The following is a 57,671-nucleotide window of genomic DNA, read 5'->3' on the forward strand; positions in this document are numbered from 1 at the left end:
CACTCGACAGGAATATGCTGCGCGAAGGTACTCAGATCAGAGAACGAGTGCAGCTCATCGATATCAAACAGAACACTTTGCAGGGACACAAAAAATCCGGCCTTCAACAGGTGAAGGCCGGATTCTTGGGACGCCTTGGCTACGATGCAATGCTTAAGTGAACAGCATTACCGCTTAGAGCGGGGCTTTTTATTTCAGGTATCCGTTGACCAGAGCTGGCGTCAGGCAGGCATCGAACGATGCGACTTATTTCAACGCTTGCGCAGCGTATCGCTTCAGCTGGGCTAGCATGGCTGCCAGACCGTTGGAGCGCGTCGGCGACAGGTGCTTGGCCAACCCGATGGTACCGATGAACGCCGGCTCGGTATCCACGATCTCCTGCGCCGAACGATCCGAGTACACGCGCAGCACCAGAGCGATCAGGCCAGAGACGATGGCCGAGTCGCTGATCGCATCGAAGTGCATGCTCGCCGCATTCCCGCCGGGCACCAGCCACACCATCGACTGGCAGCCGTGCACGCGGTAGTCCTCGGTTTTCCATTCCTCAGGGAATGGCGGCAGCTGCTTGCCCAGATCGATAAGGTACTGGTAGCGCTCGGTCCAGTCGCCGAAAAAGGCAAATTCCTCGGCGATTTCGCGCTGCGCTTCGTCGGCGCTGGTGGTGGCGGTCGTAGTCATGCGTGGATTATCGCGCGCTTCGGGTGAAATCCGGGGCGTGTCCGAATGCCTCAGCCTTTCAGCACGCTCCAGCGCGTCCCTTGCGCGCCGTCTTCGATCACGATACCCATGGCGGTCAGCTCGTCGCGGATGGCATCGGCGCGGGCAAAGTCACGGGCGCCGCGCGCGACGCGACGCTGCTCCAGCAGATCGTCGACGTGCGCGGCGTCCACCGCGTTCTCGCCGCGCTTGAGCCACGCATCAGGATCTTGTTGCAGCAGCCCGAGCAGGGCGCCGCCGCCGAGCAGGACAGCCTTGGCCTCGCTGCTGCCGCTATGCCGCGCCTTATCGGCCAGTTGCGACAGCTCGGCCAGCGCCTGCGGCGTGTTGAGGTCATCGCAGAGCGCGGCTTCGATGCGCTCGGGAACCGGCAGACCGCCGCTGGGAATGTCGATAGGTGCCAGATCACGCAGCACGCGATACCAGCCGTCCAGCGTGCTGGTCGCTTGCTGGATGGCATTTTCCGACCAGTCCAGCGGCTGGCGGTAGTGTCCGCGCAGCAACAGCAGGCGAAGCGCTTCGGGCGGATGCAGCTTGAGCAGCTCATGCACCAGCAACACGTTGCCCAGCGATTTGGACATCTTGCGGCCGTCGAAGGTCAGCATGCCGTTGTGCATCCACCATCGTGCAAACGTCTTGCCGCCGTGCGCGCTGGTCGACTGGGCGATTTCGTTTTCGTGGTGCGGAAACAGCAGGTCGACACCGCCGGCGTGGATGTCGATGGTTTCGCCCAGCTGGGCGGCGCACATCGCCGAGCATTCGATATGCCAGCCGGGGCGGCCGCGGCCCCAGGGGCTGTCCCAGCCTGCGAGGTCGGGCGTGGACGGCTTCCACAGCACGAAGTCGGCGGGGTTCTTTTTGTAAGGTGCGATCTCGACGCGGGCGCCTGCAATCAGTTCCTCGGTATCGCGGCCGGACAGCGCGCCGTAGGCCGGATACGAATCGACATTGAACAGCACGTGGCCTTCGGCGGCGTAGGCGTGGCCATTGGCGATCAGCGTCTCGTTCATCGCGATGATCTCGCCGATATGCGCGGTCGCGTGCGGCTCCAGATCCGGCGGGACGATACCCAGCCCGGCCATGTCCTCGTGATAGGCGTGGGTGTAGCGATCGGTGATCGTGCCGATCGATACGCCTTCGCGCTGCGCGGCGGCGTTGATCTTGTCCTCGACGTCGGTGATGTTGCGGGCGTAGACGACGTTCGGATAATGGCGCCGCAGCAGTCGTGCCAGCACGTCGAACACTACCGGACCGCGCGCGTTGCCGATATGCACATAGTTGTAGACCGTGGGGCCGCAGAGGTACATCGTCACGCGCTGCGGATCGAGCGGTGCGAACGGCTCCGTGCGGCGCGTCAGGCTGTTGTAGAGCGAAATCGGCATGGGCGAAAAATCCGCAACGAAGGCGTCGTGCTTGGGCAGGCAAACTTAGCTCAACATCTTAACAAGATGTAAGTGGAACGGTTGCGAAACGTTAATTCTAAGGCTGTATTCAGCGTGAACTTGATGCAATGACAAGAGGGAGCACACATCGAGCTCCACGTCCCGAGATTGGAGGTCGCAATGACCAGGTTATGGCTTTCCACGCTGGCGTTGGCCCTTGTGGCTACCAGCATCCACGCGCAGGACGTGCGTTACTCCGACCAGCCGCCGCCGCCGCCGGGCGCGCCAGGGCCGGTTGGTCCGGGCCCCGATGACAACGCGCATTACGGTTGGGCGGACGTGCTGCGCGCCGATCCGGTGCAGGGTATCGTCCGCACCACGGTACCGCAGCAGCAGTGCTACAACCAGCAAGTGGTGCAGCACGATCCCGGCAACAGCGGCGTCGGTACCGTGCTAGGCGCGGTCGTCGGTGGTGTTCTGGGCAGCACCATTGGCAAAGGTGACGGCCGGGTAGCCGCCACGGTCGGTGGTGCGGTCGTCGGTGGTGCGGTCGGCAACCACGTGTCTGACCACGGTGGGGACTATTCCACCACCCAGACCAGCTGTCAGCAGGTCAATACGGTCAGCGATCAGCGCCGGATCATTGGGTATGACGTCGAGTACCGCTATCGCGGTGAGGTTTACACCTCGCGTCTGAACTATGACCCGGGCGAGCGCCTGCGGGTTCGCGTGCAGGTGCAGCCGGCCGATTGATAGCTCGATTGGTAGCTATGCATCATGGGATCGCCGCCTTCGGGCGGCGATCCTCGTTAGGGCACCGAATTTTCTGTTGCGCGGCAGCGAAATTCTCGCCATTATGTGAACTCACCCGCTGGAATCTTCATGTCCGCAGCCGTCTATACCGCCAATGTCCTGACTAGCGCCCGCATGGCTGCTGGCATGACTTCGCGCGCGCGCCGACCGCTGTATCGACATTCGGCCGGGTAGGCTGTCGCACGCGTTTCATGTGTATCGACGATAAAACCCGGCCATGCGCCGGGTTTTTTTGTTTTTGAAGTTGATTTTGTACAGGTCCATCTGCAAAAAGCCAAACCCCGGCAATCCATGGCCGCACAGATACAACCAGACGCGGATCCGTCCGCAAGAGCACCGGCCATCCATGGCCGGACATTTCAAATAGACGAGCCACGACCCATGTCCATCAGGCATTTCATCACCACCCAGGATTACAGCCGCGCCGAGATCGATGCCTTGCTGGTGCAGGCCGCGGAGTTCAAGCGCTCGCCGCGCGGTCAGCAGCTGGCCGGCAAGTCGATTGCGCTGCTGTTCTTCAACCCCTCGATGCGCACGCGCACCAGCTTCGAGCTGGGTGCCTTCCATCTGGGGGGGCATGCGATCGTGCTGTCGCCGGGCAAGGACGCGTGGCCGATCGAGTTCGAGGTGGGCTCGGTGATGGATGGCGATACCGAGGAACACATCGCCGAAGTGGCGCGGGTGCTGTCGCGTTATGTCGACCTGATCGCGGTGCGGGCGTTTCCCAAATTCCAGGACTGGGCGGTGGACCGGCAGGACAGCGTGATCAAGGCCTTCGCGCAGTACGCCAAGGTGCCGGTGATCAATATGGAGACGATTACCCACCCCTGCCAGGAGCTGGCCCATGCGCTGGCGCTGAAGGAGCACCTGGGCGATCTGCAGAACAAGAAATATGTGCTGACCTGGACCTATCACCCCAAGCCGCTGAATACGGCGGTGGCCAACTCGGCGCTGCTGATCGCGACCAAGCTCGGCATGGACGTGACCCTGCTGTGCCCGACGCCGGACTACGTGCTGGACGAGCGCTACATGGAATACGGTCGTCTGAACGCCGAACAGAACGGCGGTTCGCTCAAGGTCGCCCACGACATCGAGGAAGCCTATCGCGGCGCCAACGTGGTCTATGCCAAGAGCTGGGGCGCGCTGCCGTTCTTCGGCCAATGGGACAAGGAAAAGCCGGTGCGCGAGGCGAGCAAGCATTTCATCGTCGACTCGGCCAAGATGGCGCTGACCAACCACGGCCTCTTCAGCCACTGCCTGCCGCTGCGCCGTAACATCAAGGCCACCGACGCGGTGATGGATTCGCCCGCCTGCATCGCCATCGACGAGGCCGAAAACCGCCTGCACGTGCAGAAGGCGGTGATGGCGTCGCTGATCGGCCAGCGCTGAGAGCATGCATAGGCTCTGATGCATGTACACGCCAGCCTCCTTTCGCGAATCGCGTATCGACGTCCTGCAGGACCTGATGCGCGCGTATCCGTTTGCCACGGTGGTGGCCAACGGCACGAACGGATTCGTCGCCAACCACGTGCCGTTCGAAGTGATCGGCGACGCGCTGCTGCATGGCCATGTGGCGCGCGGCAACGAGCTGGCAAGCATGGATGGCGCCGACGTGCTGCTGATCTTTCAGGGGCCGGACGGCTACATCAGTCCGAACTGGTACCCCAGCAAGCACGAGACCGGCCGCGAAGTGCCCACCTGGAATTACGCGGTGGTCCACGTGCACGGCCGCCTGCAGGTGATCGACGATGCCGCATGGAAACTCGCACTGCTGGACGCGCTCACCGATCACCACGAAGCCAGCCAGCCGTCGCCGTGGCGTGTGGCCGATGCGCCGGCCGACCACATCGAAAAATCCCTGAAGGCGATCGTTGGCATCGCGGTGACGATCGAGCGCATCGAAGGCAAGTTCAAGCTGAGCCAGAATCACCCGGCGCGCAATCAGGCGGGCGTCGTCGAGGGCCTGCGCCGGCGCGATGCCGACGGCGATGGCGAACTCGCGCAGCTGATGCTGCGTACCCAGGAGGGCCGATCATGAGTCAAGGTATGCCACATCAGCATCGGTATCGGGTGGACGTCGACTGGACCGGCAATCTCGGCAGCGGCACCCAAAGCTACCGCGGCTACGAGCGCAGCCACGAGATTCGCGTGCCGGGCAAGCCCGCGCTGGCCGGTTCATCCGATGCCGCGTTTCGCGGCGATGCCTCGCGCCACAATCCGGAAGATCTGCTGGTTGCCGCGCTGTCTTCGTGCCACATGCTGGCCTATCTGCATCTGGCAGCGACCGCCAAGGTGGTGGTGACGGCGTACAGCGATGCCGCCGAAGGCATGATGGAAACCGACGCCGACGGTGGCCGCTTTGTCGAAGTGGTGCTGCGTCCCACCGTAACCATCAGCGCGACCAGCGACGCGACGAAAGCCGCCGCGCTGCATGTCGACGCGCACCACGCCTGCTTTATCGCCAGCTCTGTCAATTTTCCGGTGCACTGCGAGCCACGCATTGTGGTCGAAGTCGCCTAGAACCCACAGACCCTTTTCCCATCAAGGATTCGCACCTCATGAGCCAAGCCAGCGCCTCCAACAAAGATATCGTCCTCGCCTTTTCCGGCGGCCTCGACACCAGCTTCTGCGTGCCATACCTGCAGGAGCGCGGCTGGGCTGTGCACACGGTGTTTGCCGATACTGGCGGCGTCGACGCGGAAGAGCGCGCGTTTATCGAGCAGCGCGCCACGGAACTGGGCGTGGCCTCGCATCTTACGGTCGACGGCGGTCCGGCAATCTGGCAAGGCTTCGTCAAGCCGTTCGTGTGGGCTGGCGAAGGCTATCAGGGCCAATATCCGCTGCTGGTATCGGATCGCTATCTGATCGTCGAGGCGGCGTTGAGGCGCGCCGGCGAGCTGGGCACCAAGGTCATCGCGCACGGCTGCACCGGCATGGGCAACGACCAGGTGCGCTTCGATCTGGCGGTGAAGTCGCTAGGCGACTACGACATCGTGGCGCCGATCCGCGAAATTCAGAAAGAGCACACCCAGACCCGTGCTTACGAGCAGGCGTATCTGGAGGAGCGCGGCTTCGAAGTGCGCGCCAAGCAGAAGAGCTACACCATCAACGAGAACGTGCTGGGCGTCACCATGTCCGGCGGCGAAATCGATCACTGGAAAACCCCGGGAGAGGGCGCGCGCGGCTGGTGCAAGCCACGCGCCGAATGGCCGTCCGAAAAACTCCGCGTGACGCTGGGCTTCGAGAAGGGCGAGGCGGTGTCGATCGATGGCCAGAAAATGGCAGGCGACAAGCTGCTGGTCAAGCTCAACGAGCTCTTCGCCGCGTACGGCGTGGGTCGCGGCATGTACACCGGCGACACCACTATCGGCCTCAAGGGACGCATCCTGTACGAGGCGCCGGGCATCGTGTCCCTGCTGACCGCGCATCGCGCGCTGGAAGAGGCCGTGCTGACCAAGCAGCAGAACCGCTTCAAGCCGGAGGTGGCACGCAAGTGGGTCGAGCTGGTGTACGAGGGTTTCTATCACGACCCGCTGAAAACCGATCTCGAAGCTTTCCTCGCCTCCAGCCAGAGCTGCGTCAACGGTGAAGTGGTGCTGGAAACCTACGGCGCGCAGGTCACCGCGGTGGAAGTGCGGTCGCCGCATATCCTCAACGCGAAGGGTGCGGTCTACGCGCAGTCGGCCGACTGGGGCGTGGCCGAGGCGGAGGGCTTCATCAAGCTGTTCGGCATGAGCAGCACGCTGTGGGCGGAGATCAATCGCTGATGAGCCACCGGGAACAGGGAACAGGGAACGGGGAACGCGGTAGCGATCTGCTGCAGGCGACCCTGAGTCATCTCAAAACCTTGGTCGCGTTCGATACGCGCAATCCACCGCGCGCGATCGGCACGGATGGCTTGTTCGATTATCTGCGCGCGCAGCTGCCAGGTTTTACGTTGACGCTGACCGATTACGGCGCGGGTGCAGTGACGCTGCATGCCGTGCGCGGTACGCCGAAAGTGCTGTTCAACGTGCATCTGGACACGGTGCCCGATTCGCCGAACTGGACGGCGGATCCGCACACGCTGCGCCTTACCGAAACCCGGGCGATCGGGCTAGGTGCCTGCGATATCAAGGGCGCGGCGGCGGCGTTGATCGCGGTGGCGAACGCGGGTGACGGCGACATGGCGATGCTGTTTTCCACCGACGAAGAGGCCAACGACGCGCGCTGCATTGCCGGCTTCCTCGGCGAATCGCATCCCTACGAGGCGATCATCGTGGCCGAGCCGACCAAGGGCGAGGCCGCGCTGACGCATCGGGGCATCCATTCAGTGATGATGCGATTTGCCGGTCATGCCGGCCATGCGTCGGGCGAGCAGAAGGCCAGCGACAGCGCGCTGCATCAGGTGATGCGCTGGGGCGATGCGGCGCTCGATTTCGTGGCGGCGCAGGCGCACGAGCGCTTCGGGGGACTCACGGGACTGCGCTTCAATATCGGCCGCGTCGAAGGCGGCATCAAGGCGAACATGATCGCGCCATCGGCCGAAGTACGCTTCGGATTTCGGCCGCTGCCGACGATGAATCCGGATCAGCTGCTGCGTCATTTCCGTACGCTGGTGGAACCGCCGCCGGCCGAATTCGAGGAAACCTTTCGTGGCGCCTCGCTGCCTGCCGGTGACACCGCGAATGCGGAAGCCAATCGTCTCGCCGCGCGCGACCTGGCTGACGAGTTGGACATTCCCGTCGGCAACGCCGTGGATTTCTGGACCGAGGCCGCGCTGTTTTCCGCCGCCGGCTACACCGCTTTCGTTTATGGCCCCGGTGACATCGCGCAGGCACACACCGCCGACGAATGGGTGACGCTGGCCCAGTTGCAGCACTACGCAGAAACCATTGATCGGATCGTCAATCGTGAAAGAGCATAAAAACACCCGCCAGACCATCGTGCGCCTGCTGGAAAGCATGGGCAGCGCGAAGGAAATTCAGCAGTACCTCAAGCGCTTTTCGCAGCTCGATGCGAAGCGCTTTGCCGTGGTCAAGGTCGGCGGCGCCGTGCTGCGCGATGAGCTGCCCGAGCTGACCTCGTCGCTGACGTTTCTGCAGCAGGTCGGCCTCACGCCGATCGTGCTGCATGGCGCGGGTCCGCAGCTCGATGAGGAGCTGGCCGCGGCCGGTATCGAGAAACAGACCGTCAACGGCCTGCGCGTGACCTCGCCGCGGGCGCTGGCCATTGTGCGCAAGGTATTCCAGCAGCAGAACCTGCGTCTGGTCGAGGCGCTGCAGTCGATGGATACGCGCGCGACGTCGGTGCCGTCGGGCGTGTTCACCTCGACCTATCTGGATCAGGACGTTTATGGCCTGGTAGGCAAGGTGCAGAGCATCAATCTGGCGCCGATCGAGGCCAGCCTGCGTGCCGGTTCCATTCCGGTGATCGCCAGCCTGGGCGAGACCGAGCAGGGCCAGATCCTCAATATCAATGCCGACTTCGCCGCCAACGAACTGGTGCGCGTACTGCAGCCGTACAAGATCGTGTTTCTCACCGGCACGGGCGGTCTGCTCGACGACAAGGGCACCGTGATCGATTCGATCAACCTCAGCACCGAGTTCGAGCATCTGATGGCGCAGCCGTGGATCAACGGCGGCATGCGCTTGAAAATCGAGCAGATCGCCGATCTGCTGGCCGATCTGCCGCTGACGTCGTCCGTGTCGATCACGCGCCCCGCGGAGCTGGCCAAGGAGCTGTTCACGCACAAGGGATCGGGCACCCTCGTGCGCCGCGGTGAGCGGGTGCTGACGTTCGACTCGTGGGAGGGCATCGACCTGGCGCGCATGCGCGTGCTGATCGAGTCGAGCTTTGGCCGCACGCTGGTGCCGGATTATTTCGAACGCACCAAGCCGCGGCGCATTTATCTCAGTGAAAACTATCGCGCCGCGATGATCCTCACCGACGAGGAAGGCCTGCCTTATCTGGACAAGTTCGCCGTGCTCGACGACGCGCAGGGCGAAGGCCTCGGCCGTGCCGTGTGGCAGGTGATGCGCGAGGAAAATCCGCAGCTGTTCTGGCGCTCGCGCCATGGCAACGTGGTCAACCATTTTTACTACGCCGAGTCCGACGGCAGCCTCAAGCAGCCGCGCTGGAAAGTGTTCTGGTATGGCTTGCCCGACTTCGACACCATCGCCCGCTGCGTCGCGCACTGCGCCACGCGGCAGCCGACGCTGCTGGACTGACGCCATGACTCTGTCGAACAACGCTGCACAAAAAAAATCCATCGGCATCGTCGGTGCGCGAGGGCACACCGGCGTCGAGCTGATCCGTTTGATCGCGGCGCATCCCTCGCTGGAGCTGACGTTCGTGTCGTCGCGCGAGCTCGACGGCCAGCGCGTGGCCGACCATGTGGACGGCTATATCGGTGAGCTGCGCTATGCCAGTCTCGACGCGCCGGCTGTGGCAGGGCAGGCGGCGGACGTGGTGATCCTCGCCTTGCCCAATGGCAAGGCGGCGCCGTACGTCGAGGCAATCGAAGCAGCGCACCCGCAGGCGCTGGTGCTGGATCTGTCGGCCGACTATCGCTTCGACGAGCGCTGGTATTACGGCCTGCCCGAACTTACCCGCGACAAGTGGCGTGGTCAGACGCGCATCAGCAATCCCGGTTGCTATGCGACCGCCATGCAGCTTTCCATCGCGCCGCTGAAGGATCTGCTTGCCGCCCCGCCGGTGTGCTTTGGCGTGTCGGGCTATTCGGGCGCGGGCACCACGCCGTCGGACAAGAACGATCCTGAAAAACTGCGCGACAATCTGATGCCATACGCGCTGACGGGCCACATGCACGAGAAGGAAGCCTCGCGTCATCTCGGCGTGCCGGTCGAATTCATGCCGCACGTGGCGCCGCATTTTCGCGGCCTTACCGTCACCACCAATCTGTATCTGTCGCGCAAGATGACGCGCGAGGAAGTGCTGCAGCGCTTTCGTCATGCCTACGACGCCGAGCCATTGGTCGTAGTGCTCGACGAGGCGCCGTGGGTGAGCCGCATCGCGCACCGTCACCATGCCGAGATCGGCGGCTTCGCCTTGTCCGTCGACGGCAAGCGCGTGGTGATCGTGGCGACGCTGGACAACTTGCTCAAGGGCGCGGCCACGCAGGCGATGCAGAACATCAACCTGGCCATCGGTTGCGCCGAGCTGGCCGGCATCGATCCGGAGGCGACGGCACGACCGTGAAGCGGCAATGCCGCTCGCATCGTCGCCTACGTCTACTTCCGGAGATCCACCATGCGTTTGTCCCGCTATTTATTACCCACCCTGAAAAACGATCCCGCCGAAGCGCAGATCGTCTCGCACCGTCTGATGCTGCGCGCAGGGATGATCCGGCAGGAAGCCGCCGGCATCTACGCCTGGCTGCCGCTGGGTTTGCGCGTGCTGCGCAACATCGAGCGTATCGTGCGCGAGGAAATGGATCGGGCCGGCGCAGTCGAGCTGCTGATGCCGACGCTGCAGCTGGCCGACCTGTGGCGTGAAAGCGGTCGCTACGATGCCTATGGTCCCGAAATGCTGCGCATCACCGACAGGCACGAACGCGAATTGCTGTACGGGCCGACCAATGAGGAAATGGTCACCGACATTTTCCGCAGCCACGTCAGCTCCTGGCGCAACCTACCGTTGAACCTCTATCAGGTGCAGTGGAAATTTCGCGACGAGCAGCGCCCGCGTTTCGGCCTGATGCGCGGACGCGAATTTCTCATGAAGGACGCTTATTCGTTCGACCTGGACGAAGCCGGCGCCAAGCGCTCCTATCGGCGGATGTTCGTCGCCTACCTGCGAATGTTCGCGCACATGGGCCTGAAGGCGATTCCCATGCGCGCGGAAACCGGCCCGATCGGTGGCGACCTGTCGCACGAGTTCATCGTGCTGGCACAGACCGGCGAGTCGGCCGTGTATTGCGATCGCGACGTCCTCGATCTGCCGGTGCCGGCATCGGATATCGATTACGCCGGGGATCTACAGCCGGTGATTGATCGATGGACGGAACGCTATGCTGCCACCGAGGACGTGCACGATGCCGCGCGCTTCGAGCGAGAGGTGGCGCCGACGCATCGCGTGCAGACCCGCGGCATCGAAGTCGGGCAGATTTTCTATTTCGGCACCAAATATTCGCTGCCGATGAAGGCAACGGTAACCGGATCGGACGGGGTAGCTCGTCCGATTCACGGTGGCTGTTACGGCGTAGGCATTTCTCGCCTGATCGGTGCGATCATCGAGGCCAGTCACGACGAGCACGGCATTGTCTGGCCCGCTTCGGTGACGCCGTTCGACGTCGGTCTGGTCAACCTCAAATGCGGCGATACGCGTTCCGACGAGGCCTGCGAAACGCTTTATGCGCAGCTCCAGGCAGCCGGTATCAGCGTGCTTTACGATGATACCGACGACCGCGCCGGCGCGAAGTTCTCCAAAATGGATCTGATCGGGCTGCCCTGGCAGCTCATCGTGGGGCCGCGAGGGCTCGACGCGGGCGTGGTAGAACTGAAACATCGCGTCAATGGCGATCGGCGGGAGCTTTCGATCGAGGCCGCCGTGCCATGGCTGACCGCAGCGCATACCCATCTTGTCGCCAATTATTCGGGTGAAAAAGCTCATGACTGATCTTCTGTGGCAAAAGGCGGGTGTGGCGACGAATGCACGCATCATGGCGTTTCTCGCCGGTGACGACGTCCTGCTGGATCGCGAATTTTTCCTGCACGACATCACGGCCAGCAAGGCGCATGTCGAAGGCCTCGCCAACATCCATGTGGTCACGGCTGACGAAGCCGCGGCACTGAAGCGAGAACTGGACACGCTGGCCGAAGACTTTCGCAGCGGCACCTTCGTGCTGGACGATCGCTACGAAGACGGTCATTCGGCGATCGAGGCGCGTCTCACCGAACGTCTCGGCGATGCCGGTCGGCGTGTGCACACCGGTCGCAGCCGCAACGACCAGATCCTTGTCGCCACGCGCCTGTGGTTGAAAGAGCAGCTCGCCACGCTGCAATCGCACTGCCGCGCGATTGCGCAGGTCTGCCTCGACCGCGCCGCACAGCCGGCCATTCCCTTGCCCGGCTATACGCATCTGCAGCGCGCGGTGGTGTCGTCCACCGGCATGTGGTTCGCCGGCTTTGCCGAAGGCTTTATCGACAATGCCGTGCGCGCCAGACAGACGTCCGAATGGATCGACGCCAATCCGCTGGGGACAGCGGCCGGTTACGGCGTCAACCTCAAGCTGGATCGCGAGCACACCACCCAGGCGCTGGGTTTTGCGCGCATGCAGGTGTCGCCGATCTACGCGCAGCTGTCGCGCGGCAAGTTCGAGATGGCCGTGCTGGAGGCCATCGCCAGCGCACTGCTCGACCTGCGCCGGCTGGCCTGGGACCTGTCGCTGTTCACCACCGCGGAATTCAATTTCGTCAGCCTGCCGTCGGAGTACACCACCGGCAGCTCGATCATGCCGAACAAGCGCAACCCCGACGTGGTGGAGCTGTTGCGTGCTAGTTACGCGAGCGTGGCCGCGGCGCGTACCGAGATCGAGCAGCTGCTGTCGCTGCCGTCGGGTTATCAGCGCGACCTGCAGTTTTCCAAGGGCTCGTTGTTTCACGGCTGCCGCCACGGCCTGATGGCGTTGTCGCTGGTGCCCGATCTGCTGGCGCGACTGCAGTGGAACGAGATGCCCATGCGCGCGGCGATCGAGCCAGCCATGTATGCCACCGACGTGGCGATCGAGCAGGCAGCTGCCGGCGTGCCGTTCCGCGAGGCTTACCGTGCGGCGGCTGATACTGCGGCGAGTGCCGGCGAAGGCCGCACACCCGAGTCGAGCCTCGCGGCGCGCACGTCGCCCGGCGCAGGGCACGATTTGCGCTTGAATGACCTGGCTGAGCGACTGGCACAGATCGACGCATGAACGCATCGGTTTCCACCCACAACGCGACCCACTATCGCTGGGGTGGAGTCTGCGACGGTTGGCATCTTTTGGCCGGCGATGACCTCAGTGTGATTGAGGAACGTATGCCGCCCGGCGCGACCGAGTTGCGTCACCGTCATGCACGTGCCCGGCAGTTCTTCTATGTGCTGGACGGCGTAGCCACCTTGGAGGCTGGCGGTGTGACTTACTCACTGAAGGCAGGGGAGGGGCTGCATATTCCGCCGGGCACGGCGCATCAGATGTGCAACCAATGCACTGTCGACTTGCGGTTCATGGTCATCTCTGCGCCGAAGAGTCACGGTGACCGCGAACTCGTGCCGCCGGACGAGGTGGAGTAGATGGGAACTCAGGAGTCCGTTCATGCTCTCCCGGTGCAGATGTTGCCGCCCTGGCGTCGCGCAGTGCTCAAGGTCGGCAGCAACCTGCTCGCCGCCGATGGCGGCGGTTTGACCGCACGTCATGCGTCGGCGCTGGCGCAGTTCATCGCTGCTAGCCATGCGCAGGGCAAAGAAGTGGTGTTGGTTTCTTCAGGCGCGGTGGCGGCGGGACGCGCGCTGCTGCGCGAGCATGCGGTCGGCGGCAGCGATCTGGTCGCGCGGCAGGCGCTGGCGGCGCTGGGGCAAGCGCCGATGATCGCGCTGTGGCAAAGCCTATCGACGCGCCCGGTGGCACAGGTGCTGCTGACCCATGACGATCTGCGCCATCGTCGTCGCTACCTCAACGCGCGCGCCACGCTGCGCGAGCTGCTGGCGCTCGAGGTGCTGCCGGTGATCAACGAAAACGATACCGTAGCCGTCGACGAATTGAAGCTCGGCGACAACGACAACCTCGCCGCCATCGTGGCAGCACTGGTCGATGCCGACCTGCTGTTGATCGCTTCGGACGTCGATGCTCTGTATACCGCCGATCCGCGCCTCGATCACTGGGCGACGCCGATTGCCGACGTGCCCGAAATCACACCTGCCGTTTTCGCGATGGCCGGCGGCAGCGGCAGTCGCATCGGTACGGGTGGCATGCGTACCAAACTGGAAGCGGCCACCAAGGCCGCCGCCGCCGGCATTGCCACGGCACTGTTTTGCGGCAGCGACGCAACGACCGTGCAGGCACTCGGTGCGGGCACGCTGCGTGGCACGCTGGTGCATGCGCCGGGCAGCCGCATGCAGGCGCGCAAATACTGGTTGCGCCATGCGCCAGCCGCGCCAGGACGTATCGTGGTGGATGCGGGTGCGGCACGCGCGCTGGCGGCCGGCCGTGCCTCGCTGTTGCCGGGAGGTGTGGTGGACGTGGAGGGCGAATTCCATCGCGGTGACATGGTCGAAATCGTCGACGCCGGTCGGCGCATCATTGCGCGTGGCCTCAGTCAATACGGTGCCGTCGAAGTACGCCGGCTGTCCGGCCACCACAGCCGCGAGATTGCCGCGCTGCTCGGCTACAGCTACGGCGGTGAAGTGGTACACCGTGACGATATGGCGACGGTCGGCACCACGGAGAGCGCGACATGAATACGATACGCGCGCTAGCACTGGCCTGTCGTGACGCGGCGCGATCGGTGGCTGCGCTGGATACAGCCGCCAAACGGCGACTGCTGCTCGCCATGGCGTGCGCGCTCGAATCGCGAACGGATGCCGTACTCGAAGCCAACGCCGAGGACATGCGGCTGGTCATGGAGAAAGGCATTCATGGCGCGATGCTCGATCGCTTGAAGCTGGATGTATCGCGCGTGCAGGCCATTGCCGATGCGCTGCGCGAAGTCGCTGAACTTTCTGATCCCGTCGGCGTGGTCACACGCCGTGAGAGCCGACAGAACGGCCTCAGCATCGAACGCGTGCGCGTGCCGCTGGGCGTGATTGCGATGATCTACGAGGCGCGTCCCAACGTCACCGCCGATGCGGCCGCGCTGTGTCTGTTCGCCGGCAATGGCGTGATCCTGCGCGGCGGTTCAGAAGCGCTGCGTTCCAACCTCGCCATCGCGGCGGCGCTGCAGGCCGCGCTGCAGGCCAATGACGTGCCGACGGCGGCGCTGACCCTGATCGACGACCTCAGCCGCGAGGCGATGATCGAGCTGCTGCAGCTCACCGATATCGTGGATCTGGCGATTCCGCGCGGCGGCGAAGGTCTGATCCGCTTCGTCGCCGAACACGCGCGTGTGCCGGTGATCAAGCACTACAAGGGTGTGTGCCATCTGTATGTGGATCGCGCTGCCGATTCGACCCTCGCGCTGAATCTGCTGATCGATGGCAAGACCACGCGTCCGGGTGTCTGCAACGCGCTGGAAACGCTGCTGGTGCATGCAGATATCGCCGACCGTTTTTTGCCGATGGCGGCGGCAGCCCTACAAGAGCTTCGCGTCGAACTGCGCGGCTGCGCGCGCAGCTGCCAGCTGGTGTCCGGCATGCAAGCAGCGACCGACGACGACTACGCAGCCGAGTTTCTCGACCTGATCCTCGCCGTGCGCATCGTCGATGATCTGGATGATGCCATCGCGCATATCCAGCGCTACGGCTCCGACCACACCGAGGTCATCGCGACAGCCGACGAGACGGTGGCCGGACGCTTCGTGCATGCGCTGAGATCGGCCGTCGTGATGGTCAACGCCTCGTCGCGCTTCTCCGACGGTTGCCAGCTCGGCCTCGGTGCGGAAATCGGTATTTCCACCACGCGCCTGCATGCCTATGGTCCGATGGGCGCCGAGTCGCTCACCATCGAGCGTTTCGTGGTGCGGGGGACTGGTCAGGTCAGGCATTTGCCTGGCTGATCCGGGAGATCGTGGACAGGCTCTAAAATGGGTTCTCAAGGCTGGATAACTCGCTCAAGGCGCCAGTCGATTATGATGGCCAACCGCCGCGGCGCTTTTCGACAGGCCGTTCGACCGCTGGAAGGCGCGAATGAAGCTCAGGGACGTTGTCAAAGCTGTTCCTTTCGAAGTGAAGCCGTGAATCGTTTGATTGAAAGCACTACCGATGGGTTGCCTCTGGAGGTTTCGCCAAACACGATTGGCTCCGATGCCGCAGCGAAGCCGCGCGCGCGACGTCAGCGGCGGGTCTATCTCGTGCCGCCGGCCCGCTGGAAGTCTGCCCGGGCTTGCGCAACGATCGATTGGTCGACCATCGCACCGGCCCCTTGCTCTTGGTCGGATAAGCCGTTTAAAACCGATTCGGTCTCGAACGCTGACCGGCACCGCGTGGATTGGAGCAAAGGTTGGACTTTCGCCATTTCGCTCGCCGGCCGCTCTTCCACAGCGACGCTTTTAGCTCGACGCGGTTTCTACCGTGCAAACGCCCTGGTTATCGATAGGGCACAGGCGGCGCAGCGCTCGTGGGCAAGCTGGGATCAGGGACATAAGCGCCGCACCTTGACCGCGCTTTCCTGCTGCGCGGCGTTCGCCGCTATTGCCGTGCCGCTGGTGTCGGGTGTGGCGCATTCGCAGCCGGAGCTCGACGGTCATGCGGTGCTCAGTGGGCCGGTGACGGCGCAGACGTTGGCAAAAAATGTGGCTGCTCCGACCGCTGCGCCGCCGGCCTCGGCTGAAAAAAAGCGTGAGGTCGAATCGATCGGTGTGCTGCCGAAGGCGATCCCGGCGATGCGTTCCGAGTCGCCATCCTCCATCGCGCTGTTGTCGGATGTCAGCACGATGGACTTGATGATGCCGATCGCCGAGCCCGATCTGAACATCGCCTCGCGTCAGAGCCTGTGGACGCAGGTGGGCAGGGAGTTTGGCGTCGACCCGCTGTTGCTCTACAGCATTGCGCTGGTGGAGTCGCGCTCTTTGCATCCGGGTGGGGACGTGGGCCCGACACCCTGGCTGTTTCGGGTGAACGACCATTTGGTAGTTGGCGAACGGCACCACGTGCAGATGGAAATGGCTGTCGCGAGCCAGTTCAACGCTACCGTACAGGACGTGGGCATCATGCAGGTGTATTACCCGATGCACCGTAGCGCGGTTCGCGATCCGCTGAGCTTGCTGGACCCGAAAACCAATATCTCCGTCGCCGCGAAGATCCTGCACGACGGTATGCACGAAACGCGCGATCCGGTGCTTGGCGTCGGCTATTACCACAGCCATACGCAGCAGCTGGCGAGAGATTACGGCACCGCCGTGATGACGGTTTATCAGCGGCTCAAGGGCGTGTATCGATCGGGGAAGAATGGGCAGGTCGTGGCGCGCTAGTCTGGACTTGCTTGCGCTGCAAATCCCGGTACCCAGCGTCACCTGGCAAGGCTAGGGAAATAGCGCGCTTGCTCTCCCGCCGCTGCGCTTCGTCGAATCACACCGTAGAACGCATTAGCCCGGCGCGGCCTTCTTTTTCGGTGCAGACCGTTTTGCTACGGCCGTTACCGGCACCGGATTAGCGATCGCTGCATCCAGTGTCAGCCCTTTCAGAGCGCGTTCGACTCGCATCAGTCCAAAGTTCTCGACGAAGGCCATCACGCACGGGCGCAGATTTTCCTCGCCGCTGTTCGAGTTGCTCATATTCGTCGCCGACAGCCCGAAGTTGATCGACAGCATCCAAAGCCCCTCGTGGATGCCCGCGCTTTTCAACAGAATGACCAGCAGCTCTTCGTGCGAAAAAGAATATTTGATGGCGTCGGTCATGGATGTGCTCATTGAGCCGCAGTTACTCACCGCTGCAGCTTGGCGCTAGCGCGTGTCTGCTGCAAGTCACCAGCGGATCGTTTGTCAGCAGGACGTTTGCCAACAGCAGAGCTTCGCCGTCGCGTGTGGGAGCTGGAAATGATCGTCAGATGCCTTGGCCATGTGCTCAATCGCGTCGACGTTCATGGTCATGTTGTGCAGTCGCAGCAATATTGCTGCGGTCACCAAACGGTTACTCGATTCCAACACAAACTCAAGTTTCTCCCGCTGGAGGCGATAACATTAGGGAATGACGGGGTGATTTGAGCGGCCGATTCCAGGTCATTAAGGCCCGTTCATCCGTTGCAGCTCCGGTAGATTTTTAGGCTGAAAAGCGTGTTCTCAAGCGAGTAGACGCATCGCAACGGATTGGATGGAGTGTCACTTATTCGGTACGAGGCATTCCATGATCTCGTTCTTAACACCGCTCAAAAAACGCATTCATTCGCTGGCAAGAACATTTTCCGAGCATCTGCCAGGAGACTTCTCGCTCGATGAAAGTAACTCGATCATGGTGGCCGGTCAGTCAACGCCGGTGTTGCGCCTTGACGGTAAATCGATGAATCTGAATTTCGTGGTGCCCGATCGTTTCACTGAAGCGACCGGCGGCACCGCAACTCTTTTCGTGCGCCGTGACGATGATTTTGTCCGGGTTACCACGTCCGTCAGAAAGCAGGATGGGGAACGGGCCATCGGAACGATTCTGGATCGATCGCATCCCGCCTATCGGCCGCTGCTGGCCGGCCAGTTCTACCTCGGCTACGCCACGATTTTCGGCAAGCAGTTCATGACACAGTACGACCCGATCATCGACCCGGACGGACGGATCATCGGGGTGCGCTATGTGGGGCTGGATGTCAGTCATATGCGTATTGTTGGCGTGCCGCTGCGCGCGGCCGCCATCACGGCATGCCTCTATAGCGGCGCATTTCTGGTATTCAGTTGGCTGACCCGCCCGATGATGTCCGTGGTCGCCGAAAACTGGCTGATCCGGTTCGGCCTGCTGTCCTGCCTGGGCATGGCCTTTGCGGTCTATGTGTTGATGGTCAGGAACGTCAGTCGACCGATGGCAGATTGTCGTGCGGCCGCAGGCAGGATAGCCGCCGGCGATCTGAGCGCGCAGGTGCACGTCAGCCGCCGTGATGATGTCGGTCAACTGCTTCAGGCCATTAATGGAATCGGCGTGGGACTGGCCAATGTTGTCGGCGAAGTACGCCAGGCGAGCGATGGTGTGCACACCGCATCGCATCAGATCGCAGCAGGTACATCGGATCTCTCGACGCGCACACAGACGCAGGCGGCTGCGCTTGAGGAAACGGTCTCGGCGATGGAGGAGCTCGCTTCCACGGTAAGACAGAATGCCATCCATGCAGGTGAAGCCAGCGCACTGGTCGCTTCGGCGGCTACGCTGGCCCAGGATGGCGGCGAGATGGTCGGCCAGGTGGTATCCACCATGGCCGAAATCAGGTTCAAGGCGCACAGCATCGAAAACATCATCGGCCTGATCGACGGCATTGCTTTTCAAAGCAATATCCTCGCCCTCAACGCCGCGGTCGAAGCTGCTCGCGCAGGCGAGCAGGGAAGAGGTTTTTCGGTGGTGGCTACCGAAGTACGTACGCTCGCCCAGCGCTCGGCCGCCGCGGCAAGGGAAGTAAAACAGTTGATCGCCGCCTCCGTCGAAACGGTGGATGCCGGGTGCGAACTGGTCGATCTCACGGGCATTGCCACCAAGGCGATTGCCGGATCGATCCATGAGGCCTCGCTGCTGATGCTGCAGATATCAACGGCGAGCGACGACCAAAGCAAGGGTCTGGCCGAAATCAAGCATGCCATCGAACTCATGGATCAGGCGACCCAGCAAAACGCAGCGCTGGTCGAACAATCCGCTGCCGCCGCGAAGAGCATGGAGGAGCAGGCGGCTGTTCTCGGCAAAGCGGTATCGGTTTTCAAGACCGCCCACTAAGAACCTGTTCATGATCTCCCTGCGCGAGGCAGGTGGAGATCATGAATAAGAGGTTCTAAGCCAACGCTGCCGGCCGTGAGCATACCGTCGATCGCGCCGGAAGAACGTGGAAATATCGAAGAAGCGATGAGCGGCTTTCGAGGCGGAAACTTTCCGCGTCGAACTATCGCGGTATGGTTTTACGGCAAGGTTCGTATGACGACGCCAAGGACTAGCTTGCTGGCGTTGACCACTCCCGCACCGCCGCCACAAACGCCAGGCAATCCGCAAAACGGTTGTATAGCGGGGCGGGCGATATGCGGATGACGTCGGGCTCGCGCCAGTCGCCGATGATGCCGTGGTCCATCAAGTACTCGAACAGTGCTCGACCGCGATCGCGGCCGCCGACGACGCGGATGGAAAGCTGTGCACCGCGGCGATTGGGATCGCTGGGGGTCACGATGTCGAGAACATCGACAAGTTGGTTTTTGACCAGCCACTCGAGATAGCCGGTCAGCTGCAGCGATTTCTCGCGCAGCTGGCGCATGCCGGCGCGGCGAAACATGTCGAGCGAGACACGCAGCGGCGCCAGCGACAGGATCGGCGGGTTGGACAGCTGCCAGCCTTCGACGCCGTGGATCGGCACAAACGCCGGACCCATCTGAAAACGCGTGGCCTTGTCGTGTCCCCACCAGCCGGCGAAGCGCGGCAGCACGGCATCGGCATGACGCTCGTGCACGAAGGCGCCGCCGACGGCGCCGGGGCCGGCGTTGAGATATTTGTAGTGGCACCAGATCGCGAAGTCGGCGCCACTGTCGTGCAGCTGCAGCGGCAGGTTGCCCACGGCGTGGGCAAGGTCGAAGCCGACGGTGCATCCGTGGCGGTGCGCCAGCGCGGTGATCGCTTTCAGATCGAACGCCTGGCCATTGCGGTACTGGATGCCAGGCAGCATCACCAACGCGATGCGCGAACCGTGCTCAGCCAGCGCGCGCTCGATCGCGGCCATGGAAATGAGGCCGTTCGGTTCGTCGGCTTCCAGCTCGATCAGCGCGGTGGCGGGATCGAAGCCATGAAAGCGCACCTGCGATTCCACTGCGTAGCGATCGGTGGGGAAGGCGCCGGCTTCGATCAGGATAGCGGGGCGCTCCTGTGTCGGGCGATAAAAGCTCACCATCAGCAGGTGCAGGTTGACCCCGAGAGTATTCATCGCCACCACTTCGGACGGCTTGGCGCCGACGACGAGGGCGAGATCGTCACGCAGATAGTCTTCGTAGTTCAGCCACGGCTGGCGACCCTTGAAATGGCCTTCCACGCCCAGCTCGGCCCAGTAGTCGAGCTCGGTCGTGACCGCTTCGCGCACGCCGCGCGCCTGCAGCCCGAGCGAATTGCCGCAAAAATAGACGCTGTCCACCTTTTGGCCATCCGCGCCTTCGTGTGGCGGGATCAGAAATTCGTCGCGGAACGCGCGCAGGGGGTCGGCGGCGTCGCGCTGCTGCGCCCATTCGGTGGTGGCCTGGTAGTCGCTGACGTCGTGCATCTCGGTTGTCCTGTGGATGGGCGGGAGCGCGAACCGGCGCTCGCTTCGTGCAGCGGCGACTTTACCCGCGACGGCGTCGTCTAGACAGTGAAGGCAGCCGCTGGCGTTGTCGCCTGCCTGCCGCCGCGCGCAGGCCGCGGCGAGATAGGCGCAAGGTGGTCGCGGACGTTACTTGAGTTTGGCAGCGATGGCGTCGCAGTCTTTGTCGAAGGCGGCTTTCCACGCAGGGCCGGCCTCACTCTGCGATGGGCGCAGGCAGCGCAGCGAGACCGCGACGCCGTTCTTGAACCAGTAACGTTCGCTGTAGCTGTACTGCACGCCGCTTTCCTGTGCCGTATAGACGAATGTGTTGGCGCCGGGCGCTACCGCCGCGGTTTTGTAACCGGGCAGCGCCAGCGCCTTGGCCGACGTGGTGCCCACGTACTGCTGAAAAGCGCTCATGTCGGCGACCTGCTTCACCGTTACGGTGACGCGCGACAGGCTGACCTTGCCGGTGGGCGAGCGGTCGGGCACCTGGAACACATGCACTTCGGGGTCGCCCTGCGTATCGAGGATATCCACCCAGTCGTCCGGCGTGCGGAACTGCACGCTGCCGTTGGCCATGCTGACGTCGGCGGCGTGCAGTGTGCCGGCCAGCAGCAGCGTGGTGGCGATGGCGGCGAGGCTGGAAGAGGCGGTGCGCAGAACACTCATGCTGACTCCTGGAATAGACCGAAAAGAGCGGCCATTAATGAAGCAATATCCTATGGGGTACGTCCTCGCAAAGCCGCGCCTTGAGACGATCGGGCGCCAGCATGATCATGTAGACGCCGCGCGCCGCTTTCTTCAGAGGAATCCCCACGCTCCAAGGATAAACGCTACGGGGACTGTTCTGCTTGATGCCGGTCGCCTGGGCGCCATGCAACGCCCGCCCCGCTATCCGTGCCGGCGGCTACCGCACCCAGGTCAGGTCACGCCCGTGCCGGCAACGGTGCCCAGCGACGATGCTTGCGCGCTGCGCCCCAGCACATGGGCCAGTGTATCGACGTTGTCGACCAGGCGGTCGCTGATGCGCTTGAGCAGGTCGGCAGTGTGCTTGTTGTCGGACATCGCCAGCAGGGTGGCGAGGCTGCGCTGCAGCGTGCGTAGGTCCGATGGCAGCTGCGGCGCGCGGTCCTCGCGCAGCGCGTTGGCGATTTCCTGCAGCGCGATCGCCACGTGATCGACGAAACCACTGATCTCGCTGGATTCCGGCAGCGCGTCGTCGTTGTCGATCACTGCTTCCAGCGTCATGGCGGTGCGCGCCAGGCGGTTGCCGTTGGCGAACAGGGCGTTAGCTAGATCCAATAGCACGATCGGTGTGCCGGGTTCGGCGCGCATACGGTCAAGCGAGGCCTGGGCATTGGTGCGCGCGGTGCGCGCCGCCGTACGCGCTTCGCGATGGGCGTCGCGAAGCTCGGGCCGCGCCAGCGCCCGCAGATAGTTGGCATAGGCATCCAGCATGTCCGACAGCGCGGCGCGCACGCGGCCTTTTTCCCAGGTCGGCCACAGCACATAGGCGAGCAGGGCCATGCCGCTGCCGAGTACGGTGTTGATCACGCGATCGTGCACGGCCGCGCCGGAGTTCACGCCCTCGTACGACAGCAGAATCACCACGGTGCCGGTCAACGCGGCCACCGCTGCGCCGTAATGCGCCGTGGCCAGGTAGCGAAAAATCATGCACAGCACCGCCATCAGGGCCAGATGCGTCCATGGCTCGGCCGGCGTGATGTGCAGCAGCACCGTGGTGAGCACCAGCCCGAGGATCGTGCCGACCACGCGCAGCAGGCCAAAGTTGAAGGTCGCAGCGAAGTCCGGGCGCAACACGATGGCGGCCGTCATCGGCAGCCAGTAGCCGTGCGGCAGATGCAGTTGGCGTGAGACGAACATGGCCAGACTCAGGCAGACGGCGCTGCGCACGGCGTGGCGAAACGCGACCGAGTGGGGCGTCAGGCTGGCGCGCAGGGTCGCCAGCGCGGAGCTGCTGCGCAGAGCGGCAGGCAGCGGCGTCTCGGCGGCGGCGGCGCGCATCTCACCCTTGCTGCCGGCCCAGTTGGCGTTGCGCACGGCGGCGGCGAGCTGGCCGGACAGTGCATGGATGTGCCGCGCCAGCGTGTCCGGCGGTGCATCGGCGCCGAGCAACGCGGTTTCGCTGGCTTGAAGTGTTTGCAGCATGCGCTCGGCTTGCCGAGGCGGTTCGCCTTCGTCGAGCGCGTCGGCGATGGTCGCCAATACGCGCGCCGCATCGTCGCGAAACATCGCGTGGATGGTGGGGTTGGCGCGCAGCTCGGCCATTGCCGTGAGCTCAAGGCGGATACGCTCGGCCAGTTCCAGCAACACGCCGAAGGCTTCCATCGCACGACCGCGTGCGTGATGCCGGCCGAGCAGGGTGTGCTGCAATGTCGTCATGGCACCGGACAGCGCCGGTACGTCGGCATCGTCATAGGTTTGCTGGCGCGCCAGCGTCGCCAATCCGCGATAGACGGCCGCCAGTGCCAATCGCTCTGGCCGGTAGCGTTGCAGTGGCCAGGCGGCGATCGAAAAAGCCGTCAGCAGCAGACCGCCGCTCAGCAGCAGGCCGGCGCCGAGCAGCGCATGTGGCAGCGTGGTCGGCGTGTACGCGGTCACCACCAGCAGAATCATGCTGGTCATGCCTACCCGCGCAATATCTACACCGAACACCACCAGCAGGCCGCCAAAAAATCCGAAGACCATGGTGGCGAACAGCAGCGGCACCAGCTGACCGCCGATCAGAAATCCGCACAGCGAGGCCACGGCGGCGGCAAGCGAAGCCAGCACCAGCTGCTGCATGCGCTGCCGATAAGGGCCGGGCTGATCGGAAAACATCGTGTTGAGCGCGCCGGCTGCAATACCGATGCCCACCTCGATATAGCCGGTGGCCAGGCCGATGCCAAGCGGCAGAATGACCGCCGCCGTATTGCGCAGCAGGACCCACAGCGGCACATCCGGCCGCTTGGCCGTGGTCAGGCTCTCCAGCATTTTTCTGCTCAGCGAGTAGCCGGTGGTGGGCATGAATGGCGGTGACTCAGATGGCCGAGCGCTGATTCTGCATCACAGCGGCTGAAGTTGACGCGACGATGCTTCAATGCTGCGCGACGCTTATCGATAAAACCTTATGAATGCGGCAAAAAAAGGCGCCGGACGGTGCGCGGCGCCGTTTTCTTCAACGATTGGAGACGATCAGGCGCGGCCGGCGAATTCGCCCGTAATCGTATTGACCCAGACTTTTTCGTCGTTGCTGATGTACTCGGGCACCTGCAGTTCGATGCCGGTACTGAGCTTGGCCGGCTTGTTGCGCTTGGTGGCGCTGGAGCCCTTCATTTCCGGGGCAGTATCGACCACGGTGAGGATCACGCTGCTGGGCACCTGCAGGCCGACCGGTGCGTCGTCGATCAACTGCACGTAATAGCCTTCGATGCCTTCCACGATATAGCCGGCGTTGTCGCCGACCAGCTCGGGCGACAGCGGGTACTGAGTGTAATCCTCGGCATCCATGAAGACGAAGGCGCCATCGTCCATGTAGGAGAAATTCGCCGCGCGGCGGACTAGATCCATTTCGCGCAGCTCGTCGTCGGCACGCAGGCTGAGGTCGAACTTGCGGCCGCCAGGAATCGAATACAGCGTAAAGCGGAACGTGACGTTGCCACCACGCGCGCTGGGCGAGCTGCGCTCGATATCGCGCACCTGATAGACGGTGCCATCGTGTTCGACCACGTTGCCTTTCTTGACGTCGGAAGCTTTCATTGGGTAGCTCGTAAGTAGGGTTTAGGAGTCAGTAGCAAAAGCGCGCAGCGGAAGATTGTGTTGCAGTGCATTCGCAGCGGCAGTCCAAGCGACAAAGCTTCGCCCTCGCTACTCGCCTCTCGTTCCTGCTTTATTTCGGCTGCAGCCGTACCGCGCCGTCCAGACGAATCGTTTCGCCGTTGAGATAGCGGTTGCGGAGAATAAAACCGACGGTATCGGCATACTCCGCCGGCTTGCCCAGGCGCGATGGGAAGGGGATCGAAGCGGACAAGGATTCCTGCAGTTGCGGCGACATGCCGTCGACCATCGGGGTCCAGAAAGCGCCCGGCGCGATGGTGTTGACCCGGATGCCTACGCGCGCGAGCTCGCGCGCGAGCGGCAGCGTCATCGCCACCACACCGCCCTTGGAGGCCGCATAGGCGGCTTGGCCGATCTGGCCTTCGTAGGCGGCGACGCTGGCCGTGTTGATGATCACACCGCGCTCGCCGTCTTCACCGGCTTCGTTGTTCTGCATCAGCGCGGCACCGGCCTTGGCGACGTTGAAACTGCCGACCAGATTCACCATCACCGTGCTTGTGAAATGGGCCAGCGGCAGCGTGCCCTCACGGCCCAACATGCGGCCGGAGCCGAGGATGCCGGCACAGTTGACCAGCAGGTTCAAACCGTCCATCGACTCGTGCGCGGCGGCCACGTTGATGGCGACGCCATCTTCCGAGGTGACGTCGGTACGGAAAAATCGCGCGTGCTCGCCCAGCGTACCCAGCGCGGCCTGCCCTTTATCGTTGTCGACATCGAATAACGACACCTGACCGCCGTGTGCCACCAGGTATTGAGCTACTGCGTAGCCAAGTCCGGAAGCGCCGCCGGTAATGATCGCCTTGACCTGATCGAGCTGCATGCGAGGTTTCCTGCCGATTCAAACGTGCATGGTAACTGACTGGCACCGCGCGGCGTAGTTGGTGGCGCGGGTATGCACGGTAAATGTGAATTGGCCTTCACTTAAATATTCACACGGCGTTGGGTATGCAACCGCGAATGTTCATCGAAGCTGCCGAACACTTTCACTATCTGTGCGCTCAGTAGCTTTGTGATCCGTAAAGCCGCCGCTTCATCCCTTGCTTCATCGACTGAAAATCAAAGGAACGCCCATGAAAAAGCAGCTTGGCACTTTGTTCGTTTGCGGCATATTGGCCCTGTCTTGTGCCACCGCGGTGTCCGCTCAACCGCAAGACCATCACGATCAAGAAAGCCATGATCAGCGCTCTGGATCTCATCCGATGTATGACCGCGGCCACAGCGAAGGTTGGTACAAGAAGGGGGGTCACGTACCGGCCGAGTACAACGGTGGCACCTACGAAGTCACCGACTGGCGTGCGAACCATCTGCGCCAGCCGCCGCACGGTTATCACTACGTGCGCAGCGACAACGGCGATTTCCTGCTGGTTGCCGTGACGACCGGCGTGATCGCCAGCATCATCGCCAGCCATTAAAACCTATTTCGCTACAGCGACATTTCACAGGATTCCCAGGAGTGACCATGAAAAAACGTTTAGGTAGTTTGATTTTGTGCGGAACCATGCTGCTGGCCAGCGGATCGTTGCTGGCGCAGGATTACGGGCACGACCACGATCATGGCGATCAGCGCTACGATCATGACCATGGTGATCATCATGGCGGGGGGTTCTACGACCGCGGCCATCGCGAGGGTTGGTATCGCGCCGGCGGCCGGGTGCCGGACGAGTATCGCCGTGGCGACTATGTCGTGAGCGACTGGCATCGCGACCATCTGCGTCCGCCGCCGCGCGGCTATCATTATGTTCGCAGCGATAACGGTGATTTCCTGGTCGTCGCGGTCACTACCGGCGTCATTGCGAGCATCATCGCCAGCCATTGATGCAGCCATGGGCGGAAGAAAAAGCCCCGCTCTGAAGGCGGGGCTTTTTCATGGCATGACTCCTATCGATGGCTCCCTGGGAGCCTCTCCACGATTTCCCAGTGCGCCGAGCTGAGAGCGGTTTGGGCGCAGGTCAAGGAAGAGCGAGGAAGTGTGGCTACTGACTCAATGTGTGAAAATCCAAGGAAGCGGCCAGCTGTGCAAAAGGCGTGACCGGAGCAGGCGGGTTTTGCATGGCCTGCAGCTCTTTCTGCCACAGGCCTACATCCCACCATTGCCCGAGCTTGTAGCCGCACTGGCGCCAGACGCCCGCCGTCGTAAAACCCATGGCTTCGTGCATCGCGACGCTGGCCGCGCCGGGCAGGGTAATGGCGCCAATGGCCTGATTGATGCCCTGCAGCCGCATGACCGCGAGCAGCGTGCCATACAGCCGGCGCGCGATGCCGCGCCGCTGCGCATCGGCGTGAACATAGATCGAGGTTTCCGCCATCCAGTCGTACGCCGCGCGCTCGCGAAAGCGCCCCGCGTAGGCGTAAGCCAGCACGCGGTCTTCTTCTTCCCACACCAGCCAGGGATAGTGCGGCAGGCGCATACGGATGCGTTCGCGCATGGCTTCCACGCCGGGCAGCTCGGTCTCGAAGGTGGCCGCGCCGTGGAGAACCACAGGCGCATAGATCGCATGGATAACGGCGGCGTCATCATCGCGGGCGATGCGGATCATGCTCGGCGAGTCCTCAGCATCGGCGTTGCGACGGATCGGTATTGCCCCACCACGGTGACATCGCAGTTACGGCAATCGGTTTGTTACTTTTCACGCTGGCGGTGTCTGCTGTCAAAGGTCGAGAATGAAGAACCGGTTACAGCTGAAATGTCCGGTGTCACCCATCGGCTTGTCGATTTGTCGGAAGCCGCTGCGCGCGTACAGCGCCTGTGCGCCATCCATGCCGTTGAGCGTTTCCAGATAGCAGCGACGAAAGCCGCGTGCGCGCGCCGCATCCAGGCAGGTCTGCATCATCGCGGTGCCCGCGCCGGTTCCGCGCGCCTGCGGCAGAAAATACATTTTGCGTAGCTCGCACACATCGGGCTCGCCGTTTTGTAATGGCGCAATGCCTGCGCCGCCGAGCACCGCGCCGTTGCGCTCGACGACAAAATAGGCGCTGTGCGGCTGGGTGTAAGCCTCGTACAAATGGTCCACTTCCGTATCGTGAATGGCAAAGCCTGGGCCATCAGCGCCGAACTCCGGCATGACCGTGCGGATGACGGCGGCCATGGCGGCGTTGTCGCCGGTGCTGATCGGTCGGATCGAGAACGAGGTGGGCATAGAAACGCTCATTGGCTGTGGAGTGGGGTGTCAGCTGGCGGTGCGAGCGCGGGTGACCCGGCTCGCCGTTTGCTTGCCCAACTGGCCGGCCAGCCAGGCGCCGGTGGCGATCATCTGGTCGAGATCGACGCCGGTGGTCATGCCCATGCCATGCAGCATGTAGATCACGTCTTCGCTGGCCACGTTGCCGGTGGCGCCCTTGGCATAGGGGCAGCCGCCGGTGCCCGAGACGGCGCTGTCGATGACCCGCACGCCTTCTTCCAGGCAGGCCAGAATATTGGCCAGCGCCTGGCCGTAGGTGTCGTGGAAATGCACGGCCAGCGCATCCATCGGTACCTCCTGCGCGACGGCACGCAGCATCGCCCGCGCCTTGGCCGGCGTGCCCACGCCGATCGTGTCGCCCAGCGAGATCTCGCGGCAGCCGAGCTGGTAAAGCCGTACGGCGACGCGCACCACGTCGCTCACCGCGATGTCCCCCTCGTACGGGCAGCCCAGTACGGTGGAGATATAGCCGCGTACGGTGACGTCATCGGCCTGCGCCTGCTCGATCACCGGCACGAAGCGCGCCATCGATTCGTCGATCGAGGCGTTGGTGTTTTTGCGGCTGAAGGTTTCCGAGGCTGCGGTGAAGATGGCGATTTCGCGCACCCCGACCTCGCGTGCGCGTCGGTAGCCCTGTTCGTTCGGCACCAGCACCGGATAGCTGACGCCCTCTGCTTTGCGAATGGCCGTAAAGACGTCCGCCGCATCGGCCAGCTGCGGTATCCATTTCGGGCTGACGAAGCTGGTCGCTTCGATCGTTTTCAGACCGGTTGCCGACAGTCGGTCGATCAGTTCGACCTTTATCGCTGCCGGCAGCAGCGCCTTCTCGTTCTGCAGGCCGTCGCGCGGGCCGACTTCGACGATCTGGACGTGGTTGGTCCGTACGCTTTCGGCACGGACGTTATCAGAGAAGTTCATGCATGATCCGGACGTGTCTTGGTGGCGTGCAATGCGGGTGGCGGACAGGATCAGTCGGCGAAGCGCACGAGCACGGTGTCGGCGTCGACGAACTCGCCCTGAGCCGCCAGGATGCTGTCGATGATACCGGCGCGCGGGGCCTTCAAGGCGAGTTCCATCTTCATCGCCTCCATCACCAGCAGCTCGTCGCCCTGTTCGACGCTATCGCCGGCCTTGGCTTTCACCAGCACGATGCGGCCGGGCATGGGCGCAATGACCTGATTGCTGCCGGCGGCGTCCTTGGCCGTCCAGGCAAAGGCGATCGCGCGGGTAAAGCTGTAGCGCTGGCCGTCGGCGTCGTGCAGCAGTACGTGATCCTTATCCACGCGCAATGGCAGGCGCAGCGATTCGCCATCGAAGCGTGCGCTCAGCCCGTCGCTCTGCAGCCGCGCGCCATGTACCTCGCATGGCACGTCGCCATGCTGGAGCAGGTAATGACCGTCGTAGCCTCGGGCTTCGATATCGTAGCGCCGGTCGCGCAGCGTCAGCGCGATCGCACGCGTGCCGGCGTGGCCGATACGCCAAGCGTCGGCGCGGGCCCAGGGCGAATGGGGATCGGCCGGCGTGGCGACGATATCGGCCTCATCCCGCAGCAGCGCGGCCGTGGCCGCGGCGAACAGCACGGCATCGGACGGCGAGATATCGCCGACCAGAAATTCGTCCAGATGGCGATCCAGATAACCCGTATCGATGCGTCCCTCGACCACGATGGGATGACGCGCCAGCCGTTCGAGAAAGCCGATATTCGACTTCGGACCGACGATTTCGCAGCGGGCCAGCGCCTCGCGCAGGCGCTGCAGCGCCTGCATGCGGTCGATGTCGTAAACGATCAGCTTGGCGATCATCGGGTCGTAGAAAATGGTGACCGTGTCGCCTTCGATCACGCCGCCGTCCAGGCGCACGTGCTCCGACGCAGCGGGCAGGCGCAAGGTTTGCAACTTGCCCGAGCCGGGCAGGAAGTTCTGGTCGGGGTCTTCGGCGTACAGCCGCACTTCGATCGCGTGGCCGTGGGCGTGAATCTGTTCCTGCCGCAGTGGCAGCGGCTGACCGGCGGCCACGCGCAGCTGCCATTCGACCAGATCGAGGCCGAGCGTCATCTCGGTCACCGGATGCTCGACCTGCAGGCGCGTGTTCATTTCCATGAAAAAGAATTCGCCGCTGGTGGCGACGATAAATTCGATGGTGCCGGCGCCGACGTAGTCGACCGCCTTGGCCGCTGCCACGGCCGCTTCACCCATGGCCTTGCGACGAGCCTCGTCGAGGAAGGGCGAGGGCGTCTCTTCCAGCACTTTCTGATAGCGCCGCTGCGCCGAGCACTCGCGCTCGTTCAGGTGGATCACGTGCCCGTGGGTATCGCCGAAGACCTGGAATTCGATATGCCGCGGATGCTCGACGTAGCGCTCCAGAATCACGCGCGTATCGCCGAAGGCGCTGGCGGCTTCGCGCTGGGCCGAGGCCAGCGCGTCGGCAAATTCCTTTTCTTCGCGCACAATGCGCATGCCCTTGCCACCGCCGCCCGAGGCGGCCTTGATCATCAGCGGAAAGCCGGTTTTGCGCGCCTGTTCGGCGAGGTGGGCGACGTCCTGGTTGTCGCCGTGGTAACCCGGTACCAGCGGTACGGCATGGCTTTCCATCAGCGCCTTGGCGGCGGCCTTGGAGCCCATCGCGTCGATGCTTTCCGGCTTTGGACCAATGAAGACGATGCCGGCGTCGCTGCAGGCGCGGGCGAAGGCGGTGTTCTCGGAGAGAAACCCGTAACCGGGATGGATCGCCTGCGCGCCCGATTTTTTTGCCACGTCCAGAATGACGTCGCCGCGCAAATATGAATCGGCTGGGCGCGGCCCGCCGATCGGCCACGCCTCATCCGCCAACCGCACGTGCTGCGCGTCGGCGTCCGCTTCGGAGTACACGGCAATCGTATGGATGCCGAGGCGCCGGCAGGTGCGGATCACGCGGCAGGCGATCTCGCCGCGGTTGGCAATCAGTACGCGCTCGAACATGCAAAATCCTCGGGTGTGCGCGATCTAGCAAAGCCGGATAAGTTATCAGATGCCGTGGTCGCAACCGATGCGCGGCGCAGCATGGACGGGATAAGTCGCTCAAGCCGTGGCTGCTCCAGAACCGCCAGGCTTACGTTCCTGGCGTGTAGCCGACTGTTCCGATAACGGTGCGCTGATCAGTGCTGGACGACCCAGCGCGGCGCGCGCTTGTCGAGAAACGCGCTGAGGCCGTGCTGGCCTTCTTCGGAAGTGCGCAGCCGCGCGATCAGTTCGGCGTTGGCCGCATCGATGCGTTCGGCCTGCGCCACGTCGCTGCCGCCCACGCGCAGCGCCAGCTGCTTGGCCTCGCGCTGGGCCTGCGGGCCGGCCTTGGCCAAGAGGTAGAGCTGGCGTTCGATCATCTCGTCCAGCTCGCTGCCGCCGACCACGGCGTGCAGCAGGCCGATGCGCGCGGCCGTATCCGCTTCAAAGACTTCGCCGGTGATGAAAAGTCGACGCGACTCGCGCAGACCGATCGCCGCGATGACATACGGCGAGATCACCGCCGGCACCAGGCCCAGTTTGACCTCGGACAGGGCGAACTTGGCCGTCTCCACGCCGATGGCGATATCGCAGCAGGCCACCAGACCCACGCCGCCGCCATACGCGGCGCCATTGACGCGCGCCACGGTGGGCTTGGAAAGAAACTGCAGTGTGCGCATCAGCTTGGCCAGGCGCAGCGAATCGGCGAGGTTCTCCTGCTCGCTGGCGTTGGCCATGCCGCGCATCCAGTTCAGATCGGCACCGGCCGAGAAGCAGCTGCCGTTGCCGGTAAGCACGACGCGGTGCACGGCGGGATCGGCATCCACGTTTTCCAGCGCTTCGGTAAGTGCCGCGATCAGCGTGTCGTCGAATGCGTTATGCACCTGCGGGCGGTTCAGGGTCAGCCACGCGGTGGCGCCGTGGCGCTCGCAAAGAACGGAATCGGTCATGGGGTACCCCGGCAAAGACCGTCATCATAAACGGTCGTTATCGATGCGTTGCCGGCATGCTGCAGCAAAACGTACAAAGGATTACAATGCGAACAATTCTTATTTGAGATGCGCCCGTGCGTCTGTCCGATTTACCCAAAGGAGCGCCCGCCGTGGTCGATCGCGTCGACGATGCCCACGCGGCGGATCCGATTGCGCAACGTCTGCGCGATTTGGGGTTTGTCGACGGCGAGCCGGTGCGGGTGGTCGCCATCGGTCCGGTAGGCGCCGATCCGCTGCTGATTCAGATCGGCTCGACGCGCTTCGCGCTGCGTCGTACCGAAGCGGCCCGTGTCACCGTGCGTCAGGAAGCGGCATGAGCGCCACGGCCCTGCGCATTGCTCTCGTCGGCAATCCCAACTGTGGCAAGACCGCGCTGTTCAACCTGCTGACGGGCGGCCGGCAGAAGGTCGCCAACTACGCCGGCGTCACCATCGAACGCAAGGAAGGTCGTTTCACCACGCCGTCCGGCCGCGTGCTGCAGATACTCGATTTGCCGGGCACCTACAGTTTCGACGCCAACAGCCCCGATGAGCAGATCACCCGCGATGTGCTGGAGGGAAACTACCCCGGCGAAGCGGCTCCCGATCTGATCGTGTGCGTGGCCGACGCCACCAATTTGCGTTTGCATTTGCGCTTCGTGCTGGAAGTGAAGCGCCTGGGCCGGCCGGTGGTGCTCGCCCTGAACATGATGGATGCAGCGCGCCGTCGCGGCATCGTCATCGATGTGCCGGAACTCCAGCGCCGGCTCGGTATCCCGGTGGTGGAAACGGTGGCCGTGAAGCGTGGCGGCGCTGCCGCGCTGGTCGAGCGCGTAGATGGCGACATGCCTGTCGCTGCGGCGGCTTCGCTGGACGATGGCCCCAGCCGCGCCAACCTGCACGTGCAGGTGCGGGAACTTCTCGCCGCGACGGTATCCATGCCGCGCCAGACGGCGGAGCTCGACGATGCGCTCGATCGCTGGGCGCTGCACCCGGTGTTCGGCCTGCTGATTCTCGGCGTGGTGATGTTTTTGGTATTTCAGGCCGTTTACGCCGCCGGCAAGCCGATGACGGATCTGATCGGCGACGGCTTCGGCTGGCTCGGCGATCATGCGGCAGCCAGCCTGCCGGTCGGTCCCATCAAGAGTCTGGTCGTCGATGGTCTGTTCGGCGGTATCGGCACGGTGATCGGTTTTCTGCCGGAAATCCTGGTGCTGTTCTTTTTCATTCTTTTGCTGGAAGAGTCCGGCTACCTGCCGCGGGCCGCTTTCCTGCTCGATCGGCTGATGATGTCGGTGGGTCTGACCGGACGCTCGTTCATTCCGCTGCTGTCGAGCTTCGCCTGCGCCATCCCCGGCATCATGGGCACGCGCAGCATCCAGGATCCGCGCGATCGCCTGGCCACGATTCTGGTGGCGCCGCTGATGACCTGTTCGGCGAGGTTGCCGGTGTACGCGCTGTTGATCGGTGCATTCATACCGATGCACCACGTGCTGGGCATCTTCAATCTGCAGGGGCTGGTGCTGTTTGCGCTCTATGCCGCCGGCATTCTCGGCGCCATGGCGGTGGGCTGGGTGATCAAGCGCATCCACCGCGACAAGAGCGAGCATGCGCTGCTGATGGAGCTGCCGTCGTATCGCATGCCCAAGCCGCGCGATATCGCCATCGGCCTGTGGGAGCGCGCTTCGATCTTTCTGAAGCGGCTGACCGGCGTGATTCTGGCGCTGACTATCATCATGTGGGCGATTTCGACCTTCCCGGGGCCGCCGGCGGGCGCCACCGGGCCGGCTATCGACTACAGCATCGCCGGCTATATGGGCCATTACCTGCAGTACATTTTCGCACCGCTGGGATTCAACTGGCAGATCAGCCTGTCGCTGATTCCGGCCTTCGCGGCGCGAGAGACGGCGGTGGCCGCATTGGCGACGGTGTATGCCGTCGGCGGTGATTCCGACACGGTCGGATTGGCGCACGCCCTGGCGGCCAATTTTTCCGTCGCCAGCGCACTGTCGCTGATGGTGTGGTTTGCCTTCGCGCCGCAGTGCATGTCCACGCTGGCGGTAATCCGCCGCGAGACCCACTCGTGGCGCAACGTGGCGATTTCCTTCGGCTACATGTTTGTCGTGGCCTACGTGGCGTCGCTGCTGACGTATCAGATCGCGAGGCTTTTCGCATGAGCTCGAACCATGTCGATATCAGCCTGCTCTTGCAGTACGCAGTGATCGGCGTGGTCTTGCTGATCAGCGTACTGGTGGTGGTTCGCAAGCTGGCGCCGAAAGTCAGCAATCGCTGGCTGGCGGCTGCATCCATCCGTCTGAGCCGGCCGGAGCGTGCAGGGTGGTTGCGGGGGCTGGGCCGGCGACTGCAGCCCAAGCAGGCTACCGGCGACTGCAGCGACGGGTGCAGCACCTGCGGTGCTTGCGGTACGAAGCCGCCGGCGGCTGCCAAAACGGCTGCCATGCCGCTGGAGTTCCGGCCGCGCGCCAAGTAGTGCCGCCGGCATTGTAGTGACGCGGGTTGCTGCCGGTATTCAGATTTTTTGCAACGAAAAAAGCCGGCTTGCGCCGGCTTTTTTAGCGACACGATGAGCGAGGGTCGCTTACGCCAGTTCGCGGATCTTCGCGTTGAGGCGGCTCTTGTGGCGAGCGGCCTTGTTCTTGTGGATCAGGCCGCGGGCGGCGTAACGATCCATCACCGGCTGGGCGACGGTGAACGCGGCGATCGCGCCCGCCTTGTCCTTGGCCTCGATGGCCTTGACGACCTTTTTCAGGGCGGTGCGGACCATGGAACGTGCGCTGATATTGCGCAAACGGCGCTGCTCGGACTGGCGCGCGCGCTTCTTAGCGGACTTGATGTTGGCCAAGGTAGAACTCCGGAATCGGTGTAGAGGTGTGGAAAAAGACGCCAATTATGCGGTCGATTCGCCGCTGCGTCAATCGTTTAGGTGGCGTCGGATCCCAGCCGACACCAATCTGGGTCGGTATCACGAGCGGGCGCGTCAGGATTTTGCCACAACTGGGCTGTCGTCCGTCCCGCGGCGGCTGTCAGACTATGCGCCGATGTCCGGCAAAGGCGGGGCATTCCACTCGCCGATTCACAAGGTAACAGCAGACGCATGAAGTCCCCCAGCATGTTCCGTGGGCTGCTCTCGTTCAGCAGCATGACGATGGTTTCGCGCGTGTTCGGACTGATCCGCGACATGTCGATCAGCGCGGTGTTCGGCGCCAACGCCGCGACCGACGCGTTCTGGGTGGCGTTTCGCATTCCCAATCTGATGCGGCGGCTATTTGCCGAAGGCTCGTTTTCGACGGCCTTCGTGCCGGTCTTCATCGCTGCCAAACAGTCGGGCTCGGCGGACGATCTGAAGCGACTTGTCTCGCGCGTGTCGGGCACGCTCGGCGGCGTGCTGTTGGTGATTACCGCGCTGGGGCTGATTTTCGCGCCGCAGGTAGCGACGCTGTTCGAGCCCGGTGCGCTGGATCAGCAGCACAAGTTCGATCTCACCATCGACCTGCTGCGGTTGACGTTTCCGTTTCTGTTTTTCGTCTCGATGACGGCGCTGGTCGCCGGTGTGCTGAACAGCTTCAACCGCTTTGCCTTGCCGGCGCTGGCGCCCGTGATTCTCAATATCTGCATGATCGTCGGCGCGCTCTGGCTGGCGCCGCGACTGCATACGCCGATCATGGCGATGGGCTGGGCGGTGCTGGCGGCAGGCATTCTTCAGCTGGTGTTTTTGCTGCCGTCGATGCGCGATCTCGGTCTGCTGTCCTGGCCGCGCTGGGGTTGGCGCGATCCGCAGGTTCGCAGGATCACGCAGTTGATGGCGCCGACGCTGCTCAGTTCGTCGGTGTCGCAGGTCAATCTGCTGCTGGATACGATCGTCATCTCGCTATTGATCACGGGCTCGCAAAGCTGGTTTTCACTATCGACGCGCTTTCTCGAGCTGCCGCTAGGGGTGTTTGGTGTGGCGCTGGGGACGGTTACGCTGCCAGCGCTGGCGCGCCACCATTTCAGCAAGGATGTCGGGGGCTTTTCGAAACTGCTCGACTGGGGCCTGCGCATTACGCTGCTGATTTCGGTGCCGGCGATGCTGGCGCTGCTTTTCCTCAGCGAGCCGATCGTGGCCACCTTGTTCGAGCACGGCCGTTTCACGGCATTCGATGCGCGGATGTCCACGCTGTCGATCATGGCACTGAGCTGCGGCTTGCCTGCGTTTGCGCTGGTCAAGATCCTGCTGCCCGCGTTCTATGCGCGGCAGGACACCCGCACGCCGATGAAGGCGGCGATTCTGACGCTGGTGACCAACATGTTTTTCAACGCGCTCTTTGTGGCGTTGCTTTACCAGTGGTGGGCCTCGCCGGCGCTAAGGCAAGGCAGTTGGCTGGCCGGTATCGCGCGGGTGCCGGGACTGCACATCGCGATATGTATCGCCAGCGTCGTGTCGAGCTATTTCCAGTTTGCATTGCTGTGGCGCTGGCTGAAGGTGGCTGGTGTGTACCAGCGCCAGCCAGGATGGTTCAAGCACTGGCTGCGGCTGGGCGTATCGTGTGCGGCCATGGTGCTGGTGCTGGTGCTGGGCCGGCTGCTGTGGCCGGACTGGACCCATGCGCCGGTCTTCACTCGCGTTTGGCATCTGGCCGTGCTGGTGGTTGTCGGCGCCACGGCATACGTCGCGTCGATGGTTGCTGGCGGCTTCCGCATGCGCGAGTTGCGCGGCGCCTGACGACACGACGCCAGCGCCTCAAACCGTCGAGCCAGGCCCGTGCAGCCGTTATACTCAGGCGATGATGAAACTTTCCAGGAATGTGGCGGGGCCTTGTCTGGCGCCGAACGGCAGCGTGATCGCGATAGGCGCCTTCGACGGCATTCATCGGGGTCATCAGGCGCTGCTGCTGCAGGTGCGCGAGCGGGCGAAGGCGCTCGGCGGCAAGCCGATCGTGGTGAGCTTCGAGCCGCTGCCGCGCGCGTATTTTTCGCGCGAGCCGCTGGCGCGGTTGTCGAGCGTGCGCGAAAAGCTGCGTGGTTTCGCGGCCGCGGGCATGTCCGACACCCTGCTGCTGCGATTCAATGCGGAACTGGCGGCGATGTCGGCAGGCGAATTCGTGCGCAAGGTGATCGTGGATCGTCTGGCGGCACGCGAAGTCTGGGTCGGCAACGATTTCCGCTTCGGCCACAAGCGCGAGGGTGACGTGGCCCTATTGGCGAATCTTGGCGAGCAGCTGGGATTTTCGGCGTGCGTGATGCCGGCGGTGCAGCTCGACGGCGCGCGCGTGTCGGCCAGCCGCGTGCGCATGTTGCTGGCGGCCGGCGAGTTTGCCGGCGCCGAGCCGCTGCTGGGTCGGCCGTTCGTGATCGACGGCAAGGTGGAATACGGCAATCAGCTCGGCCGCACGCTGGGTTATCCCACGGCCAATATCCATCTGCAGCAGCGCGTGAGTCCCGTGCACGGCATCTTCGCCGTGCGCGTGGGTCTGGGTGAGGGCGAATGCAGCTGGCCCGGCGTCGCCAGCCTTGGCGTGCGCCCGACCGTGAACGAGGTCAGCGAGCCGCTGCTGGAAGTGCATCTGTTCGACTTCGACGGCGATCTCTACGGCCAGCGCATGTCGGTGGAGTTTGTCGGCAAGCTGCGCGACGAGATGAAATTCGACGGACTCGAACCGCTGAAAGCGCAGATGGATCACGACGCCCGCATGGCGCGCGAGCTGCTGGGCATGAATCCGCGACTGGCCGAGGCATGACATGTCAGGAGACGCCATACCAGGCGTTTGCTGCACTTTTTGGCAAGATATACAATAGTTGACGTATATCCATACGAGGGTTTGCCATGCAAGTGTCCAAGTGGGGTAACAGTCTGGCCATCCGGCTGCCTGCGGTGGTGGTCGAAGCGCTGAGGCTGAAGGACGGCGACGATGTCGAAATCCATGTGGCCGGCGCGCGCGCTTTCGAGGTGAAAAAAACGCCTGGCAAGCACGAGCTGCTGCAGCGGTTGCGCAAATTCCGTGGTCGGCTGCCGGCCGATTTCGTGTTCGATCGCGATGCGGTCCATGAGTGAAGACAAGGCTTTCATCGACAGCAACGTCGTGCTCTATCTGCTATCGGCCGACGCGGTGAAAGCGGACCGCGCCGAGGAGGTTATCGCCGACGGCGGACTGATCAGCGTGCAGGTGCTGAATGAAGTAACCAGCGTGACGCGCCGCAAATTGGGCATGACGTGGGATGAAACCAACGAGATGCTCGCCGGCCTGCGCGCCGTCTGTTCAGTGGAGTCCCTGACGACACAGACCCATGACACCGGCCGGCGATTGGCGGAGCGCTACGGGCTGTCGGTTTACGACGCAATGATTGCATCATCGGCCCTGCTAGCCGGTTGCAGCCGCCTGTATTCGGAAGACATGCAGCATGGTCTGGTGATGGATGGCCGCTTGCAGATTTGCAATCCGTTCCTGGCGCCAGCACATCACGCTGACTGATCCGCTACCCTTTGCCGGTTGAACGCGTCTTCTCCGATGGGGCGACGTTGCACACCCACCATACCTAACTGGCCGCGAGCGGCACCCACCGCGACCCTGACGACTGCGAAGCAATGACCCACGACTACAAAAGCACCATCAACCTGCCGCAGACGGATTTCCCGATGCGCGGCGATCTGCCCAAGCGCGAGCCCGGCTGGCTGGCCGAGTGGGAGAAGGTGGATCGCTATGCGCAGATTCAAAAGGTCACCGCCGGTCGCCCGATGTTCGTGCTGCACGATGGCCCGCCGTACGCCAACGGCGTGATCCATCTCGGTCACGCGATCAACAAGATTCTCAAGGACATCGTCGTCAAGTCCAAGCTGCTGGCCGGCTTTCATGCGCCGTATGTGCCGGGTTGGGATTGCCACGGCATGCCGATCGAAATCCAGATCGAGAAGCAGTTCGGCAAGGGCCTGCCGCCGGCCGAAGTGCAGGCCAAGGCGCGGGCCTACGCCACCGCGCAGATCGACAAGCAGAAGGCCGACTTCAAGCGTCTGGGCGTGTTGGGTGAGTGGGATCGCCCCTACCTGACCATGGATCACGGCAACGAGGCCGGCGAAATCCGCGCGCTCGCGCAGATGCTGCGCAAGGGCTACATCTATCGCGGCCTGAAGCCGGTCAACTGGTGCTTCGACTGCGGCTCGGCGCTGGCCGAGGCCGAGGTGGAATACGAGGACAAGACCGACATCGCGATCGACGTGGGTTTCGCGTTCGACGATCCGTCCGCCATTGCCAAGGCGTTCGGGCTCGACGCGCTGCCCAAGCCCACCGGCCAGATCGTGATCTGGACCACCACGCCCTGGACCATTCCGTCCAATCAGGCGCTGAACCTGCATCCGGAATTCAGCTACAGCCTGGTCGATACCTCGCGCGGTCTGCTGATTCTCGCCACCGAGCGCGTCGAAGAATGCCTGAAGACCTACGGTTTGGACGGCCAAATCGTCGCCTCGGTGCCGGGGCAGGCGCTGGCCGATCTGCGCTTTCGTCACCCGCTGTATGCGGTGGATCCGGGCTATGCGCGCACGGCGCCGGTGTACTTCGCCGATTACGTGACGCTCGACACCGGTACCGGTGTGGTGCATTCGGCACCGGCCTACGGCGTGGAGGATTTCATTTCCTGCAAGGCCCACGGCATGGCGGACGACGACATCATCAGCCCGGTGATGGGCAACGGTGTCTACGCCTCGTCGCTGCCGCTGTTCGGCGGCCAGTTTTTGTGGAAGGCCAATCCGCAGATCGTCGAAGTGCTGGAGCAGGCCGGCTCGCTGCTGCATCAGCACAAGTACACGCACAGCTACATGCACTGCTGGCGGCACAAGACGCCGATCATCTACCGCGCCACCTCGCAGTGGTTTGCCGGCATGGATATCGTGCCGAACGACGGTGGCAGGACCCTGCGTGAAACCGCGCTGGCCGGCATCGAGCAGACCCAGTTTTTCCCGGCCTGGGGCAAGCAGCGCCTGCAGAAAATGATCGCCGAGCGCCCGGACTGGACGCTGTCGCGTCAGCGCCAGTGGGGGGTGCCGATGGCGTTCTTTCTGCATAAGGAAACCGGCGCACTGCATCCGCGCAGCGCCGAGCTGCTCGACCAGGTGGCCGATCGCGTCGCCGAGGGCGGCATCGAGGTGTGGCAAAGCCTCGATCCACGCGAGCTGCTGGGCGACGAAGCCGATCAGTACGAGAAAAATCGCGACACGCTGGACGTGTGGTTCGATTCGGGCACTACACACTGGCACGTGCTGCGCGGCTCGCACGCCGATGTGCTGCGTTTCCCGGCCGACCTCTATCTGGAAGGTTCGGACCAGCATCGCGGCTGGTTCCATTCGTCGCTGCTTACCGCGTCGATGCTGGACGGCCAGCCGCCGTACAAGCAGCTGCTGACGCACGGCTTCAGCGTGGATGCGAACGGCCGCAAAATGTCCAAGTCGTTGGGCAACGGCATCGAGCCGCAGGACATCATGAATCGCATGGGCGCCGATATTCTGCGCCTGTGGGTCTCGTCCACCGACTACCGCAACGAGATGTCGCTGTCGGAAGAGATTCTGAAGCGTGTCGCCGACACGTATCGGCGCATCCGCAATACCGCGCGCTTCCTGCTCGGCAACCTCGACGGCTTCGATCCCGAAAAGCATCTGCTGCCGGTGCAAGACAGCCTGCTGCTGGATCAGTGGGCCGTGCAGCAAGCCTGCGACGTGCAGCAAGCCGTAGTCGCCGCGTACGAGCGCTACGACTTTCCCGAAATCGTGCAGCGCGTGCAGAACTACTGCACCAACGAGCTCGGTGCGCTGTATCTGGACATCACCAAGGATCGGCTCTACACCATGCCGACCGACAGCGTGGGCCGACGCAGCGCGCAAAGCGCCATGTACCGCATTGCCGAGGCGCTGGTGCGCTGGCTGGCGCCGGTGCTCAGCTTTACCGCCGAGGAAATATGGCAACAGCTGCCGGGCAAGCGCAGCGACAGCGTGCTGTTCGAAACCTGGTACGACGGTCTTTCTGCCACGCAGAATGCGCCGGAACAGCGTCGCTACTGGGCCGACCTGATGACGCTTCGCGACAGCGCCTCGCGTGTGCTCGAAGGCATGCGCAAGGCCGACCGGATCGGCGCCGCGCTGGAGGCGAAGCTGACTATCTATGCCGATGACGCCCTGCGCGCGCGCCTTACCGAAGCGTCGGCCGAGCTACGCTTTTTCTTCATCACGTCGGAATTGACGCTGGCCTCGATCGAGTCGCGTCCGGCGGATGCGGTGAAGGTGGAATTGGAGGGTGCCGACGTCTGGATTTCCGCCGAGGTCAGCCTGGCCGAGAAGTGCGTCCGCTGCTGGCATCGCCGTGATGACGTGGGCAGTCATGCCGAGCATCCGGAACTGTGCGGCCGCTGTATCGGCAATATCGAAGGCCCGGGCGAAAACCGCCGCTGGTTTTGACGATCCGTCCTACTCATCCATGGCGTTCAACGTCCTGTCCAGGTCAACTGAGATCACATCCTTGAGCAAGAAACCCAACGCACTCGTCTGGCTGCTTTTGTCGGTGGCCGTCATCGCGCTCGACCAGCTGAGCAAGCTGTGGGCCGTGAGTGCGCTGCAGCCGACGGGGCTGCCGCATCCGGCGATACCAGGGTTTCTGAACTGGACGCTGGCCTTCAATACCGGCGCGGCCTTCAGCTTTCTGGCGGACGGGGCAGGCTGGCAGCGCTGGTTTTTCGTACTGCTGGCGCTGATCATCAGCGCGGTGCTTATCGTGTGGATGGCACGCACGCCGCGCCGCGACTGGCGCACGGCGGCGCCGCTGGGCCTGATCGTCGGCGGCGCGTTGGGCAATCTGATCGACCGCCTGCATGCCGCGCAGGTGACCGACTTCATTCAGGTGTATTTCCGCCAGTGGAGCTACCCGGTGTTCAATATCGCCGACTGCGGCATCACGCTGGGTGCGGTGATGCTGGTGGCGTTCGGGCTGTTTGCCGGCAAGCCGGCAGGCGGCGTGCGATAATTCAGCGCTGATTCGATTCCTGCAGCGGCCGGTTGATCGGCGTGCCGCAGGGACTTTGGTCGATAGCGGCGAGATGGTTCGCTGCCCCACGATGCAACGCCTGCGAGGCCCTCCTTGGACATTCTGCTCGCCAATCCCCGCGGATTCTGTGCCGGCGTCGATCGCGCCATCGCCATTGTCGAACGCGCGCTGGAATCCTGGGGTGCGCCCATCTACGTGCGCCACGAAGTCGTGCACAACCGCTACGTGGTGGAAAAGCTACGCAAGGACGGCGCGGTTTTCGTCGAAGAGCTGCACGAAGTACCCGATGGCGCGACAGTGATTTTCAGCGCCCACGGCGTCTCGCAGGCGGTGCGCGAAGAGGCAGATCAACGCGGACTGAAAGTCTTCGACGCTACCTGCCCACTGGTGACCAAGGTGCATATGGAGGTTGCGCGCCTGGGTCGCATCGGTCGCAGCGTGGTGCTGGTCGGCCATGCCGGTCACCCGGAGGTCGAAGGTACGATGGGGCAGTGGAATCAGGCCAACGTGGGCGAGATTCTGCTGGTCGAGTCGATCGAGAATGTCGCCAGTCTGGCGCCGAAATTCCCGCATCAGCTGTCTTACGTCACGCAGACCACGCTGTCGGTCGACGATACCAAGGCCATCATCGCCGGCCTGCGTGAAAAATTCCCGGACATCGAGGGGCCACGAAAGGACGACATCTGCTACGCCACGCAGAACCGCCAGGACGCCGTGCGTCGCCTTGCCGACGCCGTCGACCTGATGCTGGTGGTCGGTTCGGTCAACAGCTCCAACTCCAACCGCCTGCGCGAACTGGCCGAAAAGCAGGGCGTTCGATCCTTCCTGATCGACGGCGCCGAAAACATCGACCGCAGCTGGCTCGACGGCGTGCAACACATCGGCCTCACCGCCGGTGCTTCGGCACCGGACAAACTGGTCCGCGACGTGATTGCCCGCCTGCAGTCCTGGGGCGTCGGCGATGTTCGCGAACTGGACGGCGAGCCGGAAAACATCACCTTTGCCCTGCCCAAGGAACTCCGCGTGGTTGGCGGGAGCGCGCTGGGCAGCCTTTGATCTGAAGGGCTTGCGAAGGTTCGAGTGTTGTCGGAATGCGGCTTTCGCCAGCAAACCCCACACCAATTGCCCAGCCCAGCGCGTATTCAATCACGCGACTGGCTTGCGCCATCGGACCCCACACCGTAGAATTTGCGGCTGCTCGCCGGAATAGCTCAGTTGGTAGAGCGGCGCATTCGTAATGCGTAGGTCGTAGGTTCGATTCCTATTTCCGGCACCATCTCAGTATTTAAAACCCGCGTCCGTTGACGCGGTTTTTTTTGCACATATTGCCGGTTTCCACCGCTCAACCTGCCGCTTGTCGGGCGTTTTCTACCGCTAGTCAGCTGCGACCTTGCCTAAATCTCGCGATCGATTACCTTCCCTAGGCAAGAGGGGAAAATATGCAAACCACATGGGGCGAAAGCGAATCGGTTTCATCCAGCATGAGCTGCGCGCGGGATCGGCGGGTCGTCGATAGAGATTCTTTGGATCAAAAACCGGCTGTTTTGCCGGAACAACGGCGAATTGAGGTTGCCAATGCCACGACGCGGCGATTCGTTCGTGGATTTACCCTGACAGAGCTGATGGTTACCTTGACGGTAATGGTCATTCTTGTGGCCATCGCCATACCAAGCTTCAACAGGTTGATCCTCTCTAACAGGCTCACTACGACTGCCAACGACATGGTTGGCGCAATCAATTCCGCTCGCATGGAAGCAGTGAAGCGCAATGCTGCGACCCAATTTTGCGGAAGCACGACCGTGATCAACACGACGGACACGCTTGGTACCGCGTGCGGAACGCAAACGGGCGCCGTCTTGCTTCTGCTTAATGGAACGTCGCCAGCGACCACGGCCACCGTGCTGGCTCCGTTAAGTGGTCTGACTGGATCAATCCAGCTGAGCAGCGCTGGCGCTAACGCGCTGCGCTTCAACGGGTCTGGACTGGCTCAGATTCCAGGCACCAGCACGCTTTTCGCCAACACAGTGGCCGATATCTGCACCGCCTCCATGAGCACCAATAACCACGTCACGATAAAAATGACTGCCGGTTCGATCTTGCAGACTTCGACCGCATCAGGAACTTGTCCCTAAGCTTATGAGCAGCCTGATCAAAAATTCCATTTGCCGGTATTCAAACAGTACGGTCGTTCGCGCTCCCGATCATGCGAAGCTGTTGCTGCATATCGCACTACGCTCTCGTTGCCCAATTAGCTTGATGGCGCGGCAATCCGGCGTCGGTTTGATCGAGGTTTTGGTCGCCGTGCTTGTGCTGTCCATCGCCTTTCTGGGCGTGGCTGCGCTGCAGGCGGTTTCGTTGTCTACGAGCAATAGCGCCATGGCGCGAAGCATGGCGACCATCTCGAGCTATTCGATTCTGGACGCCATGCGGGCTGACAGCGTGAACGCGAAAGCGGGGCTGTACAACACAACTACCAACGGCCCGGTCAGTACCAGTAGTTGTCCCGCAGCGGGAAGTACGCTGATTAGCGTGCAGACCAATCAGTGGTGCACCCAGTTGGGCGCCAGTCTGGGTGTATCGACCGGCACCACCTATGCAGTCAATTGCGACAGCTTCGGTAAGTGCTCTGTGAGCATCGTATTCGACGACAGTCGATCCGGCTCGGGTGGCGCGCAAGCGCAGACGGTCAGCACGGTGGCGTATCTATGACAGCGCGTTCTTCAAACCAGCATGGCTTGCGTGGGCGCAAGCCCAATCACCGGTGTTTGCCAGTTTTCGGGTTTACCCTGATCGAGATGATGATTGCCCTGCTGCTCGGAGCCATCGTCATCGGCGGCGTGGTCAGCGTTTTTCTGGCGACTCAGCAGACCTATCGCACCAACCAGGCATTGGGCGATGTGCAGGATGGGGCACGTATAGCTTTCGACCTGATGTCGCGCGATATCCGCGAAGCGGGGCTTACCGGTTGCTACAGCAATTCGGGCAGCGTCGCCAATGTTCTGAATAACAGCCCAAACAATGGCGGCACGGTGTGGTGGGCCAATTGGAACAACGTCATTCACGGGTATAGCTCGGGCGATCCAGGCCCCGCCTTAACGACGGTAACCCAGACGCCTAACACTGAGTCCATTGAGCTATTGGGCGCGTCGGACACCAGTGTCAGCGTGGCGACACATACCCCTTCAACGTCAACATTCACCTTGAACGAGCCGGCCTCCGCACTGACGCTTGCTCAGGGTGACGTGATTATCGTTTGCGATCCTAACCACGCGGTAATTACCCAGATTAGCAACGCCCCCGCGGGTAATCCGCTCTCTTTCAAAACCGCCACGGGTGGAACAACGCCGGGCAACTGCTCCGCAGGGCTGGCCTTTCCCACGGTATGCACCGCGGCCGGCACCAGCTACACCTATGCTGCGAATTCGCCGGTTGCAAAATTGTCCGCCGCCAACTGGTTTATCGGCAACAGCCCCAACTCCACGGTAGGTACGTCGCTTTATCGCGCTGATCTGGAGAACAACGGGGGGACGCCAACCATGACGCCCCAGGAAATGGTGCCCAATGTGACGGCCATGACGTTCCGATATCATCAGGCGCCAAATTTAACCTTCGGTACCGCATCGTCAATTAACAACTGGGCCGCGGTGGACTCCGTGCAGGTAACGCTGACGGTCCAAAGTACAAACCAGCGCGCCAGCACGACGCAGACGGCTATTTCGCGAACGTTCACTGCCACAAGCACCTTGCGCAACCGGGTGAACTGACATGACCCCACCGATCCACTCAAACGGTTCCGTCGCTCCACGGCCTGTCGCTGCTTTTGCGCTGTTGGCCGATGCGAATGGCGCCTCGTCTTGCCGGAAGAATGCGGCCGAACGACGTCCTTACATACACCGCTCCAAACAAAGCGGCGTGGCTTTGGTCGTGGCCTTGATTCTGCTTATCGTCATTACCCTGGTGGGTCTTGCGGCAGTGCGCGGCACCATCATGCAACAAAAAATGACCTCCAACTTTTACGACAGGCAGCTCGCTTTCCAGGCTGCCGAGGCCGGGCTTCGCGAGGCGGAGGCCGTTGTGCAGTCAACCACGCCACCAGGCGTCGGCAGCACGATTCGCGACTGCTCGTCCACTGCTGTCCCGGTGAATAAATGCCTTGCCAACCCGTTTACCGATACCAGCACGACAGTGGCAGGCTTTATACAGCAAGTGCCCAGCGCCTATTTCAACCCCGGCACGGCGGCCGCCGGCGCGCCGCAATACATCATCGAGTATCTGGGAATTTTCACCATTCCAGCGCCAAAGGTGAAACAGCTTTCCGGAGTAACGGGTTATGGCGCTAATCCGCAGACGTCTGCCTATTTTTATCGACTGACCGCGCTCAGTGGTCCGGCAACCGTGCAGGATCGGGCGTCGGTGACACTGCAGTCCATTTTCAAGGTCAATCATTAGGCGCTGTCGGCGCAGGTTTTACCGCTGGCCGTTTTTCCGGTCAAACGTCGCACAGGTTGAAGTTCAAACACCTTGTTTTATTTAAGGCACATTATCTCTGGTACGTGATGAGCACCGCTTTATTCACGTGATCGGACGCCGGTTGGTCGCATCCAACAGTCATGGGGAAGCTTCATGTCATTCAAATATCTGAGATTGATGGCGATAGCGGCGGCCATGCTCTTTGCCGGCTCCGCCAGTGCCGTGACGTATACCGACAATTTCTCCGGCAACGCCAGCACGCTGTCCTGGAATGCGCTTAACTACGCTTGCCTCACGGCGGGTACCGGGGCTAGTGGAACGGCCGGCGTCATTCCCGCCTGTTCACCCGCGTTTGATGCGAATGGGTCGGGTGCGCTTCGGCTGACGCCAGCGGCAGGCAACCAAGCTGGCGCGATCCTGTCGAATTTCGCTCCTTTTCCTCTAACCCAAGGCCTGCAGGTAACGTTTACCACCTATACCTACGGTGGCAACTCGGGAGGCACAGCAGGTAACGGTGCTGACGGCATCACTTTCTTTCTCACGGACGGAACGCAGGCGGTACCCACCGTCGCAGGTGGCCTCGGCGGTAGTCTTGGCTATAGCTGCTCTAATACCAATAGCCAATATGAGGGCTTGGCTAATGCTTACTTAGGTCTTGGCATTGACGAGTACGGCAATTTCCTAAATAACGCAGATAACACTAACACAGGTATTGAGAATACTAATTATTCGGGTATTACTACCAACGGCACCAATACGTATACAAATGGGCAGGACCAATATCAGCCAGAGAGAATTGGCTTGCGCGGCGCGGGTAATTTGACTTGGACTTGGTTGAAGGCCCAAAACCCCACTTATTATTCCGGAAACGTAGATATCACGAAAACCAAGGCGGCATGTAGCTCAGGGCAATATGTTTCAGGAACGATTACAACCACCACGGGCTTTGGAAGGAACCAAGTAACGACTACCACCAATACGTATGCCAACATTCCATATAACTACAACGCCATTGCCGGCGGCTACGCCGTGCTCCCGAACAACACAAAGATCGCCAACGAGTCGGCGACGACACGGGCCCAGGCAACCCCCATCACGTACAAGCTGCAAATTTCGGCGGGCGGCTTACTGAACTTTGCCTATAGCTATAACAACGGCGTTTTCCAGCCGGTGCTGGTCAACAACTCCATCACAAGCACCAATGGTCCTTTACCTGCCTCTTTGCGATTCGGCTTTTCGTCAGGCACCGGCGGCAGTTGGAATATTCACGAAATAACCTGCTTCCAGGCATCACCGCTTCAATCCAATACAAGTGCTGGCGCCAATACGGTGCAGTCCGGGCAGTACAACGCGGGGGCTGCGGTTTATCTGGCGACGTACACCTCAGACAACTGGTGGGGCTCAGTGACCTCCAATTCAGTATTGGCTGCATCCGACGGTTCGCTGAGCGTATCCTCGACAGCCAACTGGGACGCCAATTGCGATATCACCGGCGGTGCCTGTCCTTCGTTGGGGCCAGATTCTTCGGGCAATACGAAGACCGTCACCGCGCAGTCTTCGCGCAACCTCGTGACCTGGAACGGCTCTACCGGCGTCGCCTTTCAATGGGGCAACCTTACTACTACTCAAGCGACGAACTTGAACGGCACCGACGGCGCAGGGTCCACTCGCGTCAGCTGGCTGCGTGGCGATCGCTCGACAGAACAGCTTTACAGTCCTGTACCCGGTTCGCTGCGAGCAAGAACCCAGGTACTTGGAGATATCATCGATTCAAGCCCTACCTTCGTCGCCGCACCGGCAGCTAATAATTATCCGGATGCTTTCACGGACAGCCTAGTCGGAAGCTCCGCAGTGAGGCCTGAAAATGCTTCCGGCGCCCAGACGTACAGCGCCTTCGTCACTGCCAACAGCGGGCGGCAGAACATTGTCTACACGGGAAGCAATGACGGCTTTCTGCACGCGTTCGCTGCAGGCCCTGCGATCTCGAACACCTACACTGCGTCGACCAACAATGGCTCCGAACTCCTCGGATTCATGCCGGCCGGCCTGCTCGCTAATTCGACCAACAGCACCAATCTAGTCAACCTCACGAGCCCCAACTACGTTCACAATTACTACGTAGACGCCACGCCGGTAGCCGGTGATCTTTTCTACGGAAGCAAATGGCATACCTGGCTGGTCGGCGGCGTGGGGACCGGCGGCTCGGAAATTTATGCGCTTGATATTACCGACCCCACCCAGTTCACCGAGGCCACTGCGTCCAAAGTTGTCATGGGTGACTGGACCAGCGCCACGGCCGGTTTGTCCAATCTGGGACAGACCGTCGGTACTCCGGTCATTACCCGCCTGCACAACGGCAACTGGGCAATCATCTTCGGCAATGGATTGGGAAGCGGAAAAGCGGCCGGTATTTACATCGGTTTGGTCGATTCGACGAGCGGGGCCGTCACGTTTACGTTTTACAGCACTGGCGTTGGTTCGGCGTCAAGCGCCAATGGCATCGCCTACGTTGCCACGGCAGATCTCGACGGCGACCAGATTACGGATTACCTCTACGCGGGCGATCAGCAGGGAAATCTGTGGCGCCTTGACGTGACGTCGAAAACTGCCAGCAACTGGGCGTACTCCAAATTCGGCAATACCGCGATAACGCCGCTTTATGTGGCCAAGAGCGGCGCAAGCACGCCGCTGCTGCAGCCGATCACTACCGCGCCCGTTGTTGCGTCGGTGACGGTAGGCGGGGGTAATCGCGTCATGGTGATGTTTGGTACGGGCCAGAAAACGCCGTTCAACAGCACCAGCGGCGACGTGTATGCCACCGGCAGCCAGACGTTCTACGGTATCTGGGACTGGGACATGACTGCCTGGAACGCGGCTGCCATTGCCAACGCGCAATACGTGAGTTTGGCAGGCCCGCAGACCGTCAGTCGATCGGCGCTTCTGCAGCAGACGCTCGCCTCGACGTCCACCGGCTCGGGTACTAACAGCCAGGTGCTGGGCTATCGATATCTGAATGTGGGTACGGTGGTTTGCTGGCAGGGCAGCAGCGCCTGCACGTCCAACAACAACCAATACGGCTGGCTGTTCGATTTGCCGACTACCAACGAGCAGATCATCTACAGCCCGACGATCATCGGTGGGGCGGTGGTGGTCAACACCGCCATCCCGCCGACAGTTTCAGCTTCCACTTGCAACGCCGGCTTGCAGAGCGGCTGGACCATGGCCTTCGACCCGGCTTCCGGCGGCGGCATTGTGCAGAGCTTCTTCCCGGGTTCCAATGGCAGCACGGGTACGGTCAATGGTTCGACAGTGGGTGGTATCCAGCTCAACGGTGTGGGTAGTCCGTCATCGATCTCGTATAACGGGCAGAGTTATCTGGTGAGCCAGACTGTCAACGGTACTGCTGCGGTGAGCAGGTACTATCCGCGCGATGGTGCATCGTCACGCGTGTCCTGGAAGGAAATCAGGTATTGATGAAATGGGCAGCTCCCTGTCGCTTTTGTCGGGGAGTTTGGAACGCCGGAAGCGGCTCGAATATGCAACCGGCACGAATTTGTGTCAGCGGCAAAACGATGGAGCGATACATCCGATGAAAATGTCTTCAGACAGCAAAGCACCGCCAATCGCCGGTGCCGCCGGCTTCACGCTGGTGGAGCTGATGATTGTGGTTGCGATCGTGGCGATTCTTTCGGCGATTGCCTACCCGTCCTACGTCTCCTACATCACAAAATCGCGCCGCGTGGCAGCCGAGGGTTGCCTGTCGCAGTACGCCAATTACATGGAGCGGTTTTATACGTCAGGCCTTAATTACAGAACAGATGGTACGGGGGCCGCGAATCCATTTTTGACGGCAGGCAGCACTCTTAATTTTGATTGCGCGTCAACGCAGCAAACTGGCTCTTATTATTCTTATACATTGGCTTCGGCAACCTCTTCAGCATACTCGGTGCAGGCCGCGCCAATCAGCGTGCAGGCCACTCGCGATGCCAAGTGTGGGACCTTGTCGCTGAATCAGGCGGGCAATCGCAATGCCTCTGGAACGGGCGGCGTTTCGCAGTGCTGGGCCAACTGATCGACGCATTTCAAAAGTGATATCGCTCGCGCTAAGAGAGCCGTTGTGCGAGCTTCTCCGGTAAACCGCCGAACCGGCGCACAGGACGCGCTAGTGATGCAATCAGCGTCGCATCGGTGGCCCAGATTTCAGCGTGGCTGCGCGCGCGGGAGATGGCGGTGTAGACGAGTTCGCGGGTGAGGATACGGTTGGTGTCGTCCGGTGGGAGTACGACGGCGACGCTGCGGTATTCGGAGCCCTGGCTGCGGTGGATGGTGATGGCCCAGGCGCTGTCGTGGGCGGGCAGGGCGCGGGGCGAGAAGCTGCGCAGGCCGCTATTGCCGTCGCGGTCGCTGAGTTCGAACCACACGCGCAGTCCGTCCGCACCGGCGAGTGCGATGCCCACATCGCCGTTGAACAGGCCTCGCGCGTAATCGTTGCGGGTAATTATGACGGGGCGGCCGTGATACCAGGCGTGGGTCACGTCGAGATCGAAGCGTGCGCCGAGTCGACGCGTCATCAGGGCATTGATGCCTTGCGCGCCGAATGCGCCGTCGCGCAGTGCGCAGAGGATTTGCAGTTGATGCAGGCCTTGCAGCGCCGTTTCTGGCGTGGCATTTTCGCCGAGTAGCATTTGCAACATATCGGCATGGCGCGCGATCCACGCATCCACGCTTGCGCGCAAGGTGTCGATACTATCGCAGCGACGCAGATGCAGATCGCCGTCGCTGCGCTGTGTCAGCAGGTTGTCCAGCCATGCCGGGTCGGGCGCCGTGCGCAGTGACTCGACGCCGCGCTGCAGCCCACTGCCGGCGCGCCACGTATGGGTAAGCGTCACGACATGCCCGGCAAGCGCTGCGTCGCTGCCCGTGGTTTCCGGTGCCGTGGTTAGCAGCGGCCCAAGCAGGTGATGCATGGCCGACGGAAACCGGTTGATCGGCGCGCTGGCGACGATATCGGCCAGCACCGAACCGGCATCGACCGAGGCGAGCTGATTCGGATCACCGAGCAGGATAAGCACGGCCTCGGGACGCAGCGCCTCCAGCAGCTGGCGCATCATGGCCAGATCCACCATCGACGCTTCGTCGACCACGACGATATCTTCGGCGAGCGGATGCTGGCGATCGCGGCTGAAGCTATTGTCCATCGGCCGATAGCCGAGCAGGCGGTGCAGGGTGCGCGCGTCGGCTTGCGCAATGGCTTGCAGAAGTTCGCGGAACGCGTGGTGTTCGGCAGGGTGCCACGCCGTCTGCAGATCCGCTTTGCTCTTGGCGACCGCCTGCGCCAGGCGCTGCGCAGCCTTGCCTGTTGGCGCGGCCAGCGCGATCGATGGATGGGCGGGCAGCCCGGCTGCATTGGCATGGCGAAGCAGCATCAGCAGCATGTGCATTACCGTCGTCGTCTTGCCCGTGCCCGGTCCGCCGGTGAGCACGAAGAAGCGCGTTCCGACCACGGCGGCTACGGCGGCGCGCTGCCAGTCGTCAGTGCCTGACGCAGCGCCGGCAAATAGCGTGGTCACATCGGTCGCCAAGGTTTCGGCGGGGATCGGCAGGGTGCGGCCGTAGCATCGTTGCCGAATCGCCGCAGCCAGCTTAGATTCGTGCTGCCAGTTGCGCCAGAGATAGAAGCGGTTTTGCGCATCGAGGACGAACGGCGTAAATCGCTGGCCGTCGCCGACCCATGGCTGATCGCGCAGTGCGCTCAGCGCATCGGCATCGAACCAGACATCGGTCACGGGGTCGACCAGCCACGCGCACGAGTGACCCTGACCTTCGGCGGTGCTCGCAGCGCGCACCGCGCTCGCCAGCAAGGCGGAACCCGTGCGAGCCAGCACCCACTGCGCCAAGGTCTGGTCGATAACGCGCTCTTCCGTTGCACCGGTATCCGTCGCGTAAGCGTTCATGCGGCAATCCCTTGTTCGTCGGCGGACTTGGTGCCGGCAAAGGCATCGTCCAATGCCTCGATCAACGTCGGCGGCCAACGGTGACGCCACACGCCGAGACCGGGCTTTTCGGCAGGCTCCAGGCCGATGGCGCGCACAAACAGATACCAGCTTTCGCCCAGATGCCGTTCGGCCGTATAGCCATCCATGCGTTGCCGGAGATAGCGGTGCAGGGCGACCGTGTAGAGCAAGGCCTGCAGCGGGTAATGGTGTTCGGCCATGGCGGCATCCAGCGAGGCACCGGTGTAATCGTGCTGGCGTGCGCCTAGCCAGTTGGTTTTGTAATCGAGCACGTGGAAGCGGCCGTCCCACTGCACGATAAGATCGGCGAAGCCGGTCAGCATGCCGTTGAGCGTGGTGGCATCGAGGCTGGCCGGTACGACATCGGGCTGGCCATGCGCGATGCAAAGCTGTCTCAGCTTTACGACCGCCACACGTCGCACCGGAAACTGGAACTCGAATTCGACGATGCGCTGGTCTGCCGCGATATCGCCGAGCCGCAGCCCATCGCCGAGATCGCTCTGGCGCACGCGATCGACCATGCGGCCCACGCGCTCCAGCGCCTCATCGGATGACAGGCCGTCGGCCTTGATCGCCTGCGCGGTGAGCTGAGTACTCAGCAGCGGTCGCTGTTCCGGCCATACCGGACCGGGGCGGGCCAGCTCGAGCACCTGATGCACAGCATCGCCGAAGCGCGGCCCGCGCAGCGGGTACAGCGCCAGCAGGCGCGCGTCATCGGTCATCTCGATCAGCGGGAGTTCTTCCGCGTCGACGATATTCGCACCGGCCTCATCGGCCGCGCCGCTGTCGTCGATGGCGACGGCCGCCGCCGCGTAGCGGGTCAGGCCGCTGAAGCTGTGCAGCCACTGGAAGGCACGCAGGCGCGGCAGCGGCGCCTGCGTGGCGCGCGTGGCATTCGATTCGACGGGCTTTTGATAGCGCCGAGGTACGTCGTTGAACGGAGGCATCAGCGCGATGCCGGAAAGCCTGTCGGCCATCGCCTGCAGCGACGCCTCGCCTTCGTCGAGTCCGAGTCGATGCCGGGCCTGCGCCATCAGCGGGTCGATGGCAGCGACCTGCCACGCCAACGGATCCGGACTTGGCCATCGACCGCGATCGACCCAATACACGTGCACGGCGTGGATGGCGCGGGTCAGCGCCACGTAGAGCAGGCGCAGGCGCTCCTGCAGATCCTCGCGAAAATGCAGGCCCAGGCGATCGATGAAGTCGGGCGAACCCAGATCGATGCAGCGCGCACCCGCGTCATCGTGATAGCGCAGGACGCCCGGCGCGCGTGCGCCGCTGCGATCGCCGACGCGCCAGATCAGCGGCAGGAAGACGATGGGAAACTCCAGCCCCTTGCTGGCGTGGATGGTCAGCAGCTGCACGCGCCGGGCATCGCTTTCGATGCGCAGCTGGCGCTCGTCGGCAGCCTCGGCATCGCCGTCGCTGCCTTCCTGGCGCATCTCCACCAACCACGCGTAGAGGCCGTCCAGGCCCTGCAATGCGCTCTCTTCCGCCGCCAGCAGTTCGCCCAGATGACGCAGGTCGGTGACGACGCGCTCGCCCTCGGGCAAGGCCAGCAGCGCGGTGCCGCGTTCGGCCAGCAACGCCTCGATCAGCGCCAGCACGCCGCGGGTACGTACGAGCGCGCGCCAGGATTCGAAGCGCTCGAGCTCGCCTTCAAACGCCTGTGCCTCGATCTGCCATGTGTTGAACTGTTCCAGCGTGGCGCCCAGCAAGCGGGTTGCCAGTGCGCCGCGCATCGCCGTATCGTCGTCGGCGTGCAGTACGGCATAGAGGATGAGCTCGAGATCGCGCGCGACATCGCCCGCAAAAATATTGCCTCGACCGCTGCCCACGCAGGGTACGCCGCGTGCGACCAGCCGCGCACGCAGCGCCACGATCTGTGTGTTGGTCGACAGCAGTACGGCGATATCGCCCGGCGTCACGCGTCTGCCGTCGATCTGCTGCTGCGGATCGTTGAGAAGCTCGACGATGCGATTGGCGCAGTCGTCCAGCGCCAGCGGTTCGAGTGCGGTGACGCTGCTCAGCGGCTGACCTTTGCTGTCGACGGCTTCGCCGCGGAAGTCGTGGATCGTCAGCGGTCGCGCGATCGGAGCGCCGTTCATCGTATACGGTTTTTCGTCGGTCCTGCCGGCGGCGGACACCGGTTGATAGTGAATCTCCCGATGATCGAAACCGCCGTCGGTGTGGCCGTACAGCGAGTTCATCGCCTCTACCAGGGCGCGGCTGGAGCGATAGTTGGTCGCCAGCGAAAAGCGATGGTTCGCCCGTGTGCTGGCGCGCAGATAGGCAGCAATATCGCCACCGCGAAAACTGTAGATCGCCTGCTTGGGATCGCCAATCATCACCAGCGTGCCGCGTTCGCGATAGATGCGGTCGAAGATCGCGAACTGGCGTTGATCCGTATCCTGAAATTCGTCGATCAAGGCGACGGGAAAGGCTTCGAACAGGCGGTCGGCAAGGCTATGGTCCGCCGGCTCGGCGCACAGGCGCCGATAGACCGCATCGATCAGCATCGAGAAGGTCAGCACGTGCCGCTGCTGCGCGCGACGCGGCAGTTCATCGCGGCAGGCCAGCGCGGCGTCCGCCAACACGGCGCCGCGGGTGAAGATCGTGAGTAGGGGCATCAGCGTGCGCAGGGTCTGCAGCTGGCGGATCAGTGGATGGGCGTTGAGTGTGCCGCTGGTGTCGGAGGCCTCCTGCTCCAGCACGTTCTCCGGATCGAACTTGTCGTCGAGTTCTTTTTTCAGTGCCTCTTCCAGCACGACGCCGGTTTCGTCGCGCAGTGCGAAGGCAAGGCGTTCGAGTCGCTTGGCCAGTGCTGTTCTACGTGAGCCGTAAAGCTTTTTGTCGCCGGCCAGTCGCAGCAGCTCGGCGATGGTTGCTTCCGTGCGCAGCGCAGCGATCCGCTCCTGCAGATCATGCAGGCCGCCGGATTCGATGCGCGCGTCCGGGCTGTTGGCGACGACGGCGAGATCCCACAGCAGTTTTTCCGGGCCGTCCTTCAGTAGCAGGGATGCCTCGCGCGGGTCGATATCGTCGACCAGATAGCGGCGGCGCCAGAAATCCTCGACGCATTCGCGCAGCAGCTGCTGCTCGTCGAACAGCTTGTCGCTGGCGAACGCTGCGCCGCTTTCCAGCGGATAGTCGCGCTGGATGCGCTGGCACAGCGCGTGGATGGTCGAGATCGGCGCGCGATCCAGGTCGGCGCGAGCCAGTTGGATCTTGCGCAGCGCGCGGCGTCGGCTGTCGTTGTCCGTGCACAGCGACGCGAGATAGCTTTCCAGCGAGTTTTCATCGACCGACTCGACGTTGTCCGATACTGTGCCCAACAGCCAACGCTCGGCCTCGATGAGGCGGCGGCGCAGCCGTTCGCGCAGCTCCTGCGCGGCCGCGTCGGTAAACGTGGTGACCAGAATCTGCTCCACCCGCAGATCACGCTCCAGCAGCAGGCGCAGATAGATCACGCCGATATTCCAGGTCTTGCCGGTGCCCGCGCTGGCTTCGATCAGAATGCGCCCGTGCAGCGGCATGCGCTGCCATTCGAGCGCGGGCATCACCTCGACCTGTACTTTTTCAGCGTGGTTCATGCCTCGGCTCCGCTGACGATGTCGACAGATTTGAACAGCAGCCTGTGCGATGGATCGAGGACGTCGCACACCGCCTTCGTCGCCGCGACGAAGGCTTGATAAGCCGCGCCTTTTTCGTCGAAAAGATCCACGCCGCGGCTGATCAGGGCTGCGTAGCCGGGCGCATAGTCGCGCTCGCCCATGCCGGAAAAGTCGTTGCCCTCCCACACGGCGGCGGCTCTATAGATTCGTTCGTCGGGTGCGCTGAGGGCATAGGCAAGGGCCGTCTTGGGAAAGAACAGCAGGGGCCGACGGTCGGCCGCTTGCGCGAGATCGATCAAGCGTCGAAGCCCCACGCGCAGTGCGTCCGTGTCGTTGGCGACGATCGGATCGAGCAGGGGGGAATCGACGATCTTGCCGCTGGGTGTGCTCGCCAATAGAGCGGCTTGCAGAGGCTCGTTCGAGCTCAGCCGCAGCGCGGCCCAGTCGATATACATTGCCAGCGCCTCGCGCAATCCGACGCTGCCGACGGGCTTGGCGTCGAACAGCAGCAGCCCGCCGTTCGTCGCGTGAAACACGCGGTCGATCGTGCCGGCCAGGCGCACGCCGTCGCCGAGCTCCAGATCGATCGCCTGCGTCGCAGCCCTGGCCCTGCCGTCTGCGAACTTGTTTCGCGCGTGCCGTAGCATGGGCTGCAGCGATGCGCGCTGCCGCCGATAAGCCTCGGCGCCAATCGCGCCGCTGGCCAACAGGCCCGAACGCGATAACCAAGCCGGCGGCTCGGCGGACAGTTCGGTAGCGCCTGCGGCCAGCGCATCGAACAGCAGCCGATGTTCGATGCGCTCGATCCTGACAAGCCCGGTTTCGAGCGGTTCGCGATCGTGCCAGCTGGCGCTTTCCAGCGCCTGCAGGCTGATGCCGTGCCCGCGCAGCAGGGCGTCTTTCACCGGGTCGCGCCAGTAGCGCTTCAGGGAAGCCAGCGAAACGTCGTGATGGACGACGTCGGAGCTGCTGGCGCGTTCTCGGTCATCCGGATTCGCTATGAAGTCGGACATCGGGAGAAAGCGCGGAATACTCGCTGCCGAAGGCGTAGCGAGATAGGCCTCGTCGTAGGAAAATAATCGCGGATCGTGCAACGGTCGTCCCTGTGCATCGCGTTCGTAGTAGCGTGCGTCGAACGGCTGCAACGGATGGTGGATGCACCACGGCCGGTCCACGTCCCCGTCGTCGGCGATACCGTGCTGCTCATCCAGAAACTGCAGCAACTCGGCCAGCGGTGCGGCGGGGTTGCGCGGTTTGCCGTCGCGCACGCCTTCGCCGATGTAGCTGATGTGCAGCATGTCGCGGGCCGACATCGTCGCTTCGAGAAACAGGTAGCGATCCTCGCTGCGCGTATCGCGATCGCCGCGGCGCGGCTGCTGAATGATCTTGTTGAGGCCGGCATCCTTGCTGGGGCGCGGGAATTCGCCCTCGTTCATGCCGAGCAGGCAAACCACGCGGAAGGGAATCGAGCGCTGCGGCACGAGTCCGCAGAAGGTCACGCCGCCGAGCAGAAAGGCCTGGCGCTCGGGCACGGCGTCGAGCGCGCCGCCGACTGCTTCGCGTACCACGCTCCACGGCAGCGGCGAGCCGAGACCGGTTTCGCTGGCC

The 57,671-nt window shown here is 62.8% G+C and carries 51 protein-coding genes and 1 tRNA gene (1 of these 52 running past the window's edge); 34 read left to right on the forward strand and 18 right to left on the reverse strand.

Annotated features, from left to right (window positions below; translation table 11 throughout):
* Positions 1–246: 246 nt before the first annotated feature.
* Both HDE76_RS18570 and cysS read right to left on the reverse strand, forming a co-directional pair.
* The gene (locus HDE76_RS18570; protein ID WP_179481786.1) at positions 247–678 is read right to left on the reverse strand and encodes a SufE family protein; all 432 of its coding nucleotides are present in this window, start codon (positions 676–678) and stop codon (positions 247–249) included.
* A 50-nt stretch (positions 679–728) separates the two neighbouring features.
* Positions 729–2,099: a cysteine--tRNA ligase gene (gene cysS / locus HDE76_RS18575; RefSeq protein ID WP_184509768.1), complete on the reverse strand. Its 1,371-nt coding sequence runs from the start codon at positions 2,097–2,099 to the stop codon at positions 729–731.
* Positions 2,100–2,279: 180 nt separating this feature from the next.
* Between cysS and HDE76_RS18580 the strand changes: the two genes are divergently transcribed.
* From HDE76_RS18580 to HDE76_RS20870, 14 genes are all read left to right on the forward strand, one after another.
* Positions 2,280–2,852: a glycine zipper 2TM domain-containing protein gene (locus tag HDE76_RS18580; protein ID WP_184509770.1), complete on the forward strand. Its 573-nt coding sequence runs from the start codon at positions 2,280–2,282 to the stop codon at positions 2,850–2,852.
* A 441-nt stretch (positions 2,853–3,293) separates the two neighbouring features.
* Positions 3,294–4,301 (forward strand): N-acetylornithine carbamoyltransferase, encoded by a 1,008-nt coding sequence (locus HDE76_RS18585; protein ID WP_184509772.1) that lies wholly within the window; start codon positions 3,294–3,296, stop codon positions 4,299–4,301.
* A gap of 22 nt (positions 4,302–4,323) precedes the next feature.
* Complete coding sequence (locus tag HDE76_RS18590) at positions 4,324–4,950, forward strand: FMN-binding negative transcriptional regulator (RefSeq protein ID WP_179481794.1); 627 nt, start codon at positions 4,324–4,326, stop codon at positions 4,948–4,950.
* Positions 4,947–5,432: an OsmC family protein gene (locus HDE76_RS18595; RefSeq protein ID WP_255457877.1), complete on the forward strand. Its 486-nt coding sequence runs from the start codon at positions 4,947–4,949 to the stop codon at positions 5,430–5,432. Before HDE76_RS18590 ends, HDE76_RS18595 begins: the two co-directional genes overlap by 4 nt.
* A gap of 38 nt (positions 5,433–5,470) precedes the next feature.
* Positions 5,471–6,679 carry an argininosuccinate synthase gene (locus HDE76_RS18600; protein ID WP_179481796.1) on the forward strand — a complete coding sequence of 403 codons (1,209 nt, stop codon included), beginning with the start codon at positions 5,471–5,473 and terminating at the stop codon, positions 6,677–6,679.
* Positions 6,679–7,818, forward strand: coding sequence for an acetylornithine deacetylase (locus tag HDE76_RS18605; protein WP_184509773.1), 1,140 nt, complete (start codon positions 6,679–6,681; stop codon positions 7,816–7,818). Before HDE76_RS18600 ends, HDE76_RS18605 begins: the two co-directional genes overlap by 1 nt.
* Positions 7,805–9,121, forward strand: a complete 1,317-nt coding sequence (locus HDE76_RS18610) for an acetylglutamate kinase (protein WP_184509776.1) — start codon at positions 7,805–7,807, stop codon at positions 9,119–9,121. The genes HDE76_RS18605 and HDE76_RS18610 overlap by 14 nt, the downstream gene beginning before the upstream one ends.
* Positions 9,122–9,125: 4 nt before the next feature.
* Entirely contained in the window at positions 9,126–10,112 is a 987-nt protein-coding gene (gene argC / locus HDE76_RS18615; protein WP_184509778.1) for an N-acetyl-gamma-glutamyl-phosphate reductase, read from the forward strand.
* Positions 10,113–10,163: 51 nt separating this feature from the next.
* Positions 10,164–11,531 (forward strand): proline--tRNA ligase, encoded by a 1,368-nt coding sequence (gene proS / locus HDE76_RS18620; protein ID WP_184509781.1) that lies wholly within the window; start codon positions 10,164–10,166, stop codon positions 11,529–11,531.
* Positions 11,524–12,819: an argininosuccinate lyase gene (gene argH, locus HDE76_RS18625; RefSeq protein WP_184509783.1), complete on the forward strand. Its 1,296-nt coding sequence runs from the start codon at positions 11,524–11,526 to the stop codon at positions 12,817–12,819. The genes proS and argH overlap by 8 nt, the downstream gene beginning before the upstream one ends.
* Positions 12,816–13,178 carry a cupin domain-containing protein gene (locus HDE76_RS18630; RefSeq protein ID WP_184509785.1) on the forward strand — a complete coding sequence of 121 codons (363 nt, stop codon included), beginning with the start codon at positions 12,816–12,818 and terminating at the stop codon, positions 13,176–13,178. Before argH ends, HDE76_RS18630 begins: the two co-directional genes overlap by 4 nt.
* Before the next feature lie 39 nt (positions 13,179–13,217).
* Complete coding sequence (proB, locus tag HDE76_RS18635) at positions 13,218–14,342, forward strand: glutamate 5-kinase (protein WP_255481690.1); 1,125 nt, start codon at positions 13,218–13,220, stop codon at positions 14,340–14,342.
* Entirely contained in the window at positions 14,339–15,595 is a 1,257-nt protein-coding gene (locus tag HDE76_RS18640) for a glutamate-5-semialdehyde dehydrogenase (protein ID WP_184509790.1), read from the forward strand. The genes proB and HDE76_RS18640 overlap by 4 nt, the downstream gene beginning before the upstream one ends.
* A 75-nt stretch (positions 15,596–15,670) precedes the next feature.
* The gene (locus HDE76_RS20870) at positions 15,671–17,008 is read left to right on the forward strand and encodes a transglycosylase SLT domain-containing protein (protein WP_255481685.1); all 1,338 of its coding nucleotides are present in this window, start codon (positions 15,671–15,673) and stop codon (positions 17,006–17,008) included.
* 114 nt (positions 17,009–17,122) lie between these two features.
* Here the strand turns inward: HDE76_RS20870 and HDE76_RS18650 are convergent, their stop codons facing one another.
* A complete protein-coding gene (locus tag HDE76_RS18650) occupies positions 17,123–17,434 on the reverse strand; it encodes a hypothetical protein (RefSeq protein ID WP_179481814.1) in 312 nt (103 codons plus the stop codon).
* Between the two features lie 445 nt (positions 17,435–17,879).
* Between HDE76_RS18650 and HDE76_RS18655 the strand changes: the two genes are divergently transcribed.
* Positions 17,880–19,436, forward strand: coding sequence for a Cache 3/Cache 2 fusion domain-containing protein (locus HDE76_RS18655; RefSeq protein WP_184509792.1), 1,557 nt, complete (start codon positions 17,880–17,882; stop codon positions 19,434–19,436).
* Positions 19,437–19,647: 211 nt separating this feature from the next.
* Here the strand turns inward: HDE76_RS18655 and kynU are convergent, their stop codons facing one another.
* The 6 genes from kynU to HDE76_RS20875 all read right to left on the reverse strand — a co-directional run bounded on the left by kynU (position 19,648) and on the right by HDE76_RS20875 (position 25,988).
* Entirely contained in the window at positions 19,648–20,952 is a 1,305-nt protein-coding gene (kynU, locus tag HDE76_RS18660) for a kynureninase (protein ID WP_179481818.1), read from the reverse strand.
* 168 nt (positions 20,953–21,120) lie between these two features.
* Positions 21,121–21,645 (reverse strand): hypothetical protein, encoded by a 525-nt coding sequence (locus HDE76_RS18665; protein WP_179481820.1) that lies wholly within the window; start codon positions 21,643–21,645, stop codon positions 21,121–21,123.
* Between the two features lie 252 nt (positions 21,646–21,897).
* On the reverse strand, positions 21,898–24,003 hold the full coding sequence (locus HDE76_RS18670) for an FUSC family protein (protein ID WP_179481822.1): 2,106 nt from the start codon (positions 24,001–24,003) through the stop codon (positions 21,898–21,900).
* Positions 24,004–24,171: 168 nt separating this feature from the next.
* A complete protein-coding gene (gene yeiP, locus HDE76_RS18675; RefSeq protein WP_179481824.1) occupies positions 24,172–24,735 on the reverse strand; it encodes an elongation factor P-like protein YeiP in 564 nt (187 codons plus the stop codon).
* Between the two features lie 130 nt (positions 24,736–24,865).
* On the reverse strand, positions 24,866–25,633 hold the full coding sequence (locus HDE76_RS18680; protein ID WP_179481826.1) for an SDR family NAD(P)-dependent oxidoreductase: 768 nt from the start codon (positions 25,631–25,633) through the stop codon (positions 24,866–24,868).
* A 178-nt stretch (positions 25,634–25,811) separates the two neighbouring features.
* A complete protein-coding gene (locus HDE76_RS20875; protein WP_255457879.1) occupies positions 25,812–25,988 on the reverse strand; it encodes a hypothetical protein in 177 nt (58 codons plus the stop codon).
* Positions 25,989–26,012: 24 nt separating this feature from the next.
* On the opposite strand from HDE76_RS20875, the gene HDE76_RS20880 reads away from it, so the two are divergent.
* Entirely contained in the window at positions 26,013–26,225 is a 213-nt protein-coding gene (locus HDE76_RS20880; RefSeq protein ID WP_255457880.1) for an RcnB family protein, read from the forward strand.
* Between the two features lie 47 nt (positions 26,226–26,272).
* Complete coding sequence (locus HDE76_RS18690) at positions 26,273–26,629, forward strand: RcnB family protein (protein ID WP_184509867.1); 357 nt, start codon at positions 26,273–26,275, stop codon at positions 26,627–26,629.
* A gap of 157 nt (positions 26,630–26,786) precedes the next feature.
* Here the strand turns inward: HDE76_RS18690 and HDE76_RS18695 are convergent, their stop codons facing one another.
* From HDE76_RS18695 to HDE76_RS18715, 5 genes are all read right to left on the reverse strand, one after another.
* Complete coding sequence (locus HDE76_RS18695) at positions 26,787–27,350, reverse strand: GNAT family N-acetyltransferase (RefSeq protein WP_179481830.1); 564 nt, start codon at positions 27,348–27,350, stop codon at positions 26,787–26,789.
* A 111-nt stretch (positions 27,351–27,461) separates the two neighbouring features.
* Entirely contained in the window at positions 27,462–27,950 is a 489-nt protein-coding gene (locus HDE76_RS18700; RefSeq protein ID WP_179481832.1) for a GNAT family N-acetyltransferase, read from the reverse strand.
* 30 nt (positions 27,951–27,980) lie between these two features.
* Positions 27,981–28,910: a hydroxymethylglutaryl-CoA lyase gene (locus tag HDE76_RS18705; protein ID WP_179481834.1), complete on the reverse strand. Its 930-nt coding sequence runs from the start codon at positions 28,908–28,910 to the stop codon at positions 27,981–27,983.
* 50 nt (positions 28,911–28,960) lie between these two features.
* Positions 28,961–30,949: an acetyl/propionyl/methylcrotonyl-CoA carboxylase subunit alpha gene (locus HDE76_RS18710; RefSeq protein ID WP_184509794.1), complete on the reverse strand. Its 1,989-nt coding sequence runs from the start codon at positions 30,947–30,949 to the stop codon at positions 28,961–28,963.
* 176 nt (positions 30,950–31,125) lie between these two features.
* Positions 31,126–31,920: an enoyl-CoA hydratase/isomerase family protein gene (locus HDE76_RS18715; protein WP_184509796.1), complete on the reverse strand. Its 795-nt coding sequence runs from the start codon at positions 31,918–31,920 to the stop codon at positions 31,126–31,128.
* A gap of 116 nt (positions 31,921–32,036) precedes the next feature.
* Here HDE76_RS18715 and HDE76_RS18720 point away from each other — a divergent pair, with 116 nt between their 5' ends.
* Genes HDE76_RS18720 through HDE76_RS18730 form a run of 3 tightly spaced genes read left to right on the forward strand, consistent with a single transcriptional unit; the run spans position 32,037 to position 34,431 of the window.
* Complete coding sequence (locus tag HDE76_RS18720; RefSeq protein ID WP_179481840.1) at positions 32,037–32,279, forward strand: FeoA family protein; 243 nt, start codon at positions 32,037–32,039, stop codon at positions 32,277–32,279.
* The gene (locus HDE76_RS18725) at positions 32,276–34,117 is read left to right on the forward strand and encodes a ferrous iron transporter B (protein WP_179481842.1); all 1,842 of its coding nucleotides are present in this window, start codon (positions 32,276–32,278) and stop codon (positions 34,115–34,117) included. Before HDE76_RS18720 ends, HDE76_RS18725 begins: the two co-directional genes overlap by 4 nt.
* Positions 34,114–34,431, forward strand: coding sequence for a DUF6587 family protein (locus tag HDE76_RS18730; protein ID WP_179481844.1), 318 nt, complete (start codon positions 34,114–34,116; stop codon positions 34,429–34,431). Before HDE76_RS18725 ends, HDE76_RS18730 begins: the two co-directional genes overlap by 4 nt.
* A gap of 108 nt (positions 34,432–34,539) precedes the next feature.
* Here HDE76_RS18730 and rpsT read toward each other — a convergent pair whose 3' ends face one another.
* Positions 34,540–34,803, reverse strand: coding sequence for a 30S ribosomal protein S20 (gene rpsT / locus HDE76_RS18735; RefSeq protein ID WP_072760571.1), 264 nt, complete (start codon positions 34,801–34,803; stop codon positions 34,540–34,542).
* Between the two features lie 252 nt (positions 34,804–35,055).
* Between rpsT and murJ the strand changes: the two genes are divergently transcribed.
* The 14 genes from murJ (at position 35,056) to HDE76_RS18805 (ending at position 50,504) form a co-directional block, all read left to right on the forward strand.
* Entirely contained in the window at positions 35,056–36,663 is a 1,608-nt protein-coding gene (murJ, locus tag HDE76_RS18740; RefSeq protein WP_184509798.1) for a murein biosynthesis integral membrane protein MurJ, read from the forward strand.
* Positions 36,664–36,724: 61 nt separating this feature from the next.
* Positions 36,725–37,678 carry a bifunctional riboflavin kinase/FAD synthetase gene (locus HDE76_RS18745; protein ID WP_184509800.1) on the forward strand — a complete coding sequence of 318 codons (954 nt, stop codon included), beginning with the start codon at positions 36,725–36,727 and terminating at the stop codon, positions 37,676–37,678.
* A gap of 86 nt (positions 37,679–37,764) precedes the next feature.
* A complete protein-coding gene (locus tag HDE76_RS18750) occupies positions 37,765–37,992 on the forward strand; it encodes an AbrB/MazE/SpoVT family DNA-binding domain-containing protein (RefSeq protein ID WP_179481850.1) in 228 nt (75 codons plus the stop codon).
* Positions 37,985–38,410, forward strand: a complete 426-nt coding sequence (locus tag HDE76_RS18755) for a PIN domain-containing protein (protein ID WP_179481852.1) — start codon at positions 37,985–37,987, stop codon at positions 38,408–38,410. Before HDE76_RS18750 ends, HDE76_RS18755 begins: the two co-directional genes overlap by 8 nt.
* 113 nt (positions 38,411–38,523) lie before the next feature.
* Positions 38,524–41,379 carry an isoleucine--tRNA ligase gene (gene ileS, locus HDE76_RS18760; protein WP_184509802.1) on the forward strand — a complete coding sequence of 952 codons (2,856 nt, stop codon included), beginning with the start codon at positions 38,524–38,526 and terminating at the stop codon, positions 41,377–41,379.
* A 61-nt stretch (positions 41,380–41,440) separates the two neighbouring features.
* Positions 41,441–41,941 carry a signal peptidase II gene (gene lspA, locus HDE76_RS18765; protein ID WP_184509804.1) on the forward strand — a complete coding sequence of 167 codons (501 nt, stop codon included), beginning with the start codon at positions 41,441–41,443 and terminating at the stop codon, positions 41,939–41,941.
* Between the two features lie 114 nt (positions 41,942–42,055).
* Positions 42,056–43,018 (forward strand): 4-hydroxy-3-methylbut-2-enyl diphosphate reductase, encoded by a 963-nt coding sequence (gene ispH, locus HDE76_RS18770; RefSeq protein ID WP_184509806.1) that lies wholly within the window; start codon positions 42,056–42,058, stop codon positions 43,016–43,018.
* 144 nt (positions 43,019–43,162) lie between these two features.
* A tRNA-Thr gene (locus tag HDE76_RS18775) sits at positions 43,163–43,238 on the forward strand.
* Between the two features lie 163 nt (positions 43,239–43,401).
* Entirely contained in the window at positions 43,402–44,094 is a 693-nt protein-coding gene (locus HDE76_RS18780; protein ID WP_255481686.1) for a GspH/FimT family pseudopilin, read from the forward strand.
* Between the two features lie 4 nt (positions 44,095–44,098).
* Positions 44,099–44,671, forward strand: a complete 573-nt coding sequence (gene pilV / locus HDE76_RS18785; protein WP_255481687.1) for a type IV pilus modification protein PilV — start codon at positions 44,099–44,101, stop codon at positions 44,669–44,671.
* On the forward strand, positions 44,668–45,726 hold the full coding sequence (locus HDE76_RS18790; RefSeq protein ID WP_184509808.1) for a prepilin-type N-terminal cleavage/methylation domain-containing protein: 1,059 nt from the start codon (positions 44,668–44,670) through the stop codon (positions 45,724–45,726). Before pilV ends, HDE76_RS18790 begins: the two co-directional genes overlap by 4 nt.
* A gap of 1 nt (position 45,727) precedes the next feature.
* A complete protein-coding gene (locus HDE76_RS18795; protein ID WP_218862498.1) occupies positions 45,728–46,411 on the forward strand; it encodes a PilX N-terminal domain-containing pilus assembly protein in 684 nt (227 codons plus the stop codon).
* Positions 46,412–46,585: 174 nt separating this feature from the next.
* Complete coding sequence (locus HDE76_RS18800; protein WP_179481862.1) at positions 46,586–49,906, forward strand: PilC/PilY family type IV pilus protein; 3,321 nt, start codon at positions 46,586–46,588, stop codon at positions 49,904–49,906.
* 4 nt (positions 49,907–49,910) lie between these two features.
* Positions 49,911–50,504, forward strand: a complete 594-nt coding sequence (locus HDE76_RS18805; RefSeq protein ID WP_304624930.1) for a type IV pilin protein — start codon at positions 49,911–49,913, stop codon at positions 50,502–50,504.
* Positions 50,505–50,535: 31 nt separating this feature from the next.
* On the opposite strand, the gene recD is transcribed toward HDE76_RS18805, so the two are convergent.
* The 3 genes in view from recD to recC are tightly spaced (each overlapping or abutting the next) and all read right to left on the reverse strand, a layout consistent with a single transcriptional unit that may run on beyond the window.
* Entirely contained in the window at positions 50,536–52,386 is a 1,851-nt protein-coding gene (gene recD / locus HDE76_RS18810) for an exodeoxyribonuclease V subunit alpha (protein ID WP_184509810.1), read from the reverse strand.
* A complete protein-coding gene (locus tag HDE76_RS18815) occupies positions 52,383–56,042 on the reverse strand; it encodes a UvrD-helicase domain-containing protein (RefSeq protein ID WP_255481688.1) in 3,660 nt (1,219 codons plus the stop codon). The genes recD and HDE76_RS18815 overlap by 4 nt, the downstream gene beginning before the upstream one ends.
* A protein-coding gene (gene recC, locus HDE76_RS18820) for an exodeoxyribonuclease V subunit gamma (protein WP_184509813.1) crosses the window boundary here: on the reverse strand, positions 56,039–57,671 show its final stretch. It continues 1,880 nt past the right edge of the window; 1,633 of the gene's 3,513 nt are visible here — the last part of the coding sequence; its start codon lies beyond the right edge, outside the window; its stop codon occupies positions 56,039–56,041. Before recC ends, HDE76_RS18815 begins: the two co-directional genes overlap by 4 nt.

The sequence above is a fragment of the Rhodanobacter sp. ANJX3 genome, assembly GCF_014200755.1.
In the GTDB taxonomy this organism is placed as follows: Bacteria; Pseudomonadota; Gammaproteobacteria; order Xanthomonadales; family Rhodanobacteraceae; genus Rhodanobacter.

Coding starts and splice junctions, on each gene's coding strand:
- HDE76_RS18595 (WP_255457877.1), top strand. CDS start 4,947: ATGAGTCAAGGTATGCCACATCAGCATCGGTATCGGGTGGACGTCGAC.
- HDE76_RS18665 (WP_179481820.1), bottom strand. CDS start 21,645: ATGAGTGTTCTGCGCACCGCCTCTTCCAGCCTCGCCGCCATCGCCACC.
- yeiP (WP_179481824.1), bottom strand. CDS start 24,735: ATGAAAGCTTCCGACGTCAAGAAAGGCAACGTGGTCGAACACGATGGC.
- HDE76_RS18640 (WP_184509790.1), top strand. CDS start 14,339: ATGAATACGATACGCGCGCTAGCACTGGCCTGTCGTGACGCGGCGCGA.
- HDE76_RS18755 (WP_179481852.1), top strand. CDS start 37,985: ATGAGTGAAGACAAGGCTTTCATCGACAGCAACGTCGTGCTCTATCTG.
- HDE76_RS20880 (WP_255457880.1), top strand. CDS start 26,013: ATGTATGACCGCGGCCACAGCGAAGGTTGGTACAAGAAGGGGGGTCAC.
- cysS (WP_184509768.1), bottom strand. CDS start 2,099: ATGCCGATTTCGCTCTACAACAGCCTGACGCGCCGCACGGAGCCGTTC.
- HDE76_RS18650 (WP_179481814.1), bottom strand. CDS start 17,434: ATGACCGACGCCATCAAATATTCTTTTTCGCACGAAGAGCTGCTGGTC.
- argH (WP_184509783.1), top strand. CDS start 11,524: ATGACTGATCTTCTGTGGCAAAAGGCGGGTGTGGCGACGAATGCACGC.
- HDE76_RS18570 (WP_179481786.1), bottom strand. CDS start 678: ATGACTACGACCGCCACCACCAGCGCCGACGAAGCGCAGCGCGAAATC.
- HDE76_RS20875 (WP_255457879.1), bottom strand. CDS start 25,988: ATGGCTTTCTTGATCGTGATGGTCTTGCGGTTGAGCGGACACCGCGGT.
- HDE76_RS18585 (WP_184509772.1), top strand. CDS start 3,294: ATGTCCATCAGGCATTTCATCACCACCCAGGATTACAGCCGCGCCGAG.
- HDE76_RS18580 (WP_184509770.1), top strand. CDS start 2,280: ATGACCAGGTTATGGCTTTCCACGCTGGCGTTGGCCCTTGTGGCTACC.
- HDE76_RS18705 (WP_179481834.1), bottom strand. CDS start 28,910: ATGAACTTCTCTGATAACGTCCGTGCCGAAAGCGTACGGACCAACCAC.
- HDE76_RS18655 (WP_184509792.1), top strand. CDS start 17,880: ATGATCTCGTTCTTAACACCGCTCAAAAAACGCATTCATTCGCTGGCA.
- HDE76_RS18805 (WP_304624930.1), top strand. CDS start 49,911: ATGGGCAGCTCCCTGTCGCTTTTGTCGGGGAGTTTGGAACGCCGGAAG.
- HDE76_RS18710 (WP_184509794.1), bottom strand. CDS start 30,949: ATGTTCGAGCGCGTACTGATTGCCAACCGCGGCGAGATCGCCTGCCGC.
- HDE76_RS18680 (WP_179481826.1), bottom strand. CDS start 25,633: ATGCAGCTCGATCAGGTCAAGGCGATCATTACCGGCGGCGCTTCCGGA.
- HDE76_RS18795 (WP_218862498.1), top strand. CDS start 45,728: ATGACCCCACCGATCCACTCAAACGGTTCCGTCGCTCCACGGCCTGTC.
- proS (WP_184509781.1), top strand. CDS start 10,164: ATGCGTTTGTCCCGCTATTTATTACCCACCCTGAAAAACGATCCCGCC.
- HDE76_RS18630 (WP_184509785.1), top strand. CDS start 12,816: ATGAACGCATCGGTTTCCACCCACAACGCGACCCACTATCGCTGGGGT.
- HDE76_RS20870 (WP_255481685.1), top strand. CDS start 15,671: ATGGCCAACCGCCGCGGCGCTTTTCGACAGGCCGTTCGACCGCTGGAA.
- HDE76_RS18750 (WP_179481850.1), top strand. CDS start 37,765: ATGCAAGTGTCCAAGTGGGGTAACAGTCTGGCCATCCGGCTGCCTGCG.
- argC (WP_184509778.1), top strand. CDS start 9,126: ATGACTCTGTCGAACAACGCTGCACAAAAAAAATCCATCGGCATCGTC.
- HDE76_RS18670 (WP_179481822.1), bottom strand. CDS start 24,003: ATGCCCACCACCGGCTACTCGCTGAGCAGAAAAATGCTGGAGAGCCTG.
- HDE76_RS18745 (WP_184509800.1), top strand. CDS start 36,725: ATGATGAAACTTTCCAGGAATGTGGCGGGGCCTTGTCTGGCGCCGAAC.
- kynU (WP_179481818.1), bottom strand. CDS start 20,952: ATGCACGACGTCAGCGACTACCAGGCCACCACCGAATGGGCGCAGCAG.
- HDE76_RS18800 (WP_179481862.1), top strand. CDS start 46,586: ATGTCATTCAAATATCTGAGATTGATGGCGATAGCGGCGGCCATGCTC.
- HDE76_RS18725 (WP_179481842.1), top strand. CDS start 32,276: ATGAGCGCCACGGCCCTGCGCATTGCTCTCGTCGGCAATCCCAACTGT.
- HDE76_RS18815 (WP_255481688.1), bottom strand. CDS start 56,042: ATGAACCACGCTGAAAAAGTACAGGTCGAGGTGATGCCCGCGCTCGAA.
- recD (WP_184509810.1), bottom strand. CDS start 52,386: ATGAACGCTTACGCGACGGATACCGGTGCAACGGAAGAGCGCGTTATC.
- proB (WP_255481690.1), top strand. CDS start 13,218: ATGTTGCCGCCCTGGCGTCGCGCAGTGCTCAAGGTCGGCAGCAACCTG.
- pilV (WP_255481687.1), top strand. CDS start 44,099: ATGAGCAGCCTGATCAAAAATTCCATTTGCCGGTATTCAAACAGTACG.
- ileS (WP_184509802.1), top strand. CDS start 38,524: ATGACCCACGACTACAAAAGCACCATCAACCTGCCGCAGACGGATTTC.
- HDE76_RS18730 (WP_179481844.1), top strand. CDS start 34,114: ATGAGCTCGAACCATGTCGATATCAGCCTGCTCTTGCAGTACGCAGTG.
- HDE76_RS18715 (WP_184509796.1), bottom strand. CDS start 31,920: ATGACCGATTCCGTTCTTTGCGAGCGCCACGGCGCCACCGCGTGGCTG.
- HDE76_RS18590 (WP_179481794.1), top strand. CDS start 4,324: ATGTACACGCCAGCCTCCTTTCGCGAATCGCGTATCGACGTCCTGCAG.
- murJ (WP_184509798.1), top strand. CDS start 35,056: ATGAAGTCCCCCAGCATGTTCCGTGGGCTGCTCTCGTTCAGCAGCATG.
- HDE76_RS18780 (WP_255481686.1), top strand. CDS start 43,402: ATGCAAACCACATGGGGCGAAAGCGAATCGGTTTCATCCAGCATGAGC.
- HDE76_RS18690 (WP_184509867.1), top strand. CDS start 26,273: ATGAAAAAACGTTTAGGTAGTTTGATTTTGTGCGGAACCATGCTGCTG.
- HDE76_RS18790 (WP_184509808.1), top strand. CDS start 44,668: ATGACAGCGCGTTCTTCAAACCAGCATGGCTTGCGTGGGCGCAAGCCC.
- HDE76_RS18605 (WP_184509773.1), top strand. CDS start 6,679: ATGAGCCACCGGGAACAGGGAACAGGGAACGGGGAACGCGGTAGCGAT.
- HDE76_RS18700 (WP_179481832.1), bottom strand. CDS start 27,950: ATGCCCACCTCGTTCTCGATCCGACCGATCAGCACCGGCGACAACGCC.
- HDE76_RS18600 (WP_179481796.1), top strand. CDS start 5,471: ATGAGCCAAGCCAGCGCCTCCAACAAAGATATCGTCCTCGCCTTTTCC.
- HDE76_RS18695 (WP_179481830.1), bottom strand. CDS start 27,350: ATGATCCGCATCGCCCGCGATGATGACGCCGCCGTTATCCATGCGATC.